Genomic DNA, 55,861 nt, shown 5'->3' with positions numbered 1-55,861 from the left:
GAGCAGCTCGTGCAGATGCTGGTACAGCGCGGTGACGCCGTCGTCGTTGAACCGGGCGGCGCTGGTGCCGTAGACCGGCATCTGCTCCCAGGGAACGCCGAAGGCCTCGCGGTTGCGCACCAGCTGGCGGGCGACGTCCCGCCGGGCATCGTCCGCGCCGCGGCGCTCGAACTTGTTGATGGCGACGACGTCGGCGAAGTCGAGCATGTCGATCTTCTCCAGCTGCGAGGCGGCGCCGAACTCCGGCGTCATGACGTACAGCGAGACGTCGCTGAACGGGACGATCGCCGCGTCGCCCTGCCCGATGCCCGGCGTCTCCACGATCACCAGGTCGTAGCCGGCGGCCCGCACCGCAGCGAGGACGTCGTCCAGGTGCTCGGGCACCTGGGCCCCGGCGCTGCGGGTGGCCATGGACCGGAAGAAGGTGCGGTGCCGGTCGCCGGACTCCAGGGCGTTCATGCGGATGCGGTCGCCGAGCAGCGCGCCGCCCCCGCGCCGCCGGGTCGGGTCGATCGCGAGGACGGCGATGCGCAGCTTGTCCTCCTGGTCCAGGCGCAGCCGTCGCAGCAGCTCGTCGGTCAGCGAGGACTTGCCCGAGCCGCCGGTGCCGGTGATGCCCAGGACCGGGACGGGCCGCCGCCCGGCCGCCGCGCGCAGCTGGGCGGCCAGCTCCGGGGAGCGGCCGCCCTCGAGCACGGTGATCGCCCGGGCCAGCGCGGCCGGGTCGCCGCCGAGCAGCGCGTCCACGTCGGGAGCCCGGGCCGCGAGGTCGACGTCGCAGGCACGGACCAGCTCGTTGACCATGCCGGGGAGGCCGAGTCGCTGACCGTCCTCCGGCGCGAAGATCGTCACGCCGCGGTCGCGCAGCGCCGCGATCTCCTCCGGCACGATCACCCCGCCACCGCCGCCGAACACCTGCACGTGGCCGGCGCCGGCCTGGGCGAGCCGGTCGACGAGGTAGCCGAAGTACTCGACGTGCCCGCCCTGGTACGACGAGATCGCGACGCCCTGGACGTCTTCCTCCAGCGCCGCTCGGACGACGGCGTCGACGCTGCGGTCGTGCCCCAGGTGGACGACCTCGGCGCCCTGGCTCTGCAGCATCCGCCGCATGATGTTGATCGAGGCGTCGTGACCGTCGAACAGGCTCGCGGCCGTCACGAACCGCACCGGGTGGACCGGCACGTGCAGCGACGGCCGGCCCGTGCTCGTGGCGCTGGTGGGCATGGCGCTCCTGACCAAGCGGCCCGGATCGCGCCGGGCGGAGGACGTGGCTCCCCGAACCGTAAGGCCTTGATTAGTAGGACGTCCACGTACCTTGCGCCGGCCGGCGGCCCGCCGAGCCGGACGGGACGGCGAACCAGAGCGGCGTTCTAGCAATACCGATCCGGCGCCGGTACGTTCTGCGGCGTACGTCACGCGGCAGCGAGGAGTTCGGCATGACCACGATCGAGGCCCCCTCCGGCCGGACCACGACCCCCGACGTCCAGCACATCGACGTGCTGGTCGTCGGCGCCGGCATCTCGGGGATCGGCGCCGCCTATCACCTGCAGCACGAGCAGCCAGGGCGCAGCTTCCTGCTCCTCGACGCGCTCGACGAACGCGGCGGCACGTGGCGCACGCACCGCTACCCGGGCGCCCGGTCCGACAGCGACCTGTTCACCTTCGGCTACGGGTTCAAGCCGTGGCGCGGGCCCTCGATCGCCACCGCCGACGAGATCCTCGCCTACCTCGACGAGGTCATCGAGGAGAACGACCTGGCCCAGTACATCCGCTACCGGCACCGGGTCACCGCCGCGAGCTGGTCGTCGGAGGAGCGGCGGTACACCGTCGAGGTGACCCGCGAGGACACCGGTGAGCACCTGCGCTTCACCACCGACTTCCTGTGGATGTGCCAGGGCTACTACGACCACGACAAGCCGTTCCAGCCGAACTGGCAGGGCATGGATGAGTTCCGCGGTCAGACCATCCACCCGCAGCAGTGGCCCGAGGACCTGGACTGCACCGGGAAGCGCGTCGTCGTCATCGGCTCCGGCGCCACCGCGGCCACGCTGATCCCCGCGATCGCCGAGAGCGCCAAGCACGTGACGATGCTGCAGCGTTCGCCCACGTTCTTCATCTCCCGGCCGAAGGTCGCCGAGCTGGCCGCGACGCTGCGGGCGCTGGAGATCCCCGACGAGTGGACGCACGAGATCATGCGCCGCGCCTCCTTCGCGCAGGGCGAGGAGCTGTGGCGGATGTCGGTGGAGACCCCCGACGCGCTGCGCGAGTTCCTCATCGAGTCGATGCGCCCGCTGCTGCCCGACGGATTCGACATCGACAAGCACTTCAACCCGACCTACCGCCCCTGGCAGCAGCGCCTGGCCGCGGTGCCCGAGGGAGACCTCTTCACCGCGCTGCGCGAGGGCAAGGCCTCGGTCGTCACCGACACCATCGAGCGGTTCACCGAGACCGGCATCCGGCTGACCTCGGGCGAGGAGCTCGAGGCCGACATCGTCGTCACCGCGACGGGCTTCGACCTGTCCCTGTTCGGCAACGTCGCCTTCACCGTCGACGGCGAACCGGTCGACTTCACCCAGCAGGTGACCTACCGCGGCATCATGATCACCGGCGTGCCGAACATGGCCTACGTCTTCGGCTACTTCCGGGCCAGCTGGACCCTGCGCGCGGACCTGGTCAGCCAGTTCGTCTGCCGGCTGCTCACCAAGATGGACGAGCAGGGCACCCCCGTCGTCGTCCCGCAGCTGCGGCCGGAGGACGCCGACATGCCGCTGCTGGACTGGTCGGATCCGGAGAACTTCAACCCCGGCTACGTGATGCGGTCCCAGCACCGGATGTTCAAGCGCGGCGACCGGGAGCCCTGGACCCACCACAAGGAGTACACGGAGGAGCGGGACATCCTGCCCACGGCCGACCTCGACGACGGCCTCGTCTACCGCCGCTGAGCGCTGCACGTCGCCGCTCAGCCCCACCCACCCATCGCCCGAGGGACCCGCCCGACCCACCCCCAGGACAGGAGACCCATCCGTGCCGGTCGACCAGCACATCGCCGCCCTGCTCGCCATGGCCCAGCAGTCCGATCTGCCCCCGATGTACGAGGGCACCCCGGACGTCGGGCGCGCCCAGTACCTGGCGATGACCACCGGGCTGCGCAGCCCCGAGCAGGTCATCCCGGTGGCGAGCACCGAGGACATCACCGTCCCCGGCGGCGAGGGCGACCTGCGCGCCCGCGTGTACCGGCCCGAGGGCGAGGGGCCCTTCCCGACCGTCGCTTTCTTCCACGGCGGGGGCTGGGTCATCGGCGACCTGGAGACCCACGACAACATGGCCCGGCACATCTGCCGGGACTCCTCCGCCGTCGTCGTCGCCGTCGACTACCGGCTGGCGCCCGAGCACCCCTTCCCCGCCGCCGCGGACGACGCCATCGCCTCGGCCCGCTGGATCGCCGCGAACCGCGACCGCTTCGGCGGCGACGACCGGCTCGGCGTCGCCGGGGACAGTGCGGGCGGCAACCTGGCCGCCGTCGTCGCGCAGACCCTGCACGCCGAGGGCACCCCGGTCACCGCGCAGCTACTGATCTACCCGGCCGTCGACGCCGCGGGCGAGTACCCCTCGCGCGTGGAGAACGCACGGGGCTACTTCCTCGAGCAGCCGACCATGGACTGGTTCTACGGCCACTACGCCGGGGCCTGGGACGACGCCAAGGACCCGCGCCTGGCCCCGCTGCACGCCGACCTGACCGGCCAGCCGCCGTCGGTCATCGTCACCGCGGAGTTCGACCCGCTGCGCGACGAGGGCGAGGCCTACGGCGAGGCGCTGAAGGCCGCGGGCGTGCACGTCGACGTCACCCGCTACGACGGCCTGATCCACGGGTTCTTCGACATGGGCGGCCTCTCCCCCGCCGCCCGGTCGGCCATCGAGGAGACCTGCGGGAAGTTCCGCACGATCCTGCACGGCTGACCTTCTCAACCAACGCACCGGAGCCCGGGGACCCATCGGTCCCCGGGCTCCGGCACGCCCGCCTTCAGCCGGCCGAGCCGATCGCGCACTCGTCAGTTCCAGCAGGCCACCACGCGAGGTGGGAGCCGTCGAAGGGCGGCTCGCGATCGATGACCGCGCGGACGATCCGGTGGCAGGTGGTCTCGGCCGCGTCGATGAGTTCCTGCGGGTAGGCCCAGCTGCGACGGTGAGCGGCGAACTCGTCCTCGTCGAGGATCCTGACCTGGCCGTCGCCGAGTTGCTCGACATCGAGGTCGAGGTCGATGTACTCGATCAGGTCCCCTCGCCGCGTCGCGGGTGTCGTGATGTCGACGTACAGCTGCTTCGGACGTCGTCGGGAAGGCAGGGCCGGCACGAAGTACACCGACCACATCTCCCCCAGTGGGATCAACCGAAGGCCTGGGAGTGCCTGGTAACTCCCCGACGCTGTCTCGACCACGGTCCCGCCGGGCATCCACAGCCAGGTACCGAATGCATCCGTGCCCAGCTCGAGCGAGACCGTCCGGCGATGGAGGTCGCCGTTCCACTTCCGAGAAGCAACGACGACGTCCGCCATGCCGACCAGCCTGTCACCGACTTCCTGTCGCCAGGCGGTCCAGCAGCCGGCCCGGTCGCTGACGTGCTGCCCGCGCGCACCGCGAAGCGTCTACTGGTCAGACGGATCGGTGAACGAGATCGGCTTGCCCGTGGCGCGGGCATACGCGATCTCCCTGCTCGTGGACTCGCCGATGTACCCGCCTGGGTTGACGACCAGAACCCGGTCAGCCACGTCGATCTTGCGCAGGTGCAGCGCGTCCAGCGCAGTCTTCTGCTCGTCGGTCATCGACTCGCCTGCTTCGTGATCCGCGGCGCGCAGGAAGACGCCGGGCGCGAGGACGATGACGCCTGCGAAGGTCAGATCACGGTTCGCCGCGCTCATCTCGGTCGCGAACCGGGTGGAGCCGCAGATGCAGACGGTCTCAGGTCGGTCCGGCACGGCTCAGTCCTCCGGGTCGAACAGGAAACCATCAGTGCGCGGTGGAGACTGGTTCTAGGCTTGCGGGCGTGATCTTGTTGGTGGACCTGGACAACACCCTGGTCGACCGCGAACAGGCCTTCCATACCTGGGCGCAGCACTTCATCAGCGAAATCACCGCCGATCCCGCGGATCTGGACTGGCTGCTGGCCTCGGACGACGACGGCTACACACCGCGCGCCGAGCTGGCCATTGCCCTCAAGGAACGCTGGGGCCTGGACACCGGCGTTCCTGACCTGGTGGCTCGGCTGCTCTTCGACCACGTGCAGTTCATCGAGACCTACACCGGGGTCCCCGCTGCACTGGAAGCTCTGGGAGCGGCAGGCGTAGTCCTCGTGGTCGTCACCAACGGGATCGTCGCCCAGCAGGAACGGAAACTGCAGCGCACCGGGCTCGCCGCACTGATCACCGACTCCGTCATCTCCGAAGCCGTCGGGAGCAAGAAGCCGGACCCCCGCATCTTCCGCACCGCTCTCGAGGCCGCCGGGCGCCACGGCGGCCGCGGGCCGGCCTGGATGATCGGGGACCACCCCATGGCAGACATCGCGGGCGCCAGGAACTGCGGCCTGCTCACCGGATGGGTCAGTCACCATCGCGCCTGGTCCACGGGCGCACCCGCCGACATCGCGTGCCCACGGACCGTCGACGTCCTCAGGCAGATAATCGCCGCACCGCCTGGACGAGGGGCGCCGTAGTCGCGGTGACACCCTCCGCGCCATGGCTATCGAGGACGTGTTGCTCATCGGTGGCGCAGCCGGCGTGGGCAAATCGAGTGTCGGGTGGGAGGTCTCCGTTCAGTTGAGCCGCTTGGACGTAGCCCACTTGGCACCTGGAAGGGGAAGTCCTCGATGCCGCATGGCCGCGGCCCGCCGATGACCAGGACGGCCGGCGCATGACCGTGAACAACCTTGGCGCTATGGCGGGAGTGTTCGCGGCCGAGGGCTACAGGCGATGTGTGTACGCGCAGACCGCGAGTGTCGTCGACTACTCGCTGGTGACGCAGGCGCTGGGCGAGGTTCGCCTTCATGGCGTTCTACTGACCGCGTCGGGAGCGACACGCATCGCGCGGCTCTCTCAGCGCGAGATCGGTTCTGACTTCGACCGGCACCTGGTGAGCAGCCAACAGATGGCTGACCGACTCGAGCGGAAGGCACCCGCGTGGGTCACTCGCCTGCCGACCGACGATCAGACGGTGACCCAGAACTGACCGGCCGGCGGACGCGACACAGACGCGCCCGACCCCACGTCTACCGGTAGTCGGCCCAGACCTCGCGCGCGACGCCGTCCACGGTGATCTGTCCGCCGTAGGGAAGGAGCCACTGGGGGCGGGTGTGTCCGAAGGGCACGCCAACGCAGACGACGGCGTCGGAGTTGTACCGACCGACGGTGTCGATCGCCACGTGGCACTGTTCGTCGCGGTGCGCGGCCTTCTCCGCGGCGGTCGGCTGCTTCTCAAAGCTGGACGCCGGCGGGCGGGCGACGAGCACAGCATCGACGGCGGCCAGGAGTCCTCGCTCCCCAAGGGACCGCAGGATCCAACCGAACTCCCGGGACGGGATGAGGTCCTCGCTGGTCTCCAGGAGGAGCACCCCGCCGTCGAGGACCGCCGGGTCGGCGGGAAAGCGCCCAGCCGTCAGGATCCACTGGAGAACCTCGATGCAGCCACCCCAGGTCCGGCCGGTCACCGTGGCGGCCGGACCGGCCCAGGTCCAGGGCTCGGACGGCTCGCGGTCGCCATACGACGTGAGCGCTGCCGGGTCGGCCCAGTCCTTGCCGATGTCCTCGGACTCCCCCGGGTCCGTCACCTGGACCCGCTCGCCGGTCAGCAGAGCCGCCCGGAGCGCGGTCCGGTGGCAGGCGTCGACGGCCGGGCCGGGACCGAGGTGCACCTGGGTCGATCCGCCGTAGAACCCGGCGACGCCCAGCGTCCACAGCCACGACAGCAGGTTGGTGTTGTCGCTGTAGCCCAGGAACGGCTTGGGATCTGCTAGCACGAGTTCAGGGTCGAGGTGCGGCACCACGGTGATCTGGTCCTCGCCCCCCACCGTGGCCAGCACGGCCCGGATCTCCGGATCGGCGAAGGCCTCGTTGAGGTCAGCGGCGCGGTCCTCTGGGCTCGCTCCCGACCGCCGCGTCGTCGGGTATTCGACCGGGACGAGGCCGGTGACCTCGGTCAGCCGTCGCATCGCCTGCTCGTGCACCGCCGGTGCGACAGTCGGCGCCGCGAACGACGGCGAGACCACGGCCACCTTGTCGCCAGGACGAGCCTTCGGTGGATGAAGGAGATCGACGACCATGCCCCTATCGGACCAGCCGTCGCAGTCCAGCGGCAAACCGATTGCCGGATGACCGTCGCGGGGACGATTCCGTGCGCGACGGTGGCCGAGGGTGCGACGACGTTCGCCTTCATGGACATCGATCCGGGCTCGGACGGCCATCTGCGGGTGATCCCGAAGCGGCACAGCGCCGGACTCGTCGAATTCCCTCGACGACCTGATCACCGCCACACTGGCTGCCCAGCGGATCGCCAGAGCCGCGCTCTCCGAACTCGGCGCCGACGGTGACAACCTGCTCAACTGTTGCCGTGCCGAAGCCTGGCAGACCAGTGTCCGGGCATGCCCGTCGGTCACCCCACGCCCACACGGCTCGTCCCGGGTTCGCTGCCGTGAGGATGAGCAGGCTGCGGTGGGGGTATCTGGCGTCGTCGTGGGCCGCGCTGTTCGCGCTCCTGCACATCTTCTGGGCCTTGGGCGCCCCGTGGCTGCTGGCGTCTTCCGCAGGCACCGCGCTGGCAGCGGACCGGCCGACCTGGTTCGTGATCGCAGGCCTGTGGGGAGTGGCTGCTCTCCTCGTCGTCGGTGCGGTCATGGGGGTAGCCCTCGCGCAGCGGCGTACCGGTGGGCGCGCTGCTCGGTTCGTCGTCGTGCTCAGCTGCCTCGGTGGTGCGTGCCTCCTGCTCCGGGGCGTAGTGGTCCAGGTCGTGCTCCTGACCGACGCCGGCGGTGTGGCGAGCAACGTCGGCGAGGAACAGATGCGTGTGAGCCTGCTCCTGTGGAATCCGTGGTTCGTCCTCGGCGGCCTGCTCTTCGCCGCTACGGGCATCCAAGGCTGGCGCGACCTGCGAGGCGGGGCACCCCGCGACGAGGCGACACGAGGCTCGCGCGCTGATCAGCTACCGGCCGGCAACCACCGGCGAGGGACGCTCGGTGGAACGGGTTCGTGGGGCCCGCGCCGGTAGCCCCCCCTCCCGCGGGATCCACGTCAGTTTTCCGGTTGTGTGGACGATCGCTCGGCGAGCCGCTTGAGGTTGAGCAGTTGCCGGCGTGCCATGACGAGGTCACCGACGGACAGCAGCGGGGCGATCCAGCGGCCGTGCCCGCCGGCGATCTTCACGAGCAGACGGGTCGGTCCATCCGTCGCGTCACCGACAGGCACGAGCACGTAGGACATGACTGCGCCCATGATCTCGCCGGTGAGCTGAACCCCGGGGTCGACGCTCAGGATGCGCCCGGCCGGGCGCCCCCCGGCGGTCGTGAAGTGCTGACCGGGAGCGGGTTCGGCCAGGTCGCGCAACTCCTGTGGCGAGCGGTGGCCGAGGTTGTCGATCCAGTCGTAGGAGTACGGCGCGAGCCTGATCTGGGCGACCCACGGCCAGAGATCGGCTGCAGTGGCGTGCACGGTCACCCCGCGCCATGCCTGCAGGACCGGAGCCGGGACGAGGTCGTCGCAGGGGTAGTGACGGGCGACCTCCTCGGCACTCACACCCCAACGATCGCCGATCATCGCCCCTCCTCGTCCGCCGCACGCCCACGGAGTGCGGGCGAGTCGGTGAGCTGTTCTGAGCCGCCGCTACGGAGCCGGGCGACGATCGCGCTGCGACCCCGAGTCGCTGCTCAGACCCACCGTCCGCGAGCCGGCGCCCGAGTGGGTCGACGTCGGCGCAACCAGTAGCCGGCGGTGGCCAGGAGCTCCAGCGGCCCCCACAGCAGGATGGGCGCGTAACAGGCGACCATGACTGCCAGCGGCACGCCGGAGACCAGGTTGGCGTCCGGGCGTTGGCCGGCGAGGAGCGCGCCCACCATCGAGATGTCGAAGATCCAGACCACGGCCAGCCCGCCGAGCGTCGCCGCGAGGACGACCGGTGTCAGGGGTACACGTCGGCCGAGGAAGCATTCCCCCCATGGCCGGACGAGGCCGACGGCAAGGAAGCCTGTGGCGAGCTGAACGAGGCTCAATGCGAAGACGTAGCCGTAGGCCAGGACACCGTCGCCGTCGATCTCGAACTGCCGCAGTTCCTGCGTCCCGGGCATGAGCCCGACGATCATGAGCACTCGCCAGAGCGCGGACGGGACCGTCACGAGGAAGGCGCCCCACGCGGCCAGCACGGTCCACCGAGCCGGTTTCCGAATGGGGGTTCTAGTGAGCACGTTCGCAAACTAGGCCTACTCTGCAGCCGTGGCAAGACCTGCGAAGTTCACGGCCGACCAGATCCTCGACGCTGCTCGCGACGTGGCCGTGGAGCACTGGCGAGACACGACGATCGCCCACGTCGCGGAACGAGTCGGCGCACCGGTGGGCTCGATCTATCACCGCTTCCCCTCGCGCGATGCGCTCTTCGGGTCGCTGTGGGCCCGTTCCATCCGTCGCTTCCACGAGGGGCTCCTCACGGCCACCGAGATCGAGGACCCACGGGCAGCGATGGCAGCCATGGCGCGTCACATCCCCCGGTTCTGCCGCGAGAATCCCGCCGACGCGAAGGCGATGACCCTCTACCGGCTGCCGGACCTCCTGGAGAAGGTGCCGTCCGGGCAGCGTGCCGAGCTGGCGACCATCAACGATGGCGCCAACGCCGGGTTGCGTCGCGTCGCCGCTCGACGCTACGACCGGCTCACCGACCGTCGGTACCGCCTGGCACTGGTCGGCACCCGTCAGTGCCCTTACGGGCTCATCCGACCGCTGATAGGCGGCGACATCCCCCACGAGTTCGACGCGATCTGCGTGGCGGCGACCGAGGGAATCTTGGCCCTCGGCGACTGACAGCGCGGATGCACCGGCTCACCGTGGGCGGAGTCGACGCGGCGAGCTTCGTCGCGGCGCTGGTTGACTGACGGAGTGATCGTGCAGCTGCCGTCGCCGGATTCCCTCGCGTGGTCGGCAGGACGATCACACGACGGCCCTGCGCTGGCAGAGCTTCGTGCACTCGTGTTGCGAGCCAGCCTGGAACGGGTCGGCCGGTTCGACGAGGTGCGGGTGCGTCAACGATTCCTGGCGTCGTACGTACCCGGGGACACGCAGGTGTTACGTCGCGCCGATGAGGTGGTCGGTTCTCTCGCGCTGCGCACAGCGGCGGCCGGGACGTGGATCGAGCATTTCTACCTGCATCCTTCGCTGCAGGGTCGCGGATCGGGCTCAGCAATTCTGCGCGCGGTCACGAGCGTCGCCGACGCCACCGCCACGACGCTCCACCTCGACGTCCTGCGCGGCAGTGACGCTCGCCGCCTCTACGAGCGTCACGGCTTCGCACTCGATCGCGAAGAGGCCGTCGACATCTACCTGCAGCGGCCACCGGCGTCCTGAAGCCACTGACCGCTCACCGATCTCGCTTCGGCAGGTCGCGGACGGCGCCTATGGCGCTGAGCGTGTGTCCGGCGGCATCAGTCCGGTGCGGCGGACGATGTCCGCAAGGACCTCGCTCGGAATGTCCGCGGGCGAGACCGGGTGAAGGTCCTCCGGAGCGAAGACGCCGAGACCGGCGCCAGCCTGTACAACCAGAAGGCCACCGACAGGCAGGCTCTTCCCAACTTGCCCGAAGGGCGGATTGCCGTCCGCTTCGTCGAGAGCGGAAGCGCTTATCCGCACGTAATCCCCCTGCACGACGGCGGAATCCTCGCTCGTGCCTGGCTCGTCCACGTCGCGCAGGCTAACCCGCAACGGCGACCCTCGGCCGGGGTGAGCAGCCCGGTCGCCCGCGTCCGGCGGGGGATCTCCGCTCTCGTCATCCGGCGCTCTCGGGCGCCCCTCCTGGTGCGTCACGCGACGACGCGCCGGTACTCCAGGATCGGGACAAGGGCGCCACCGACTTCACGCGAGCCCGCCGACCCCCACAGGCGCCACCCGTTGCGCCGGTAGAAGGCCTGAGCGCGTTCGTTCCCCTCGATCACATGCAGGCGCGCTTCGGCAACCCCCCACTGGCGGAAGGCCTCGATGAGGACGTCCATCAGGGCCTGTCCTGCTCCAGTGCCCCGTTGCTCGGGAAGAACGTGAATCGCATTGAGCTCCGCGCCAGCTCGCGGGTCCAGTTGGGCGAGCGCGAAGCCGACCACAATCCCGCTGTGCTCGACGACGAGCCCCGCGTGCCGCTCAGGCAGGTCGGCGAGGCGCGCCTTCCAGACGATCACCTGCCGCTCGGGCGTTACTCGGGCGAGGGCATCGGCCGGCACCAGCCCTGCGTATGCCTCCTGTCGGCTGCGGGAATGCACCCAGCCGATCTGTTCCAAGTCGGCAGGCGCCCAGGAACGTACGGACGGAATCATCGACACGGTCCGATCATGCCGTCGGCTACCTGCAAGCGGATCCGCTACTGGCAGAGTTGCGAGCGTCCAGTCCGCCTCCTGGTAGGCCAGCTCGCGCCGGCGGTGGTGGCGTGGCGTCCACGCTCCCTGGTCGCGTCGACGTGACGGAGGATCTCGTCGACGACGTCGGCGACCGGGGCGGTGGCATCGATCGGCGTGCCGTTTCGGGGGACGCTCTCCCCCGTCTCGTGCCACCTCGCGATGAGCCTCCGCTCCGTCGGCGGTCCGCCACCCCACTCCTCGTCCGGTCGGTCGTCGAGCCGGCGGCTCAACGTGTCGAGGTCCACCTGCAAGACGAAGACGCCGTCGAACAGGTCGATGAAGTCGGGGAAGTTTCTGGAGCCGCCGCAGAAGAACGTTGCTGGTTCGCCCTGGTCAGCAACAAGTGCCTTGACCGCGTCCACGTTCCAGAGGTGGTGCTCATGCCCGGTGACGTCCGCCAGCTCACCAGTCTCCGGGTCGCCTGGGTAGGCCAGCTGGCGGTCGCCGTGGACGGCGTGGTGGCCGCGCCGCTGCAGCTCGTCGCAGACCGTGGTCTTGCCGGTGCCGGAGAGCCCTTCGACCAAGTAGTTCCTCACGCCCACCGCTGGAGGCTAGGACGCTGAAGGAGGATGCCTCAACGCGATTCCTCGCGGCGGGCGGTGCGCACGGTGGCCTGCATGAGGCTGCCGCTCGACGCATGTCCGGAACGCGATGCCCTTCTGGCACCGGCTCCGCGCGAGGAACCCCGTAGCCAGACAAGGATGGCCGCGTGCTCGAAGAAGATCGTCTCGCCGACCTGACGAGCCGCATGGCCGAGGTCCCCGGCGTGATCGGCGTGGTCCTCGGTGGCAGCCGAAACCGCGGCGAGCATGTGGAGGACTCCGACGTCGACCTCGGCCTCTACTACCGCCCGCCGCTGGACATCGACGCGCTGGCTGCTCTGGCCCGGGACGTCGGCGGCGCCGGTGCGGAGGTCACCCGACCCGGAGCGTGGGGTCCGTGGGTCGACGGCGGAGCCTGGCTGCGGATCGGTGGTGCGGCGGTGGACTGGATCTACCGTGACCTGGAGCGGGTGCGCGCCAGCTGGCGTGCGGCCCAGCGAGGAGAGTTCTCCTTCCACGCCCAGGTCGGCCACCCGCTCGGCGTGCCCGACTTCGCGTACGCCGGGGAACTCGCACTTGCCGTGGTGCTGGCCGATCCCACCGGGGAACTTGCCGCTCTGCAGCAGCAGATGGCTCTCTACCCGGCGGCGCTGGGCCAAGCCCTGGTTGCTGGCCTGTGGGAAGCGGACTTCAACCTCGACAACGCCCGCAAGGCGGCGTCACGGGCGGACACCGCCTACGTGGCCGGTTGCCTGTTCCGCGCGGTGCTCCTGTGCGCTCACGCCCTGCACGGACGGGCCGAACGGTGGCTGATCAACGAGAAGGGAGCCATCGCCTCGGCCGGGCGCCTGCCCCTTGCACCCGCTGGCTTCGTCACCCGGCCCACGGCGCCCTGGCGCACCTCGGTGACCGGCCCGACCAACTCAACGCAGCCATCGGTGCTGTGCAGGCGCTGCTCGACGACGTCCGCGCCGTCGTCAACCCCTCCCAGTAGCGGATCCCCTGACGGCCACTTTTGCGGGCGCGGGCCACCGCGTCGGGCCGCGGGCCATCCTGGCGCACGACAGACTCCCGGCCGGACCGGGCACGGGACGCTGTTATTGACAAGCCGAGCTGAGGTCACCGCACGCGGAGTCGGAGCCTTGGTTCACAACACCTGGAATCGGGTCTTCCTCTTCACCAATCTGACCTTGTCGGTCGCGGCGAGACGGTTGAACACCGTCGCTGCGGCGTCGCCTGCGGGCACGTCGCCTTCCTCGCCTGCAGGCTCAAGGTTGTCGTACGGCGGTCCGAGGAGGCGCAAGACCGCAACTAGTTCGTCGCCGTCGATTCCTTGATGGGCAGCCAGCAGCTCAACGACGGTGTCCTGGTCGGGGGCGTGGTTGGCAATCCGGACAATGCGCTCGATGCTCAGCTTCTCGCCCCGCCGCACGGCTCTGCGCGCTACGGCCCGGTATAGCCATTGTTCGGCTGACGTCGGGGCGATGAACGCGTCGAAGTCCTCGAACACCCGGTCGTGAAGCTCCGAGGGCGCAGCGTCGTCCTCGAGCAGTCCTTGCGTGAGCCAATCGTTCATCCGCAGAGCGGTCACGAACTGCCGGAGCTCGCTGTGGCGGGCCAGAGCGCCGGAGATTGCAGGCCAGCCAGCTGTGGCAAAGCGGGCGAAGGCCTCCTCACTAACCTTCAGCAGGCCTCGGTCGAGTGCTTCGGCGAGCAGGTCGTCGGGGGCGGGCTCGACCTCCGCGAGAGTCAGGTCAGACGGCCCGACGTCAAGCTGGGCAGCCAAGGCGACCCGGTCTGCAGCCCGGAGCTGCCCGTGAGCATTTAGCAGCTTCAGCGCTAGCGGCGTCTTCTGGGCGTCAGCCGCCTCCTCGATGTCGTCGGCGTCGTCCGTCCCGGGCCTGCGGTGTGTCTGGATGACGGCTCCGTCGGCGGTCAGGTGACTTGCCAACTCGGCGTCGACGCCGTGCTGCTCGATGTAGTCGGTCAGGTTGAGCACCGTCAGGGCGAACCGCTGCTTTTTGGCCAGCAGCTGCCAAGCTGACTGAGGAACGTGCGAGAGGTTCTCGATGGCACTGTCGGGGCCGCTGCGGTCCAGGATCGAACTCAGCTGGCTCGCGGACCACGCGTGGTCTTCGCCGAGCAGTCCGAGCAGCGTCTCGGGCTTCTCAACGGCATGAGGGGTGGCGGGGTCCTCGTCGATGACTCGGAGGTAGGCATCGATGTTCGTCAGGCAGTGGCGGTTGACAACCTCGTTCTTAGCTACGACGTCCAGCGACACCGAGTCTTCCACCCCGAGGGCGGTCCGCAGATTATCTGCGGTTAAGACGTAATCCTCCGACGCCACAAGAAGCTTCTGCAGCGGTTCTGGGACGGAAGCCAGCTTCTCCACCTGCACGCCGCACTTGCTGGCGAAGTCCTTGACGACCTTGGCCTGCCGCTCGGTGCGCTCCTCGGTGAAGGCCAACATCTCGGTGTAGTGGTCCGCGATGAAGCCGCGAATGTCCTGCCCCAGGTCGAAGTCGCCCACGGCCGTGGCGTCTGTCAGGGCGGCATCGACTAGCCGGAGTCGGAGGTTGTCGGGGACCTCCTCGGAGGCGAGGTGGTCGAAAAGGCCCCGCCAGGGGTGCGCGGCGAGGAGGCCTATCAGGGAGGCGTGCAGGGCGTGGTCATCGGCGAGGTAAGTAGCCATGAACTCACGGGCCTCGTCGTCGAAGTGCGTCGCGAGGAACCCCGCGACCTCTCGGGCCCGCTCGTGACGGTGTTCGAGGAGGTAGCTGACGATTTGCGGGTTGAGAGCGCTGACCGTGCGGTAGAAGTCCGGCTCGTCCGCGTCGAGCTGGTCGAGCAAGTTGCGTAGCGAGTCGTCGGTGTTGAAACGGTGATCAAGGAGCATCTCGTTGGGTTGGACAGCCCGGTAGTAGAACGTCTCGGCATCGATACCAGCGAACGTGCCGTAGAAAGCGGCCGAGTAGGTCGCGAAGTTCCGATTTATGTACCCCTTCTGCACGAGTTCTCGGGCGATATCCGACGTCAGGTGCGCCTCCAGCAGGTCGGAGAACGTGCGCCCCTGCACGTCGATGAATTCGGTACGTTCCAGCAGATCGGTGTACCCGGCGCCGGGAAGGAAGTCGAGCTCCCCGGCAAGCTTCTCGATGCGGCGGCCAGTTGCGTCGGTGTGTTCATTCGACCAGACGTTCTCGTCGAAGGCCTCAGGGAACCAGTCCTGCAGCGTCGCCTGGTCGAGTTGCCTTGCAGCCGCCACATAGGGCTGCTTTCCGTTGAGCGGGACGACGAAGATGCTCTGGTGCTGCACCACGGTTTGCCAAAAACCAATGGTGTACGAATCGGTCAGAGAGAAGGTCTCGCCGCCGACCCGGTATTGGGCTAGCTCTCTGAAGTTGGTCTGGAGCAGCACGGCTCGAGCCGCACCGATGAGTTCACGACCGAGCCGATCGGCGAGTTCGCTCTGCCTGGCTTCAGTGAGCACCAAGTCGCGGGCCTGCCGGCGGTCCCTCTGCCGGCTCGAGGCCGCGTGCCGGACCAGGTTCCGGTGGCCACGGTCCAGTTCGTCTAGAGCGCTCTTGCGGACCGGGATGTTCTCGAAGTCGGCGAGGTGGAAGTTCTTATAGGCAACCAGAGCGAAGAGCCGGTCCCCGGTCAGCTCAGGCGCTGGGTGCGACACCCACAGCAGCCGCTGGGCGTAGACGGTGAACTCATTGAGGATGTTCAGCAGCAACCGCATGTCGGTGGCATGGCGTGCCACCAATGAAAGCAACGCCCGCGACACTGTGTCGGCGGGGATGTTGCGCTGAGCGAGTGCCTTATCGAGTACGTCGCGGGCATTCCGGTGCGACAGGAACGGCACCATCGGGATGACGACGTCGAAGAACTTGGTCCGGTTCGAACGCTCCGCAAGAGACTCACGCAATGCCCGCACCTTGCCCCCAGATTCTTGCTGGGCCGTGGCGGACCTCTGGGCGCCGGCATGGTCGTCGGTCTCCCTCTGCTCGCCGTCGGCCTTCCGCTGCGCTTCGGGGTCCTGCTTCGGCTCCGACTGGGCGAGGCGTTCGAACAGGCTGTCCTTGATCGCGTAGATGAAGCACAGCTGCCGCTTCGACGCAGCCGCTATCCGGCGCGGTGAGGAGTTTAGGATGGTGTTCAGCTCGCGCAGCGAGTCGAATATGGCTGGGTCGTCAAACCGATCCAGATCCTCGAAGATGACGAAGTCTTCACCCCCGCGGTCGAAGTACGTCACGAGCTCGTCGAGGTAGGCGTCGAAGTAGGTGTCGTCGCGCTCTCCGAGCGTGATCGCGGTCCCGGCCGTGGACAGGCTCGTGATAATGCGGCTGTCCAGCGCTAGACGGAGCCACGAGAGAATAGCGGTCGCGGTCCCGTAGAACAGCGCCCAAGCCAGTAGGAACATCACGACAGCGCGCACCGACATCCAGGACCGAGACAGGTCGCCCGGGAAGGTGGCCACGTCGGGCAGCCAACCGCCGAGGCCGAGAAACAGCCCAAGTACGGCTGTGGCGATGGCGCTCTGCGTGATCGCCTTCCTGCGGGTAATGGGATCGGTACGTGCGAAGCGAGAGGACCGAAGCTCGCTTGGCTCGGTTCGGTAGATGAGCTGCTTGACCAGCTCCTTTTGGATTCTGTTGGTCAGTCCTTCGCCGTCGCGATCCGGGCCCAGCGTCGTGATGCTGACCCGCAACACCTTGCCTTCGTGCGTTTCCTGGAACCTATCGAGGACACTGGACTTGCCGATTCCGTACCGGCCTGTCAAAGCCACGTTTTTGTTCTTTGCATCCTTGACCACCCTGTCGAGGTGGTTCACGTAAGTGTCATGGTGCTCGGCCCGGTAGGAGGGGGCCAAAGACTGCAGCTCGTGCCGGAGCACCGCAGAGGTAGACGACTCAGGGCTCGCGGAAGCGCGAGATTTCGGCACCCCCGCGGGAAGGGTGCCATGGTCAGTGGTTGGTGAGTCAGTCACTCGCTCGGCTCCTGTTCATCGCTGTCGAGCACTCTGCCCCACACCTCCGACAAACCGGCGGCCTCGGAAACCGCATCTTGGCCAGCACCACGTTGGCCTCAGACTGCGAAGGCCCCCAATGCGGGCTGCTCAACACGGACTAGGAGGAAGTCACGCTGCAGTTGCCGGTGCACTAGCGGGGAGTCGATGACGGCGCTGCGGAAAATTGAGCGGAAGGCAGCAGTGTGTCCAATCAGCCCCTTAGCAGCGTTCCGTACGAGAACGGCGACTGGTCATGCAGCAGGCGCGGCGCGCGGTCTGCGAGGCGGCGTCCCGTCTACCCGCCCGGTGATCTGTTCGTCATGCGGACAAGCTCGCCACAGGTCGATCGAGTTTAGCGGCGCACTACGACAGGACGCCGAACCGCTCGGTCGCTAACCAGGCTTTTCTGAGTCGAAGCGGTTCTAGCCGGTCCCGCGAGTCAGCGGGGCGGCCGGAGCCTTCGCGGGGAGCGCCCTGATCTGGGCCACGAACTGCTCGAAGTCGGCGTCCCCCGCGGTCAGCGCCCGCCGGCTGGTGACCAGGGCCTTGGGCCAGTTGACGGTCACCGAGCCGATCAGCCGGCCGTCGTCGTCGGAGTAGAGGACCGCCGCCCGCGCCGGGTCGGCCGACAGGTCGCCGACGACCTCGTACCGGCCACCGCGCGAGGCGTGCCCGACGATCTGCAGCTTCCAGTCGTACTGGTCGCTCCAGACGTACTCCAGCGGGCTGTAGGGCTGCAGGTCGTCGGCGTGCACGATGTTGTGCGCGACCGCGGCCGCCTGCTCCACGGCGTTCGTCCAGTGCTCGAGGCGAACCTCGACCGGGAAGCGCGGGTCCTGCCACCGGGCGACGTCGCCGACCGCCCAGACGCGCTCGGAGTCGACCGCGCGGCAGTACCGGTCGCAGACGACCCCGTTCTCGACCAGCAGCCCCGAGTCGGCGAGCCACGCGTCGTTGGGCACCGCGCCGATCCCGACGAGCACGGTGGTCGCGCGCAGCGTCGTCCCGTCGGTCAGCCGCACGGTCAGGTTCCCGGCGGTGCCGTCGATCCCCTCGACCCCGACCCCGAAGCGGGTGTCCACGCCGTGCCGGCGGTGCAGCTCCTCCAACGGCCGGCCGACCTCCGGCCCCACCAGCCGGGCCAGCGGCGTGGCCAGCGGGTCCACGACCGTGACGTCGTGCCCGAGCGTGCGGATCGTGGCCGCCGCCTCGGCGCCCACGACGCCACCGCCGACCACCACGACCGCGCCTCCGGCCGCGAGGTCGGCGCGCAGCCCGTCGACGTCGGCCAGGGTGCGGATCACGTGCACGCCGGAGTCCGCCGGCCACGGCGAGGGCCGGGCGGCAGCCCCGGTGGCGATCACGACGTGGTCGAAGTCCAGCGCCGTGCCGTCGGCGAGGAGCACCTGCTGCGCGGCGACGTCCAGCCGGACGGCCGCCACGCCCAGCCGCAGCTCGAGGTCCGCGGAGGCGGCCGCCTCCGGGGTGATCAGCGCGAGCCGGTCGAGGTCCCACTCCCCCGCCAGGTACTGCTTGGACAACGGCGGCTTGTCGTAGGGCGCGGCCGACTCCTCACCGACGAGCACGATCCGGCCGGGGAAGCCCTCGCGGCGCAGGGCCTGGGCGGCGCGTACCCCGCCGACGGACGAGCCGACGACCACGACGGTCTGGGTGGACACGGGTGGGACCCCCTGGTGGTGGATGGACATGGCCTGCGGTGCCGGACGTGACGGAGCCCCGGGGGCCGACGTACGACCACCGGGGCTCCGATGAGGCATCAGCCGATGGTGATCGGCAGCATCCGGGGACCGCGGATCTGACCGGCGGACCAGCGCATCGGCGCACCCTCGGCCAGGCTGAACTCGGGGATCCGGTCCAGCCAGACGTCGAGCGCCACGCGCAGCTCCATGCGGGCCAGGTGCGAGCCGGCGCAGCGGTGGATGCCGAGACCGAAGGCCGCGTGCCGGTTGACCTCGCGGTCGATGATCACCTTGTCGGCGTCCTCGAACTTCTCCGGGTCGCGGTTGGCGGCCGGGAAGGGAAGCAGGACCCAGTCCTCCTTCTTCATCTCGGCGTCGCCCAGCGTCACGTCCTCCTTGACCAGGCGGGCCATGGTCACGGGGGCGTAGGCGCGGAGGAACTCCTCCACGGCCGTCGTCCGCACGGCGGGCTCCTCGACCAGGCGACGACGGTCCTCGGGGTTCTTCGCCAGGTGCCACAGCGAGGCGCCGATCGCGCTCCACGTGGTGTCGATGCCGGCGACGAGCAGCAGGATCATCGTCCCTGCCACGTGGCGGGGCTCCAGCTTCTGGCCGTACAGCTCGGCGTTGATCAGGTACGTCGTCAGGTCGTCCCGCGGGTTCTCGACGTGGTCGCGGATCTGCTCGAGGATGTACTCGAAGAGCTCCCCGGTCGAGGCCTCGCGCTCCTCCGGGGAGCGGTTGATCCCCTCGAGGGCGTTCTCCACGAACACCTTGAACTTCGGGGTGTCCTCGGTCGGGAAGCCGAGCATGTCCGCGATGACCCGGATCGGGATGTGCATCGCGTACTCGGTCGCCGCATCCACCAGGTCCCGGCCCTCGAAGGCGTCGATCAGCGAGTGGCAGAACGCCCGGGTCGTGACCTCCTGCTTCGCCACGTTGGCCTTGGTGAACGCCGGCAGCAGGAGCTTGCGGGCGTCGTGGTGGAACGGCGGGTCGGACGAGATCGGGGGGACTCCGCCGACGGGAGCCAGGTCCAGCGGGGGCCGGTAGTTGCCGACGATGACCGCGCGCGACGTGAAGTGCTCGGTGTCGTAGGCGATCGCCTGGACGTCCTCGTACGTCGTGGGCAGCCACGCGCCACCGAAGCGCTCGGTGCGCGCGATCGGACAGCGACCACGCAGGTCGTCCCAGATCTCGTGGGCGTTCTCCGCGTACTGCTCGTCCATGTGCGAGAAGTCGGTGGCCCAGTCGGAGACCGGACCGTCCATCACCTCGAACCGGCTGAGCTCGGCGGGATCGGCCTTCTCGAACGCGAAGTCGGTGAACCTGTCATCGACGGTCATTCAGAGCCTCCTCAAAAACCAGAACGGCGGACTCGGGGCAGTTGGCTGCGGCGAGACGGATGTCGCCCTCGCGGCCGTCCGGCACGTTGCCGTCGGCCGTGAGAGCGGTGAGCGTGGCGTAGCCCTCCTCGTCCTCACCGAACAGATCGGGAGCGAGGTCGTAGCAGCGGCCGTGGCCCTGGCACAGTTGCGAGTCGATCTGCACCTTCATGTGCGGGTTCCTATCTGTTCCTCGGTACGGGCGATGCTCGTCACGACACGGGTCAGCAGCGCTGTCCATTCCTCGTCGTCGACGTCGTGCAGATCAGGGGTCAGCAGCGTGCTGCCGATGGCCAGCGAGGTGGCGAGGTGGGACACCGCGCGCGGCGACACGGTCGGGTCGATCTCGCCGCGCAGCTGCGCCTGCTCGATCAGGCTGGTCATCCAGTCGGCGCGCTCGCGGACGTAGGCGGTCATCGACGCGGCCACCTCCGGGTCGCGGCGGGCGGCGATGAGCGCCTCGATGACCAGGTACCGCTCGGGGTCCGGGCGCTCCCGGAGGCCGGCACCGGTCCGGAGGAACATGTCGACGATCGAGCCCTGGGGGTCGGCGGCGACCATGTCCTCCATCGGCCGGCGGCCGTGCGTGCGGAGCGCGCCGACGAGGAGCTCGGCCTTGGAGGTGAAGTAGGCGTACAGGGCGCTGTTGCTCAGCCCCGCCTCCGCCGCGATGTCGGCGACGCGCGTGCCGTCGTAGCCGCGGCGGGCGAACACGTCGGCGGCAGCACGGAGCAGCCGCTGCCGTGTCCGTGCGCCCGTTGCGCCTGCGATGCGTCCCACAGCACGAATTGAATAGTGATTCACTTAACAGGTCAAGAGGGCTGGCCCCGGAGGAGTCGAGAATCCATGCAGGTCGAAGGCGTCGCAGAGTCCAGCGGCGAGCAGCAGGACGTCGTCCGCGACGGCTGGGCCGGGGTGTTTCCCGTCTCACCGACGGGTGCGGACACCTTCCGGGCGGGGCCGCGCCGGAGTGCTCCGGAGCGCTCCTTCGGGGGTGCGGTCGTCGCGCAGTCGCTCCTGGCGGCCGGCGCCACGGTCGCCCCCGACCGCCCGGCGCACTCCCTGCACGCCTACTTCCTGCGGGCGGGAGAGGCGTCCGCCCCGATCGATTTCCACGTCCACCGGGTGCGCGACGGCGGGTCGTACAGCACCCGCCGAGTGACCGCCGAGCAGTCGGGCCGGGCGATCCTGGAGCTGACCGCCTCCTTCCAGGTCGCCGAGACCGGCTTCACCCACCAGGTCCCGCAGCTGGCTGCACCCGAGCCGAAGTCGCTGCCCACCGCCCAGGAGGCGGCCGCCGACGTCCAGGGGGCCCTGGGCGAGTGGTTCGCCCAGCTCCCCCGCCGCCACCCCTTCGACATCCGCTTCGACGGCGAGCTGCCCCGCGTCGCGGCGTCCCGGGGCGAGGCGGCGCCCCCGCGGCAGCGGTTCTGGATGCGCTCCCTCGAGCCGTTGCCCGACGAGCCCCTCGTGCACGCGGCCGCACTGGCGTACGCGTCGGACATGCTCATGCTGTCCACGTCGCTGGCGCCGCACGCGCGTGCCGTGGGGGCGGCCGACGTGGCCGCGGCGAGCCTGGACCACGCCGTCTGGCTGCACCGCCCGGTGCGCGCGGACGAGTGGCTCTGCTTCGAGCAGGAGAGCTCGTGGGCCGCCGGTGGACGCTGCCACTGCTCCGGCCGGCTCTTCGACCGGGCCGGCCGGCTGGTCATGACCGTCGCCCAGGAGGGGATGGTGCGCCCGCTCGGGCCGAGGTGAGCCGCGGCGTCAGTCCTGCCGGGCGGCCGTGCGGACCGCCCGGCGGGCACCCAGCGAGCAGGCCATCGCCGCGAGGCAGACGACCAGCATGGTGATCGCCGTCCACCGGTAGCCGGTCACCAGGTCCAGCAGGCCCTCGTCGGACACCTCGGAGATCGTCCCGGCGAAGACGTAGCGCCGGAGCTCCTGCGGCAGCGGGCTGGTGAGCACGGTGAGGATCACCGCGGTGCCCAGGACGGCACCGGTGTTCTGCAGCATCAGCCGCATGCCGTTGGCGATGCCGAGGCGCTCGCTGGGCATCGTGGCGAGCAGCACCTGCGTGTTGGACGGCATGAAGAATCCGGAGCCGGCGCCCACGAGGATCAGCGCGAACACCACCGCGCCGTAGTGGACCTCCGCACCGGCGAACGCCAGCAGGACGGCCAGACCGGCCGCCGTGGCCGCGTTGCCCAGCACGGTGAGGGTGTGCGCCTCGACCCACCGCTGGAAGAAGCCCGACGCCGCGGAGAAGACCAGTGCGGACACCGCCAGCGGGAGGACCTTCAGCCCGGCCGAGAGCGGGTCCTCCCCGCCCACGGCCTGCAGGTACAGCGCGACCAGGAGGACGACGCCGAACTGCCCGATGGCGTTGAGGAACGAGGCGCTCAGCCCCCACGAGAAGCTGCGGTCCTCGAACAGGCGGGTGTCCATCAGCGGGTCGCGCACCCGGCGCTCGACGAGCAGGAAGGCCGGCAGCAGGACGGCGAACGCGATGAGCCCACCCACGACCACCGGGTGCGACCAGCCGAGTGCGGTGACCTGCGAGAGCGCGACGAGCCCGCACCCGAGGCCCAGGAAGGCGAGCAGGTTGCCCGGCACGTCCAGCGCCAGCCGCTCACCGGAGCGGGGTACCGCCGGCAGCGCCACGATCCCCCAAACCAGGCAGCCGATGCCGACCGGCACGTTCGACCAGAACAGCCACTGGACGCCGACGTGCTCGGCGAGGAAGCCACCGAGGGTCGGACCGACCAACTGGGCCACGGAGAACGACGCCAGGTAGATGCCCATCCCCTGGCCCAGCCGATGACGGGGGAAGGCGCCGGTGACCAGCGCCGCGCTGTTGGTCAGCAGCATCGCCGCGCCCGCCGCCTGCAGCACCCGACAGGCGACCAGCCACCACGCGTCGGGGGCGAACCCGGCGAGCAGGTTGCCCACGGTGAAGACGGCCAGCCCGGTGAGGTACATCGACCGGCGCCCGAAGAGGTCGGCCAGCCGGCCGAAGGACACCATGAGCAGCGTCTGGGTGAGCATGAACGACAGCAGGATCCAGCTGGCCGCGGTCGCCGAGGCGTCGTACTCGCGCGCCACCGCGGGCAGCGCCACGTTGAGGGCACTGTTCGACATCCCGGAGAACATGCTGGCGAGGCCGACGACGGACAGCGTCCGCCAGGCCTCGCGCATGACGTCGGGATCGTCCCTGCCGGGCCGGGCAGCCGTCTCCGGCGGAACCGGGGGCAGCGGTGGCTCGGTGGTGTCCACCGCACCGGACGTGCCGACGACCGGTTGCTCGAGCCCGTCGGGGCGCGACGCGGTCGACCAGGACATTCGACCTCCCCACTGTCCTCGCAATCCTAGAACAAGGCTCTAGAGCTGGAGCCGGTGGTGGGGCATGCTGGCCGGGCGGCGCAGTGCAGCGTCGCGACATCGAGGGAAGGCGGATGCCGGCAGTGGACGCGGTGGCGATCGGAACGAGTGCGGGCGGCCCAGACCGTCCCCGGGAGCTCGGCGGGCAGACCGGCCCGGGCGTGCGGGCGGGGGGTGCCTGACCATGGCGCTGGACCTGTCGGCCATCGGTCGCGAGGGGCCCGTCCACGAGCGGAGCTGGACGTCGAAGGACGCCCTGCTCTACGCCGTCGGCGTGGGCGCCGGGCTGGGTGACCCCAGCCAGGAGCTCCCCTTCACCACGGAGAACAGCCACGGCGTGGAGCAGCAGGTGCTGCCGACCTTCGGCGTCCTGCTCGCCCAGGCGCCCGGTCCGGGCATCGGCGAGTTCGACCGGACGATGCTCGTGCACGCCGAGCAGGAGATCCGGCTGCACCGGGTCCTGCCGGTGGAGGGCACGCTGCGCGCCCAGGCGCGCGTGGAGTCGATGGAGGGCAAGCGCAGCGGCGCCCTGGTCACGACGTCGTCCACGGCCGTCGACGTCGACGGCGCGCCGCTGATCACCACGCGCAGCTCGATCTTCATCCGCGCCGAGCAGGTCGAGTCCGGCTCGGCGGCGCCGGCCGACGACTGGGCACAGCCTGACCGCGCGCCGGACTGGGAGGTCACGCTGGCCACCCGCCCCGAGCAGGCGCTGCTCTACCGCCTCAACGGCGACCGGAACCCGCTGCACTCCGACCCGAAGTTCGCCGCCCGGGCCGGCTTCGAGCGGCCGATCCTGCACGGGCTGTGCACCTACGGGATCACCGGCCGCGCGCTGCTCATGTCGGCCATGGACGGCGACCCGGGGCAGTTCCGCGCGATGTCGGGGCGCTTCAGCTCGCCGGTCCTGCCCGGTGACGAGCTGACCGTGCGCATCTGGCGTCAGGACGGCGGGCCCGACGGCGCCCTGCTGTTCCGCACCCTGCGCGGCGACGGCACGGTCGTCATCGACCGCGGCCGGGCTGAGGTCGGCGCGCCGGAGTGATCCGGGGTCAGGCGCCGGCGACCGCCGTGCCGGCGTCTGACCGCGGCTCCGGTCCACCGGCTCCGGAGGGGTCGGTCTCCTCCGGGCCGGTGCCGGCGCCCAGCTCGTCGGCCACCGCGGGCAGGAGGCCCAGCCGCTCGATCATCGCCACGGCGGCGTCGACGATGGCGTCGGCCTCCCGGCGGGTGCGGGCCGCCATGACCTCACGGCTGGCCTCGCCGATGACGGTGGTCAGCACGGAGACCGTGACCCGGCCGATGGCGTCGTCCCGCGCCTGCAGCAGCAGCGAGTTCTGCCGCAGCCACTCGTGGCCGCGGGTGCGCCGCATCAGCTCGAACCCGGGCGGGCCGTCCTTGTCGACGAACAGGCTGCCCACGCCGCGGCCCTCCCACGACCCGCGCAGGAAGCCCCGTGCTCCCGCGACGAACAGCGCGAGGGGCCGGTCCTCCCCCGCTCGCCGCGCGGCGGAGACGGCCTCGGCCGCACGCTTCTCCTGACTGCCCTGCCAGTCCTCCCACAGGGCCAGGAAGAGCTCGCTCTTGCCGCCGAAGTGGTGGTACAGGCTGCCCACGCTGGAGCCCGCGCGCTCGACGACGTCGGCCACGCTGGACTCCGCGAAGCCGCGCTCGGCGAACACCTCGCGGGCGGCGTCCAGCAGCACCCGGCGGGTCTCGCCGGTGCGGCTCCACTTCCAGGCACTGCGCCCCGGGACGGGACCGGCGTCGCGCGGCATCTGGAGCTCCCTCCCGCGGGTTGGAACGCGATTCTAGAACACGTGGGCCGGCCGCCGTCCCGAGCGGAGCGGCGGCCGGCCGTGGGGTCAGCGGGGCGACTTCCCCAGCACGAGCGTGGCGCCCGCCATGAACATGCCGCCGTTGCCCATGACGACGCTGCGCTCGACGCCCTCGACCTGTGCGGCGGCCTCGCCGCGCACCTGCCGCACGGCCTCCTGGATCGCGAACATGCCGTACATGCCGGTGTGCGTGTACGACATGCCGCCGCCGTTGGTGTTCAGCGGCAGCCGCCCACCCGGCGACGTGTGGCCCTCGGCGACGAACGCGCCCGCCTCACCGCGGCCCACGAAGCCGGCGTCCTCGAGCCCGTAGAGAGGCACGTGGGCGAAGGCGTCGTAGATCATCAGGTGGTCGACGTCGGAGTGCGTGATGCCGGCCTCGGCGAAGGCCGCCGCGCTCGAGCGCTTGAAGCCGCCGAACGAGGTGAGGTCGGGCATCTGGCTGACCATGGGCGAGTCCGCTGCCTCGCCGGCGCCGAGCAGGTGCACCAGCGGCTTGTCGTACCCGCGCGCCTCGGCCTTCTCCCGCGTGGTGACCACCAGCGCGCCACCGCCGTCGGTGACCAGGCAGCACATGAGCAGGGTGAACGGCCAGGCGATCATCTTCGAGGCGAAGACGTCGTCCACGGTGACGAGGTCCTGCATGAGCGCACGGGGGTTCTTGTTCGCCCAGCGGCGCTGCGCGACGGCGACCTCCGCGAGCTGCTCGAGCGTCGTGCCCGTCTCGTGCATGAACCGCAGCGCGGTCAGCGTGAAGGCCGTCGGCGGGCCGAAGACGCCGAAAGGCGCCTCGAACTGACCGTTGAGCGACTGCGGACTGCGGCCCCACCCGGGGGCGTCCACGCGGGACCGGCCGGACTCCCCGTGGGTGATGAGCACGGTCTCGGCCAGGCCGGCCCGGATCGCTCCGGCGGCGTGGCGCACGTGGAAGAGGAACGACGTCCCGCCCACGCCCGTGCCGTCGAGCCACGTCGCCTCGATGCCGAGCGCGTGGGCGATGCCCACGGGCCCCGGCGACTGGACCGTCGCGATGCCGTCGATGTCGGCGGGGGTCATCCCCGCGTCCGCGAGCGCGTTGCGCGCCCCCTCGAGGTGCAGGCTCAGCGTCGAGAGGTGCGGCAGCTTGCCCAGTTGGTCGGTCTCGGCGGCACCGATGATGACGATGTCGTCCTTGGCGCTCATGCGGCACTCCCGGCAGGTGCGAACAGCGGCAGGTGGACGTCGCCGCGCGGCTCGAAGACCACGCGGAGCGGCATGTCCAGCGGCAGCTTCTCGGGGTCGGCCTCGACCTCCACCAGGTTGGTCATCATGCGGACGCCCTCGGGGAGCTCCACGATCGCGATGACGTAGGGCACCTCCTCGGCGAACCCGGGGCCGGCCCGGTGGCTGATGACGTAGGAGTGCAGCGTGGCGGTGCCGTCGCTGACCACCCACTCCAGGTCGGTCGAGTAGCAGTGCGGGCACGCGGGCCGCGGGTAGAAGACGTGCTTCCCGCAGGACGTGCACCGCTGGATGCGCAGCTCACCGGCGGCGCAGCCCTCCCAGAAGGGAAGGGTCTCCGGGGTGGGTACGGGGGCGGGCTTCGTGGGTGGCGGCACCGGCGTGGCTCTCCTCAGGTGGGAACGGGATGGGCAGTGGTGTGGACGTGCGCGATCGAGGCCTCCACCGAGATCCGCGCGGCATCGCGCAGGTCCGGTGCGAGGCCCGGGTACATGAGGTCGACCAGCGCCTCGGGCTCGTCGATGCCGTCGGCCATCGCCTGCGCGACCTGGTCCAGCCGGCGCATCCGTGCCTGACGGCGGCGCTCGAGCTCGGGCAGCGGGTCGGGCAGGGCGGGGCCGTGCCCGGGGAGGAGGACCGACCCCGACGCGGCCAGCACCTCGCTGAGCCGATCGAGGCTGGCGAAGAACTCGCCCAGCCGACCGGGTTCGACGATCGGTGACCCGCGTCCGAGCACGGTGTCGCCGGTGAGGACGCTGCCCTCGGCGGGGAGGGAGAAGCAGAAGGAGTCGCCGGTGTGGCCCGGCGTCCACAGCGCACGGACCTCGAGCGCGCCGATCCCGATCAGCTCGTCGTCGGCGAAGGGCCGGTCGGAGAGGCGGCGGTTCGCGGCGCGCAGCGTCGCGCCGGTGACCGCGGCCAGCCGGCGGGCGAGCTCGGAGTGGTCGGAGTGGGCGTGGGTGACCCACACCTCGACGACGCGGCGGGTCCCGGCCGCTGCCAGGATCGCGGCGAGGTGCGCGTCGTCGTCGGGACCGGGGTCGATCACCGCGCAGACGTCACTGCCCGGCTCGGCGAGCACCCAGGTGTTGGTGCCCTCGAAGGTCCAGGCGTTGGCGTTGGGCGCGAGCACGAGGGTGGCCCGCTCGGTGGCGGGCGAGAGGACGCCAGGGCTCGGGGGCGCGGTGTCCCGGGTCCACACGTCGAGCGCCTCCTAGATCGCGGTTCTAGAATTCGCCTCGCACCCTAGACCATGCGCACAGGCACGCCGGGCCGCTCCCCTGCCGCTGCAGCGCGTACCCGCTCGGCAGTCCGGGTCCCCGTTCGCTCGCGCGGCTCAGCCGCTCCGGCGGAGAGCACGAGCAGCCCGGCGGCGACGTGGAAGGCCACCGGCGGGCTCACCATGCCGGCCACCGCACCCAGCAGCCCGGCCCCGGCGGCCTGGCCGACGGTCAGCCCGACGAAGAGGACGACGGCCCCGCCGGGCGCTGCGGTCGCGTCGCGTTCTGCTGCCCAGGCGAGGAGCACGCCGGTCAGTGCGACGAAGGCCCCGCCGAAGCAGGCCAACGCCACGCCCGCGTGCACCGCGTCGCCGGGCCGCGCGGCGAGCAGCGCCGTCGCTCCGCCGGCGACGACCACCGTGGAGATCCAGGCGCGGCGCAGCCCCACGCGGGCGACCAGCACGCCGCTGGCGCCGCCGAGCAGGCCGGCGGCGCCGAGGACGCACCACAGCAGGCCGGTGACCCGGTCCGGGAGGCCGCCCTCGCCGGCCACCAGGTCGCGCCCGAACGTCCACACCCCGGCACACCCGGCGCCGGCCAGCACGGCCGCCAGCAGCGGCCGCCCCCATCGCCGGAACGATCCTGGATCCCCGGGTCCGGTCGGCGTGGGCGTTCCCGGCGCGCCCGGCGTCGACCCCCACCGCGCACTCCGGTCCGCCCACCAGGTCACTCCCACGGCCACCGCGGCGAACCCGACCCACGACCAGCGCCACGCGTCGGGAGCGGCGAGCACCAGCAGCCCGCCCGCGACGACGCCGGCGCCGGTACCGCTGTTGACGACTCCCTGCGCCCGTGGCTCGCCTGCCGGGGGGACGGTCGAGGCCACGGCGGCGACCAGCGCGGGGGTGGCGGCGCCTGCTCCGCTGCCGGCGATCAGGGCGCCGAGGGCGAGGACCGCGCCGCTCCAGGCGGCCGCGACCAGCAGGCAGCCCAGAGCCGCGCTCCCGCCGGCGAGCCACAGCGTGGCGCGTGCACGTCCCCTGATCACCAGACGACCCGCGAGGACGGAGGCTGCGCAGTAACCCCCGTAGCTGCCCGCCGCGACGACGCCCGCGGTGCCGGCGGACAGCCCGAAGGCCGCCCGGAACTCGGGGAGGTAGAGGCCGTAGCCGTAGCGCGCCAGGCCGTAGGTCACCGCGATGACGGTCAGCCCGGCGACGACCAGGCGGGTGCCGGACGACTGCCGTAACGATCGTTTCACCATAACGACCGTTACAGTAGGCCGGTGACCTCGGTGGCGGCATCCCGACCGGCCCGCGAGCGGCTGCTCGCCGCCGCGGGCGAGCTCTTCTACGAGTCCGGCATCGCCGTGACCGGCGTGGACGCCGTCCTCACCCGGGCCGCGGTCTCCCCCGCCACCATGTACGCCCACTTCGCGGGCAAGGACGGCCTGGTGGCCGCCTACCTGCAGCAGCGCCACGAGGAGTGGCGGCGGGCCTGGGACGACGTCCTCTCGGAGCGGCGCGATCCGGTCGACCGCCTGCTGTCGGTGTTCGACGCGGTGGCCCGCTACCGGGAGCGTGCGGGGAGCCGCCGCGGCTGCGGCTTCCTCGCGGCGGCCACCGAGCTGCCGGCGGGCCACGCCGGGCAGCGCTGGCTGGATGCCGACTCGCAGCTCCTGACCGACCGGCTGCGCGATCTCGCCGCGGAGGCCGGCGTGGACGATCCCGACGACGTCGCCGCCACGCTGCTGCTCCTCTACGACGGCGCGCTCAACCGCTTCGCCCGGGCCGCCACGACACCCGGGCTGCCGGCCGACGACCCTCTGGTGCGGGCGCGCCGGCTGGCCGCGCTGCACGTGCGCGCCGCCCGCTCCGGCTGAGCTCAGACCAGCCGGCCCACCGCCTCCCGCGCGATCCCGGGCGGCACCGTGTGCGGCCCGGCGAACTCGCGGTAGGTCACGTCGTAGCCGTCGCCGCGCAGGGCCGGCACGATCCTGCGACTGGTCCGCTCGATCGGCAGGACGTCGTCGGCGGTCCCGTGGGAGACGAAGACCCGCGGCCTGCCGCTCCGCGGCGCCCCGGGCGGCACGAAACCCGGCGAGAAGGCGAGGACGTCACCGAACAGGGCCCCGTTGGCCAGGCCCAGGCCGAGCGCGTAGGAGGCGCCGTCGGAGAACCCGGCCACCGCGACCCGGCGGGGGTCCACCGCGACGGCGGCGAACGCGGCCGTCAGTGCGCGGTCGACGAGCTCGACGTCGACCCCGTAGTCGCCGGCGACGGCGTCCCAGGTGCTCCCCCGCGACGCCGGGGCCACCACCACCAGGGCGTGCTCCTCGGCCAGCGGGCGCAGCAGTGCCAGTCCCCCCTCCGCTTCACCGCCGGCTCCGTGCAGGCTCAGCACCAGCGGCGCCGCCCTCCCCGGAACCAGCGTCTCGGGCACGTGCAGGAGCGCATCCCGCACGGGCTCCAGCCCGAGCGGACGGGTACCGGGACCGGCAGGCGCACCCGGCGCCGACGGCGGGGCTCCCGGGCGCGCGGTCAGCACTCCTGCGTCACCCGCCGCTCCCCCGCTCCGCCGTGCGTCGGAGCGGGTGCCACAGGCAGCGAGCAGACCGGCGCCGGCCGCGAGCAGAGCCCGGCGCGTCAGCACGGCCGTCCTGTACCCGCACCGCCGAGCGCAACCGACCCTGCCTGCCGCCGCTCACCGGGCCTTCGGGATCATGATCCACAGGACGATGTAGGCGAGCTCTCCGAGGCCGAAGAGCCCGAACAGCACGAAGCCGACGCGCACCAGGCCGCGAGAGAGGCCGAACCGGTCGGCCAGCGCCGCGCACACCCCCGCGATGACCTTGCCGGACCGGGGTCTCATCAGTGTCGATGCCATGCGTGGACCCCTACCCCCGGGCTGCCGATGCCCACACCCGCGAATCCGGTGATCACGCGCGCACGGCTGCTTCTCGGCGGTCGGCCGCCGCGTCGTGGCCTGCTCGCCCTCGTGGGGAGCACGACCACCTCGGCGACGCCCTGTGGCGGGGCGAGCTACGCGGTCGTGCGGCGTACCCGGACCGCCTCGGCCAGCTCGGCGAGGATCACCTCGGTCGTGCCGAGGTCGACGCACGCGTCGGTGACGCTGCAGCCGTAGGTCAGCCGGTCGGGGTGGCGCTGGTCGAGGTCCTGCCGCCCCTCGACCAGGTTGCTCTCCACCATCACGCCGCGGATCGCCCGCTCGCCGCCGGCGACCTGTCCGGCGAGGTCGCGCACGACCTCGATCTGGCGCCGGTGGTCCTTCTGGCTGTTGCCGTGGGAGGCGTCGACCACGACCACCTCCGGTAGACCCCGGGCGGCCAGCTTCGCCTTCGTCTCGGCGATGTGAGCTCTGGAGTAGTTGGGGCCGGCCTTGGCCCCGCGCAGGATGACGTGCCCGGTCTCGTTGCCCGTCGTCGACAGCTGGGCGCTCACACCGTGCGCATCGACGCCGAGGAACTCGTGCGGTGCGCGGGCGGCCACGATCGCCTGGACGGCGGCGTCGATGCTCCCCTCGGGCGAGTTCTTGAAGCCGACGACGGAGGAGAACCCGGACACCCGTTCCCGGGCCGTCTGGTCGGTGACGTTGCGGGCGCCGACGCCGTTGTAGGTGACCAGCCCGTTGACGTACTGGGGCGTGAGGGCGTTCAGCGGTTCTGCCGCGACCGGCACACCCAGCTCGGTGATCCGGCACATGAGCATCCGGGTCGCGACCAGGCCGACGCTGATCCTGCTGGAGCCGTCGAGGAACGGGTCGTAGGCGAAGCCCTTCCAGTCCACCTCGGTGCGCGGCTTCTCGGTGTACGTGCGCATCAGGATCTCGAGGTCGTTCCCGTGCCGCTCCCGCATGCGCGCGAGGAAGCCGGCGTACTCCAGCGCCGCCGCCGGGTCGTGGATGGAGCACGGGCCGGCGATCACGGTCAGCCGGTCGTCGGTGCCGTCGAGGACCTCGGTGACCGCCCGGCGCGCGGTCCGGGTGGTGCCGACCGAGGCCTCGGACAGCGGCACGACGGAGGCGACGGCAGCGGGGGTGACCACGACGCTCAGCCCGGTGATGCGCGCGTTGACCAGGTCGACGAGGTCGACCGGTGGCCCCTCCCCGACGCCCAGCCGCCCCTGGACCTCCGGGAGCAACTCGATCAGGGCTGCGTCGATCCGCGCGTTGACGCGGGTCTGGACGTCGAGCAGCAGGTCGGCCACCTGCGTCGCCTGCTCCAGCATCGGGTCAGCCGGAATGGAAGCGCCTCCGTCGTCATGGCTGGTCACGTCCTGGCCTGCGCACCTGTCGGATCGGGTGAGGGCGACGCAGCCGGCGCGTAGTTCAGCTCGAACCAGACGGTCTTCTCGGTGGTGGAACGGCGCCGGCGGGCGCCCCACCGGTCGGCCAGCGTGCTGACCAACTGGATGCCACGTCCGTGTTCGGCGGTGACCGACGGCGTGCGCAGCACCGGGAGTCGCGTGTCGGTGTCCGTGACCCCGACCCACAGCCGCCCCTCGCCCGGGAACATCTCCACCTGGACCACGAAGTCGTGCCCTCCGGTGTGGCGGACGACATTGGTGACCAGCTCCGAGACGAGCAGCGCCGCGGTCTGACAGCTGTCGACCGGCACCCGGTCCAGTACCTCGCCGACGTAGCGACGTGCCGCCGGTATGGAGTCCGGGCTCGCGGAGAACGTCTGGGCGGACATGTCAGTGCTCCTCCAGACCGAAGCGGGCGGCCAGGCCCAGGACCTCGATGACCCGGCGTACCGGCTGGGTGGCCGAGCGGGTCCGCACCCGGTCGAAGTGGTTGGCGATCCGCACGAGCACCGCGACGCCGGAGGAATCGAGGAAGCTCAGTTCGGCGAGGTCCAACACCACCGGCTGCTGCCGCCGGCTGAGCAGTTCGTCCAGGGGCGAGGCGACGGCCGGCAGGCTCGCGAGGTCGAGCTCGCCCGCCAGCGTCACCACCAACCCGCCGTCGGGGTCGTCGGAGACGTCCATCCGTGCCCGCACTTCGTCGGTCAGCTCCATCGCAACCCCAGTAACACCGTGTCGTCCTTGTTGCCTTCGCTCGACAGCTCGGCCAGGAGATCGTCGAGCATGGCCTCGAGCGGCCGCGAACCGGTAGCAGCCGCAGCAGCGCGAAGCCGCTCCAGGCCGGTGTCGATGGTCTCCTGGCGGCGCTCGACCGCGCCGTCGGTGAAGGCGAGCAGCGTCGCCGCCCCGCCCACCGGCACCACCGTGGCCGGCACCGGCCGCGGAGCCGACACACCGACCGGCGGCGCGACCGGGCACTCCAGCAACGTCGCGGTGCCGCCGGCGACGAGCACCGGAGCGAAGTGCCCGGCGGAGACCAGACGGAGCCGGCCGGCGGTCGCGTCCAGCTCACCCAGGAGAACGGTCGCGAACTGGTGATCGGCCTCGATGTCGAGCAGATCGCGCAGCCGCTCCATCACCACCTCGATGTCGTGTCCCTCGGCGACGTAGGCCCGGACGGCGAAACGCAGCGCGGCCATCGTGGTGGCTGCCGGCAGCCCACGACCGGAGATGTCGCCGACCACGAAGACGCAGCAGCCAGGCCCGCGGGCGATGACGTCGTACCAGTCGCCGCCCACCTCCAGCTCGTCCACGCCGGCGACGTAGCGGGCGGCGACGTCGAGACCGCTCATCTCCGGGACGACCGGCAGCAGCGCGTGCTGCAGCGTGCCGGCGATGCCGCGCTGCTGGCGGTAGAGCCGCTCGTTCTCGGCGGCCAGCCGCTCGGCGACGACCCGGCGCCGCGAGACGTACTCGACCGTGGTTCCCCCGGCCAGCGCGAGGACCACGCCCACGCCGAGCACGATCCACGGCAGCGCGGCCGACAGTGCGCCGCTCAGCGGGACCTGGGCCGCACCGACGATCGTGAGCGACGTGTTGCCGAAGGGCACCGTCGTCGCTTCGCTGTCGTCGTCGCCCGGAGCGTTCTCGGTCGCCTGGAGGAGCTGCTCGGGGTCCACGGTGTCGCCGAGGTACAGCGCGAGATCGAGACCGGACAGCGGAGAGTCCTCCGGCACGGTCAGGCGGCGGTCCGGGGGCAGCGGCGCCTCGGCGTAGACGAGCAGATTCGTGCTGTCGTCGGCCGGCATCAGCGCGTAGGCCAGCCGGTCCGGCTCTCCGGACAGGATTCCGAGGATCACCAGCTCACCGGTCGGCTGCAGGCCGGCGAGAGAATCCGCCCCGTCCTCCGGCAGCACCGGCGGGGTGCCCTGCGAGGCCAGTCGGTCGGCTGCACCGTCGGTCACCCGCCACAGCGACAGGGACTGACCCGTCGCATCCACCTGCATGTCGGCGATCCGGGCGAATGCCTCCGGGTCTGCGTCGGTGGCGACGGCGACGAGTCCCATGTCGGCCAGTTGCACCTGCAGGATCGTCGCCTCGCTCTCGAGCAGGGTGCCGATCTGCGCGAGCTGACGACGCAGCAGGCTCTGCTCGCTGTTGGCGTTGACCTGCCAGGTGAGCAGGGCCAGGCCCACCGTGATCGCCAGCAGCACCAGCGCGACGGCGACACTGAGTGTGCGCGGCGCGGTCCTCAGCATGCCCGGTCACCCTAGCGTCACAGGAGCTGGGCACGGGCAGCCACGCCGGCGCCCGGGACCCGTGGAGGCTGGCGCGACCGAACGGTGGCCTGTCATCATGTGACGCAACATGGATGGGCAACCCCGGCGATCGGCAGCCGTTCCGCCGGCGTCGCCGCCGCCGCACAGCGGCTCCGCCGCTGTCGCGGACGCCGGGCGGCTGACGGCGGTGCGGGCCACGGAGCTGCTCGACGCCGTGGCCGGGTCCTCCTTCGACCGCCTGACGGCGCTCGCCCGGCGGCTCACCGGCGCCCCCCTGGCCTTCATCACGGTGGTCGACGACCAGCGCTCCTACTGGCTCAGCCGCCAGGGGCTGCCTGCCGACGGCCCCGTGCAGAACACGGTCGACGAGTCGTTCTGCCAGTACGTGCTGGGCGGCGAGCCGCTGGTCCTGGCCGACGTCACCGCGGATGACCGCACGCGGGGCAACCCGTCCATCGAGGGCATGGGCGTGCGGGCGTGGGCCGGCTTCCCCGTGTACACGCCGGACGGTCAGGTGCTGGGCAGCTTCTGCGTGGTCGACACCGACGTGCACGAGTGGACCGAGTCCGACGTCGCGCTCCTGGAGGACCTCGCCGCGATCGCCTCGCGGGAGGTGACACTGCGCGCCGCCACCACTGCGGCGGAGGACTCCCGGGCCGCAGCCCGCGCCGAGGCGGACCGCGCGTCGTTGCTGGCACGCATCGGCGGTCTGCTCGCCACCGGGTCGGAGCTCGCCGACGTCTGGGAGGCGATCGCCACCCTGGCCGTGCCCGCCCTGGGCGACTTCGCCTACGTCTGCACCGTCGAGCGGGACGGCAGCCTGCGTCCCGTCGCAGCCCGCCATCGCGACGCGGACGGACTCGCGACGCTCTGGGACTGGATCAGCACCGCCGGCCGCCGCGCCGGGGAGGCCAGCGGCCCCGGCCACGTCGCCGCTACCGGCAAGGCCGAGCGCATCGTCCTGCCGTCGCCCGACCGGCTCACCCCCGCCCAGCGGGCGGCCGCGGAGCGGTTGTCGGTCCAGAGCGCCATGGTGGTGCCCCTGACGAGCCGTCAGGAGGTCGTCGCCGTCCTGACCGTGGCCCGTCTGATCGGGTCCCCCGTCTACGGCGACACCGACCAGGAGCTGGTCACCGCCGTGGCGGACCGCGCGGCGCTGGTCGTCGAGAACGCCCTGGCCTACGCCCGGGAGCGCACCGTCTCGGAGACCATGCAACGGGCGCTGCTGCCGCCGGCGCTGCCGCGGTCGGACCGCCTGGAGATCGCCTCCCGCTACCTGCCGGCCGGTGACGCGCAACTTGTCGGCGGCGATTGGTACGACGCCTTCGTCGACGCGACCGGTGCCACCAGCGTGGTGATCGGCGACGTGGCCGGGCACGACATCGACGCGGCCGCCACGATGGGCGAGCTCCGCACGATGGTGCGGATGGCCGGGCACGCCGGTTCGGTCAGCGCCGCAGCGGTGCTGGCAGCGGTGGACGCCGCGGTCGCCACCCTCGGCCACCACGTCTTCGCGACCGCCCTCGTCACCCAGGTCGCGGCCCGGCCGGACACCCGGGGGAACCACTGCGTCCAGTGGTCATCGGCCGGCCATCCCCCACCGCTGCTGGTACACCCCGACGGTCGGGTCGACGTCCTGTCGCGACCGATCGGGTTGCCGCTCGGAGTGCTCGCCGGCCGGCCCCGCCCCGACCACCGGACGAGCCTCCCGCCGGGCGCGACGCTGGTCCTCTACACCGACGGCCTCATCGAGCAGACCTCGGACGAGCTGGGCACCCGGGACCTCGACGAGGGCCTGGCGCGCCTCGTCGAGGTGGTCGCGCGGTCGTCCCGCGCCGGCGTGGAGGCGCTGTGCGACCAACTGCTGGCACTGCTGCCCCCGGCCGGCGCGGACGACGACGTCGCAGTCATCGCCCTCCGGGTCCGGGACTGACCCCAGCCGGCTCTGCTCGGCCGCCGGGCTCCCGGCGGACGCCGGGCGCCTCGGCCATGGCCGCGCCTCGCTGTCCGCGTCGTGGGCCGGGTTCCGCTCCCGGAACGAGCCGTTCCCGGCGGCACCGGGTGCCGCCGGGAACAGGACGAGCGAGGTCGGACCGTCAGCGAGGTGTCACCCCTGCTGCGGCTCCAGCTCGCCGCGCAGCTCGCGCTTGAGGAACTTGCCGGCCGGGTTGCGCGGCAGCGGCGACGTCCGGATGTCGATCACCGTCGGCAGCTTGAAGGACGCCAGCCGTTCGCCCAGGAAGCCGACGAGCTCGTCCTTGGTGAGGGAGGCGCCGGCGTTGAGCACGATCACGGTGGCGACCTCCTCCCCCAGCCGCTCGTGCGGGACGCCCAGCACGGCGGCCTCCATCACGGCCGGGTGCTCGTAGATGGCCGCCTCGACCTCGGCGCAGTACACGTTCTCCCCACCGCGGAGCACCATGTCCTTGAGCCGGTCGTCGACGTAGACCAGGCCCTCGTCGTCCAGGTGTCCGATGTCGCCGGTGCGCAGCCAGCCGTCGACGATCGTCTCGGCGGTCGCGTCCGGGCGGTTCCAGTACCCACGGATGAGGTTGGCGGCCTTGAACCAGATCTCGCCGCGCTCCCCGACCGGGAGCACCTCGAACGTGGCGGGGTCGCGGATCTCCACCTCCATGGGCAGCGGGACCCGGCCGGCGGCCATCGGCTTGTCCAGCGCGTCCTGGCCGGCGAGGCTCGGGCCGAGCGCGTTGGTCTCGGTCATCCCGTAGGAGAAGCCCGGGCTGGCGGCCTTGAAGGCGTTGTCGATGCTGGCGATCAGCGCGGGTGGCGTGGGGGCGCCACCACCACCCACCGAGACCAGGCTCGAGGTGTCGTACTCGGCGAACCGCGGGTGCTGCAGCATGTCGATGCTCTGCGTGGGCACGCCGACGAAGGCGACGAGCCGCTCGCGCTCGATCAGCTGGAGCGCGGCCTCCGGGTCCCACTTGTACATGATCGCGAGCTTCCGCCCGGCGACCAGCGAGCCCAGCATCACCGCGACGCAGCCGGTGACGTGGAACAGCGGGACGGCGAGGATCGCGCCGCCAGGCGGGGCGTCGGGGTCCTCCGGCGGGTTCACCAGGGCCTGCACCATGCCGCGGGCCAGGAACCCCATGACCGCGCTGACCAGCGCGCGGTGGTTCGAGACGGCGCCCTTGGGGCGGCCTGTGGTGCCGGAGGTGTAGAGGATGGTGGCGTCGTCGTCGGGGCCGACCGCCACGTCGGGCAGCGGGGCGCCCGTCATGAAGACGTCCTCCCACCTGTCGGCGCCGTCGACCGGCCCGTCAGCGCGGACGACGATCACCCGGCAGCCGAGCCGCGCGGCGGAGGCGCCGGCGATCCGGGCCCGGGACTCGTCGGCGACGAGCACCGACGCACCGGAGTCCTCGAGGGCGAAGTCGAGCTCGTCCTCGGTCCACCAGGCGTTCATGGAGACGCTGATCGCGCCGATGGAGAGGACTGCGATGAACGCCTCGACCCACTCCGGGTAGTTGCGCATCGCGATCGCCACCCGGTCGCCCTTCTTCACGCCGTAGCGCTCGACCAGCGTGGCGGCGAAGGCGTCGGCCTCGGCGAAGGTCTCGGCGAAGGTGCGCCGCTCGTCGCCGTAGACCAGGTACGGGGCGTCGCCATGAGCGCGAGCCAGGCCGAAGATCTCGCGCATGCTCGGCGGGGCGTTCTTGAAAACCTGGTAGGTCCCGCCGTCGGGGCGGATCCAGGGCTCCAGCTCGAACATCTGCCCGGGGCTGGTGAGCTGGGCCACTGCCTCCTGGTGACTCAACGACACGGGTGACGCCTCCTAGGCGGTTGTGCGACAGGACGCCGAGCAGTGACCTCGGCAACATCGACACTTTCATGCTCGAAGCATTTCGGGCAACAGTCGTCCGGAGGTCGCGTGCCCGGGTCCCGGCCGGGACGTGGCCGGCTCAGCTCCCGGAGGACCCGCAGTCCTGCTCCGTGCGGTAGACGAGGTGCACGAGGCTGCCGCCGACCGTCGCGACGGACTGGAGTCGCATCGGCGTGCGGTGGCCGGTGCGGCCGAACAAGCGGTCCCCGTCTCCCAGCACGGCGGGGTAGACCATCAGCCGGAGCTCGTCGACGAGCCCGTGGTCCAGCAGCGTGTGCACCAGCTGCCGGCTGGCGTGGACGACGGTGTCGCCGTCGACCGACCGCTTGAGCGCGGAGACCGCCTCCGGCACGTCGCCGCTCAACACCGTGGTGCCCGCCCACGAGGGCGCCGTGATGGTCGAGGACACCACGTACTTGGGCAGGCCGTTCAGCCGGTCCGCCCACTCCCCCGTCCGCCCGGGCCACCGCGAGGCGAACCAGGTGTAGCTGCCCCCGCCCAGCAGCAGCGCTGCCGCGTCACGCGCCTCCTGGAGCTCCATCTCGGCCCAGGCCCGCCGGGCCTGGTCGGTGATCCGCCCGAACCAGCCCCCGCGGTCGAAGCCCTCCTCACCTGTCGGGTCCTGCACGACCCCGTCGATCGAGACGTTCTCGCTGACGACGATCCGCCCCATCGCTGACTCCTCTGCTCGCGTCGCGCCCCTCCGACGATGCAGACTCACCGGCGTGACGGAACTGTTCGGCGCCGGCATGCCGCAGCCGCGTCACCGCCGCTCCCGGCCGTTGCGCACTCCGGCCGGCCGCGGGACGTCGGGGCAGGTGTTCCGGACGGGCCGTCCCATCGCTCACGCCAGGCGCACGGTCAACATCTGACGAACCGGACCGGTCCGTCTCGTCCGGTGTGCACCTCGCGGCCGCCCGCATCGCCCGCTTACTGTCGGTAGCAGCACAGGCGCACATAGTCGCCGGTGATGAGCAGCCCCCGCGACGAGCGGACCACACCGAGGAGAACGACCGTGACCCTTCCCCAGCGCTCCGCCGCTCCCGCTCTCGCCCGCCCCGCCGGCTACGGCCAGCGCCCCGTCCACCGTTCCGCCGTGCCCGGCGCCCGCATGCCCCTCCAGCCCACCATGGGCGCCCGCCCGATGGGGGTCCGTCCCGAGGCCGCGCAGCCCGTGCAGCGGCCGGCCCAGCGCACGGCGGTCTCGTTCCTGACCGTGACCGAGGTGGCGGCGATCATGCGCGTCTCGAAGATGACGGTCTACCGCCTGGTGCACGGCGGGGAGCTGTCCGCCGTCCGCGTCGGCCGTTCCTTCCGCGTCCCCGAGCCGGCTGTGCGCGAGTACCTGGCCGGCGCCCGCACCGACGTCGCCTGAGCACCCGGCGTCGCAGCGAGGCGGAACCCGGCGTTCCCGCCGGCGACCGACTCGGGGGTTACCGTCCTGCGGTGGCCGCTGCGGGACCTCCCCGAGCCCGGACCCGCGGGCTGCTGGCCGGCTTCGCCAACTCCGCCGACCTCGGGGGCCTGGAGCTGCCCGACGGCAGGCGCGTGCCGTCGGGGCGCATCATCCGGGCGGACACGCCTGCGCACGTGACCGAGGCCGACGTGGCCGCCGCCCGAGCCGTCGGCTTCGAGGCGGTCCTCGACCTCCGCTCCCACGACGAGGTGCGGGACTGCCCGCACCCCCTGGCGCAGCTCGCGGGCTACCGCTCGCTGCCGCTGATCGACCCGGCGGCCGAGGCACGTGCGGACATCAGCCGGTACCGGACGCTCGGCGAGATCTACAGCAGCAGCCTGCAGCGCAACGCCACGCACATCGCGGCCATCTTCGCCGCCCTGGCCGAGTCGCCACAGGGGCCGGGACCGGTGCTGGTGTGCTGCCGCGCCGGCCGTGACCGGACCGGCATGGTCATCGCCCTGCTCCTGGACCTCGCCGGCGCCGACCGCGAGGTCATCGCCGCCGACTACGCCCTGGTCCCGGAGCTGCCGGGTCCCGGCGCACCGGCCTCGCCCGGGGAGGGCCACTCCGGTGGCGATGCCGTCCTGCGGATGCTCGATCACGTCAGCGCCGCGTACGGCTCGACCTCCGGCTACCTGCGCCGGCTCGGTCTCGGGAACGGCACCATCGACGCCCTCCGGCGGCGCGTGGAGCCCTGACGTCGGAGCAGCCCGCCTGCCGCGGGATCACTGGACGGACGGGTCGCCCTCCGGCACCTCGATCGCGACCACCTCGGCCACCTTCGCGTCGTCACCGGACAGCCCCTCGGCCTCCTCGTGCTCGTCGTGGAAGGCCAGCCAGCGCATCCCGAGGGCCTCGCGCTGCTCGTCGTCGACGGCGTCCTTGAACGGAGGGAAGAACTCCGTCTCCTCCTCGGCCATGTGGTCGGCGTTGACCTGCCGCGCGTTCCGCACCGCCTCCCACCAGGCCTCGCTGCCGACCTCGTGCTCCTCGACCGCGGCCGCGGCGTGCCGGATCTCGTTGTGGTCGTGCACCCCGTCGGCCGTCTCCTGCTCGCCGTCCGCCTCCTGCGCGAGCAACGGGTAGAACAGCTGCTCCTCGGCGACGGCGTGCACCTCGAGCTTGGCGTGCAACGCACCCCACGCGTCGGCGAGCTCCTCACCGCTCAGGTCGTCGAGCGCGGCGAAGTCCCGCCGGAAGATCTCGTGCTCGGCAAGGACCAGGGCGGTGATCTCGAAGTCGGACATGTCGCACCCATACCCGTCCCCGTTGCGCGCAACAGTCAGGAACGGGACGCGGTGGCTGCCGCCGGATGAGCGCGGCGGCTACGGGGTCGGGCGGGAGGTCAGCGGTTCTTCCACCGGGGCGCGCGCTTCTCCGCGAAGGCCGTCGCGCCCTCGCGCGCGTCCTCGCTGGCGAAGACCGGCGCGGTGATCTTGCCCTGCTCGTCCCAGCCCTGCCGGAACGTCCAGTCCGGGGCAGAGCGGACGATGTGCTTGGTGGCGGCCACGGCGAGCGGTCCGTTCGCCGCGATGACGGCGGCCAGGGCCAGCGCCCCGTCCAGCGCCTCGCCGGGTGCGGTCACCCGGTTGACCAGGCCGACGTCGGCGGCCCGGGAGGCGCTGATCGGCTCGCCGGTGAGCAGCAGCTCCAGTGCGATGGCCTGCGGGATCCGCCGAGGGAGCGCGAGGGCGGCGCCACCGGCAGCCACGAGCGAGCGCTTCACCTCGGGGACACCGAACCGGGCGTCCTCCGCGGCGACGATCAGGTCGCACGCGAGCAGCAGCTCGAAGCCACCGGCCAGCGCCCAGCCCTCGACGGCACCGATCAGCGGCTTGCGCGGCGGGGTCTCGGTGATCCCGCACAACCCGCGCCCCGGGATGCTCGGGGTCTCGCCGCGCACGAAGGCCTTCAGGTCCATCCCGGACGAGAAGGTGCCCCCCGCGCCGGTCAGGACGCCGACGCGCAGGTCGTCCGACGAGTCCAGCTCGTCGGCGGCGGCCGCAACGGCGTCCGCCACCGCCTTGTTCAGGGCGTTGCGCGCCTCCGGCCGGTTGATCGTGATGATCAGGACGCCGTCCCGGCGGTCCAGCAGCACCTCGTCGGACACAGCCATCTCCTTCGGTCGGTCACGCGTTCGTGGCGGGGGGTCGTGCGGTGGGAATGCGTGGTGCGTTCCGGCCGGGGGCGCAGCCGCTGTCAGCCCCGGGGGCGCCCCCCCCGGCTCCAGATCACTTCGGCTGGAGGCGGGCGCCGCCGTCGAGGCGGATCAGCTCGGCGTTCATGTAGCTGTTGGCCAGCACCTCGACGGCGAGGGTGGCGAACTCCTCGGAGTAGCCCAGGCGCTTGGGGAAGAGCACGTCGCGCTTGAGCTTGTCCTTGAACGCCTCGGAGGCCTCGCCCGAGCCGTAGATCGGGGTGTCGATGAGACCGGGGGCGATGGTGTTCACGCGCACGCCGATGGCGGAGAGGTCGCGGGCGATCGGCAGCGTCATGGAGACGACGGCGCCCTTCGAGGCGGAGTAGGCGGCCTGGCCGATCTGGCCGTCGAGCGCGGCGACGGAGGCGGTGTTGAGGATGGAGCCCCGCTCGCCGTCCTCCAGCGGCTCTTCCTGCGCCATGGCCGTGCCGACGATGCGGATGCAGTCGAAGGTGCCGATGGTGTTGATCTCGAGGACCCGGCGGAAGGTGTTCAGGTCGAAGGCGGTCTCGTAGCCGCCGCGACCGACGGTCCGGCTGGCCGAGCCGATGCCGGCGCAGTTCACCAGCACCCGCAGCGGGCCGATCGTCTTGGCCAGTTCGGTGGCGGCGATGATGTCGTCGGTCTTGGTGACGTCGACGTGGGCGAACGCGCCGTCGATCTCGGTGGCGAGGGCATTGCCCTTGTCGTCGGCGATGTCGGCGACGACGACCTTGGCGCCCCGGGCGGCGAGGGCGCGAGCGGTGGCGGCCCCCAGTCCGGACGCGCCTCCGGTGACGATCGCGGACACATTCTCGAGCTGCACGGGTACTCCCTGTTTCGGACGACGACGGTCGCGGCGGGCGGCGGTGCGGACCGGCGTGCTCGCAGGGTGCCCCGGCGCCTGGCGCACCGTGACGCTAGCCAGGCCGGTGCATTTCTTGCAACGATCCGTCGCGGAAAAGATGGACCGCAGTCGTGCCCGTGCGACGCTGCGCGGGTGAGCGAGCCGAGCAACCGCGGGCGGCCGCGGGGTCTGAGCGACCGCGTCCGCGAGGACGTCCACGCCGCCGTCCGCCGCCTGCTGGTCGCCGAGGGGTACGCCGCGATGCGCCTCGAGGACGTCGCGGCCGCTGCCGGCGTCCACAAGTCCACGCTGTACCGCCAGTGGGCCACCAAGGCGCAGCTCGTGCGGGACGTGCTCGTCGCCGGAGAGCTCGAGCACTATCCGAGGGTCGACGAGGGCAGCCTGGCCGCCGACGTCGAGGCGCTGGTCCAGGGCCTGACCCGGCTGTTCCGGAGTCCGACCACCGTCGCGTTCGTCCAGACGCGCGCCACCGCCGACGACCCGGAGCTGCGCGCCGGCCTGCACGAGCTGGCCCGGCAGGACACGGCCTTCATGCGACTGCCGTTCGAGCGGGCGATCGCGCGGGGCGAGCTGCCGCCGGACACCGACGTCGGCATGCTGGTCGAGCTGCTCCTCTCCCCCCTGCTGGCCCGGGTCGCCCTCACCGGGTCGCCGGTCGACGACGAGTTCAGCCGCCGGCTGGCGGGCACCTTCACCGCCCTCGTCGCTCCCCACGCAGCCATCGGCCCCTGAGCGGCCACAGACGACGTCGTCGCCGCGCAGTCCGACTCCGGGATCGTGCGGAGACAGCTCTCCAGGCCGGCCCGTCGTCGTCGATCGATCCCGTGTGACGAAGGATGGCGTCGACGACATCGGCCAGCGGTCTCGTCGCGTCGATGACGACGCCCGTTCCGGGGAGGTCCTCCCCGGTCCGGTGCAGCCGGAAGACGAGGTCCCGCTCGGATCGTTCCGATCCCCACTCGCCATGCGGTCGCTGCTCGAGGCGTCGGTGCACGGTGTCGAGATCGACGTCGAGGACGAAGACCTCGTCGAACAGGTCGATGAACGTCGAGAAGTTGCGGGAGCCCCCGCAGAAGAAGGTGACGGGCGTGCTCCGGTCGGCCACCCGTGCCCGCACCCGGCCCACGTCCCAGATGTGGTTCTCGTGCGATGCGCCGTCGACCGGCTCGCCGGTCTCGGGGTCCCCCTGGTACGCCAGTTCCCTGTCGCCGTTGATCGCGTGGTGGCCGCGCCGGTTCAGCTCGTGGCAGACCGACGTCTTGCCGGTGCCCGAGACGCCCTCGACCAGGTAGTTGCGCACACCCACAGCGGCAGTATCAGCCCGACCCGACCGCCTGTAGGTGCTCCTCCGACGGGGTCCGAACTCGCCACGTCCATCCGGCGGGCCTCTGCGGAGCGGGGACACGCGGGCCGACAACGGCCGCGCGGTGCGAGGCTCCCCCCATGGCGCTCACCGTGGTCTCCCTCGGCAGCTCGTTCGCAGCCGGCCCCTTCATCCCGCCGGTCGTCGACGCGGACGCGGGGCGGTCGGGTCGCAACTATCCCCACCTGGCGGCGGCGCGTCTCGGCGCCGAGCTCGTCGACCTCACCGTGTCGGGCGCCACGACCGCCACGATCCTCGACGAGCCGCAGACGACGATGAGCGGGAAGGTGTACGCCCCGCAGATCGAGGGCGTGCCGCGGAACGCCGACGTCGTGACGATCACCGCAGGCGGCAACGACCTGAACTACACGGGCTCCATGCTGTTCGCCGCTTTCCGGAGACTTGATCCCGCGCACCCGGTGAACCGGTTCCTCGCGCCGAGGTTCCCCGACGGGCTGCAGGAACCCTCGGACGAGATGGTCGCGAGGGCGGAGACCGGGCTGGTCCACATCGTCGAGGGCGTGTCCGCCCGCACCGAGAAGGCCCGCATCGTGCTCGTGGACTACCTGATGGTCCTCGGTGGAGGAACGAGCGGCGCCGCGTGGTTCGACGACGCGGAGCGCGACCTGTTCCTCCGGATGAGGACCATGCTGGAGGACGCCTACGTTGGGGCTGCCGAGCGGTCGGGCGCCGAGCTGCTCTGCATGTCGCACGTCAGCCGCGATCACGGCCTGGACTCCGCTGAACCCTGGGTCAGGGGGCTGCTGACCGATCCCGCGTCCAGCGCGGCGTCGTTCCACCCGAATGCCCTCGGCATGGCTCGGGTCGCCGAGGAGCTGGTCCGGCTGCTCGACTGACTGTGAGGCTGGTCGGGTCGCCGCCCGCTTCGTGTCCGGCGAGGGCGAGCCGTTCCTCCGGCCTCAGGACGTGCTGGTCCCCCGGCGTCGCACCCGGCGGTCGAAGCGGTCCTGGCTGCCGCCCAGCGGCCGGCCGAAGTACCGGCCCAGCACGACACCTGCGGCGAGGGCCAGCCCGATCGCCGCGGCCCCCACGAGTGCGTTCACCCCTTCCGACACGTCGGACTCCACGACGACGGCGAAGAGGCCCCGGTAGACCGCGAGCCCGGGCAGCAGCGGGACGATGCCGCAGACCGCGACGAGCAGGGGCGGGATCCGCAGCCGGTCGGTCAGCGCCTCACCGGAGAAGCCGACGACGACGGCCGCCGCCGCACTCGCCACTGCTGCGCCGGCGCCGAACGCGGCAGCCGTGGACCACGTGGTCCACGCCAGCGCACCGGCCACCGTCGCCACTCCGACGGCAACCAGGCGGGCATGCGACGCCACCGCCCAGAACCCGGCCATCCCGGCTGCGGCCGCCAACGACACGGCGAACGGCACGGTGAACGTCGACGGGTCGAGCACGCGGAGCGGGACCTGTGCCCGCCGCGCCAGGTCCAGGACCGCGGCGATGCCGACGACGATGCCGGTCGTCAACGTCAGGACCTCGAAGGCCCGGGCCGCGGCGGTGACCGGGAAGCCGCTGATCGCGTCCTCGGCAGCGCCCACGAACGAGAGGCCGGCCAGGAGCACCACGATCCCCGCGGCGACGACCAACGAGGTGCGGACCTCCACCTCCATCACGACGAGGAGGACGGCCGCCCCGGTGGCCACCGCAGCGCCGGCGACCTGCTGGAAGAACGCCGGAAGCCCACGCCGGCCGAGCGCGCGGATCATCAGCTCGATGGCGGCCGTGGTCACCGCTGCGACCAGGGCCACCAGCCAGCCACCGCCGAGCAGGAAGGCGACGCAGCCGGCCACCCCCGACCACCCGAGCGCGTGGATCGGCCGACGGTAGGGGTGCGGCGCGGACAGGACGTCGTCCAACCGGCGGTGGGCCTCCTTCAGGTCCAGCTCCTCCGCCATCACCGCTGCCGCCAGGTCGGTGATGCCCTGCAGCCGGGTGTAGTCCAGGCCACGGGGGCGCACGATGCGCATCAGCACGAGCGGGGTCGCGTCGTCCGGGGCATAGCTGATCGTCAGCGACGTGAAGGTGACGTCGACCTGGCAGTCGGTCAGTCCGTAAGCCGCTGCCACGCGGAGCACCATGGCGGTCACGTCGGCCGCCGACGCCCCGACGGCCATCATCGACTCCCCGATGCGGAGGGCCAGACCGAGCGCCGAGCGCGCGGTGGCCGCGTCGACCCGGCTGGGCTGGACGTGCAGGGCGAACGGCGCCGTCGGCGGACCGGAACCGGCGAGAGCCTTCCGCGCCCGGTCCGGCAGGCGGGTCAACCGCCAGCTGCGGTCCCGGCTGGTGGAGGACACGACGCCAGGCTACGGAGTGGTGGCGGAGGATGCGGCCGGCGACCACGGGACGGCGCCGGGGTCTCGGGCCTCGTCGACGCAGGCACTCATCTGTGCCCCTCGACGGCACGGGGCCGTGGGACGGCTCTGGGGTCGGGACAGGCAGGCCGTGCAGATCACCCGCTTCGGCGGTCCCGAGGTCCTCGACGTCGTCGACGTCCCGGAGCCGGAGGCGGGTGCGGGCCCTGCACGACGTCTCCGCCGCCGCCGTCGACTACGCCGACACCCACCACCGACTGTCGCCCACCTGACCTCACGTCCAGCGCGGCCTGGAGCGACGAGGCCCGTCTGGTCGACGCCTCTCACGTCTCCACGTCGTTCCGCTCGACCTACGGGATGTCGCCGCGAGCGTTCCGCATGGAGCACGCCGGCGACCGAGCCGGCCCCACCCACGCCGATTCCGCCTGGTTCCTTCGTCCCCGCCCCGCGCGTCCGGGCCCGCCGTGAAGCCCGGGGTGAGTCAGCCAGGGGTGGTGCGGAGGCCGGAGAACGTGATCGTGACGACGGCGTCGGAAAGGTCCTCGGCCGACAGATCACCTCCGGGGCGATACCACTCGGTGAGTGAGTTGACGGTGCCGAAGAGGAGGCGGCTGACGAGGGCGGGATCGACATCGGTGCGCACGTCGCCCTCGTGCTCGGCGGCGCGGACGAGGCCGGTGACGATGCGGTCGAACTCCCGGCGCCGCTGCAGAGCCGTCCGCTCGACCTCCGTGTTGCCGCGCAGCCGCAGCAGCAGCGTGACGAACGGCAGCTCCGCGGCCAGCACCCGGACCGACCCGCGGACGACGTACTCCAGCCGGTCGATCGCCGGCCCGGTGGAGGCTCCGGCCTCCTGGGTGACGGCGAACAGCGCGTCCAGCGCGCGGTCGAGCGCCAGCCGCAGCAGCTCCACCTTGCTCGGCACGTGGTGGTAGATCGCCGACTTGGTGATGCCGAGCCGCGCGGCCAGCTCGTCCATGCTGGTCGCCTCGTAGCCGCGCTCGTTGAACAGCGCGACGGCGCCGTCGAGCAGCGAGTCCACCGAGTGCCCCGGACGGCCCCGGCGTCCCGGTACTCGCACGGCGTCGACACTCACGCGCGGTCCCGGTCATCGGTCAGGCGCTGCAGCTTGCCCACCGAGCGCGGAAGCGTGTCCGGGTCCACCACGAGCACCTCGACGCTCGTGCCGACGCCGTCCTTGATGCCTTTCTGGACTTCGCGGGCGGCGGGGTCACGCCGCTCGGAAGAACAGTCGGGGCGAGCCTCGATGCGCACCGTCAGATGGTCCATCCGGCCGCGGGTGCTCAGCTCCATCGCGAAGTGTGGCGACAGTCCCTGGGTGCGCAGCACGATGTCCTCGATCTGGGTCGGGAAGAGGTTCACCCCCCGCAGGATGATCATGTCGTCGGTGCGGCCGGTGACCTTCTCCATCCGGCGCATCCCCGGCCGCGCCGTTCCCGGGAGCAGCCGGGTGAGGTCGCGGGTCCGGTAGCGGACAACCGGCATGGCCTCTTTGGTCAGGGACGTGAGGACCAGTTCACCCCCCTCCCCCGCCGGCCGCACCTCGCCGGTGAACGGCTCGATGACCTCCGGGTAGAAGTGGTCCTCCCAGACGTGCAGGCCGTCCTTGGTCTCCACGCACTCCTGCGCGACGCCCGGGCCCATGACCTCGGACAAGCCGTAGATGTCGATGGCCTCGATGTCGAGGCGCTCCTCCATCTCCTGGCGCATCTGCTCGGTCCACGGCTCAGCGCCGAAGATGCCGATCCGCAGCGAGCTCGACCGCGGGTCGATGCCCTGCTTCTCGAACTCGTCGATGATGGCCAGCATGTAGGACGGCGTCACCATGATCACGCGCGGTTGGAAGTCCTGGATCAGCTGGACCTGACGCGGGGTCATGCCCCCGGAGATCGGGATGACCGTGCAGCCGAGCTTCTCGGCGCCGTAGTGCGCGCCCAGTCCCCCGGTGAACAGGCCGTACCCATAGGCGTTGTGCAGCTTGTCGCCGGGACGGCCACCGGCCGCCCGGATGGACCGGGCCATGACCGTGGCCCAGGTGTCGATGTCGCGGTCGGTGTAGCCGACGACGGTGGGCCGGCCGGTAGTGCCCGACGACGCGTGCACGCGGCGCACCCGGTCCTGCGGGACGGCGAACATGCCGAAGGGGTAGTTGTCGCGCAGGTCGGCCTTGCTCGTGGTCGGGAACTTCGCGAGATCGGCCAGCTCGCGGCAGTCGTCGGGGTGCACGCCGCCGGTGTCGAAGGCGCGCCGGTAGTGCGGCACGTTGTCGTAGGCGTACCGCAGCGTCCCCTGCAGCCGCTCCAGCTGGAGGGCCCGCAGTTCGTCGAGGCCCATGCGCTCGACCGCGTCCAGTGACGCCGCGTCGGGCGGGGAGCCCACGCGCCGTCGTGCCGTCGTGCCGTCGGTCGTGGTCATCGTCGCCGTTCTGGTCGCTTGTGTGCCGGCGTTGCGTGCGTCACACTATTCCTGACCGCTTGGTCAGTAAATAGCCGAGGAGTCTCGATGTCCGCGCCTCCGCTGGACCGTGCTGCACCTCCCGACGAGTCGGCCCTGCTGCGCCAGTTCGACGCCACGATCGCCGCCGGGCACCGCATCGAGCCGCGCGACTGGATGCCCGAGGGCTACCGGAAGACGCTGATCCGGCAGATCGCGCAGCACGCGCACTCGGAGATCATCGGCATGCAGCCCGAAGGTGACTGGCTGCTGGCCGCCCCGAGCCTGCGCCGCAAGGCGATCCTGCTGGCCAAGGTGCAGGACGAGGCCGGGCACGGCATGTACCTGTATGCGGCGGCGGAGACCCTCGGCGCCGACCGGGCCGACCTCACCGACAAGCTCATCGAGGGCCGGCAGAAGTACAGCTCGATCTTCAACTATCCGACGCTCACCTACGCCGACGTCGGCGTCATCGGCTGGCTGGTCGACGGCGCCGCCATCTGCAACCAGGTGCCGCTCTGCCGCAGCTCCTACGGCCCGTACGCGCGGGCGATGATCCGCGTGTGCAAGGAGGAGTCCTTCCACCAACGACAGGGCTACGAACTCCTGCTCACGATGATGCGCGGCACGCCCGAGCAGCGGGCGATGGTGCAGGACGCCGTCGACCGGTGGTGGTGGCCGTCGCTGATGATGTTCGGCCCGCCGGACGACGACAGCCCCAACTCGGCCCGGTCGATGGCATGGGGCATCAAGCGGCACAGCAACGACGAGCTCCGGCAGCGCTATGTCGACATGTCGGTCCCGCAGGCCGAGATCCTCGGCGTGACGCTGCCCGACCCGGACCTCGCGTACGACGCCGAGACGGGGCACTACCGCTTCGGCGCCATCGACTGGGACGAGCTCAAGCGGGTGATCAGCGGTAACGGGCCGGCCAACGCCGAGCGGATCGCCCGCCGGCGGTCGGCCAGGGACGACAACGCCTGGGTCATCGAGGCGGCCACCGCCTACGCGGTGAAGCACACGGAGGTGGCGGCCCGATGAGCACCGACGTCACCGCCGAGGGTGGGCACGGCGCCGTCCCCACCGGGCCCGCGGTGCCGGTCGAAGCGAAGCCGGCACTCACCCGTCGCGACTGGCCGCTCTACGAGTGCTTCGTGCGCGGCAAGCGGGGGCTCAATCACGTGCACGTCGGCTCGCTGCACGCGCCGGACGACGAGATGGCCCTCCATGCGGCACGTGACCTCTACACCCGGCGCAACGAGGGCGTCAGCATCTGGGTGGTCAAGGCCGCGGAGATCACCGCATCCAGCCCCGACGAGAAGGACCCCATGTTCGCCCCCAGCGGCGACAAGGTCTACCGGCACCCCACCTTCTACGACATCCCCGGGGACGTCCCCCACATCTGAAGGATCTCCCCTCCCCCGACCCGCCTCGTTCCTCGGCGGGCCAGCCCCTGAGAGAAGGCCGACGGCCGAGCACTCCGTGCCCGGAAGAGAGGGTTCGCATGGCGCATGAGGAAACCGTCTACGACGCGCTGGACCACGCTCACGGCGGCGAGGGTCAGTGGGCCTTCGGCACCGGCTTCGACGAGCCGCTCGCCGGCGTGGACACCACCGTCCCGGACGGAGTGGATCCGGCAGAACTCGGCGAGTACTGCCTCATGCTCGGCGACGACGCCCTCGTGCTCGCCCAGCGGCTGACCGAGTGGGTCACCGCCTCCCCTGAACTCGAGGAGGAGGTCGCCGTCGCCAACGTCGCCCTCGATTTGTTGGGCCAGGCCCGGCTGCTGCTGGCTCGCGCCGGCTCGGTGGGAGTACTCGGCCGGTCCCGGCAGCGCGCCACCGATTCGATCCCCGACGAGGACGCGCTGGCCTACTTCCGCGCCCCCGGCGAGTTCCGCAGCACCGCCCTCGTGGCCGCCCCCAACGGCGACTTCGCGCAGACCATCGCGCGGCTGCTCGTCGCCTCCACGGTCCGGTTGGCGGTCTTCGCCCGGCTGCGCGAGTCCCGCGATCCGGTGCTCGCCGCGATCGCCGGCAAGGGCGTGCACGAGCTGGCCTATCACCGGGACCACGCCGCACGCTGGCTGCTCCGCCTGGGCGACGGCACCGAGGAGTCGCACCTGCGCGCACAAAGGGGCGTGGACGCCGTCTGGCCGCTGCTGGCCGACGTCTTCTCGCCCACCGAGGTCGAACGTCGACTGACCGCCGACCGGGTCGGCGTCGACCCGGCGACCACCCGCGAGGAGGTGCAGTCGGTGCTGACCGAAGTCCTCGGGCGAGCCACCCTCCGACTGCCCGACTGGCCGGCCGACGCTCCCCCGCGCGGCCGCCTGGGCGAGCACGGCCCAGAGCTGACCGAGCTGCTCGAGGGCCTTCAGGGCCTGGCACGCCGGCACCCGGCGGCGACCTGGTGACCGTCGTGACGCGGGTCGACGTCGACCCGTGGGAGGTGGCCGCCCGGGTCACCGACCCCGAGCTGCCGATGGTGACCCTCGCCGACCTCGGCGTGCTGCGCGGCGCCCGTCTCGAGGACGACGGCACCGTCGTCGTCGAGATCACCCCCACCTACACCGGCTGCCCGGCGATGGGCGTCATGCGGGCCGATCTGGTGCACGCGCTGCACCTGGCCGGCTTCGCCGACGTCGACGTCCGCACCGTTCTCTCCCCCGCCTGGAGCACCGACCGCATCAGTGACGAGGGCCGCCGCAAGCTCGCTGCCGGCGGCATCGCACCGCCGGGGAAAGCCCCGGCCCGCTCCGACGGCCCCGTGCCGCTGCAGCTGGGCCCGACCCGCCGGACGGCGTCCTGCCCGCTGTGCGGCTCGGCCGACACCGAGGAGCTCTCGGAGTTCGGCGCCACCGCCTGCAAGGCGCTGCGCCGCTGCCGCAGCTGCCGCGAGCCCTTCGAGCACGTCAAGGAGATCTGAGTGACGACGACCGAGGCGCCCGGAACCGCCCGCCGCCGCCCGCAGTTCCATCCCCTCACCGTGGCGAAGGTCGAGAAGCTGACCGATGACGCCGTCGCGGTCACCTTCGACGTCCCCGACGACCTGGTCGAGGACTACCGCTTCAAGCCCGGCCAGGCGCTCACCCTCCGCCGCGTCGTCGGCGATCGCGACGAGCGCCGGTCGTACTCGATCTGCGCGCCGATGGGGGCGCAGCCGCGGGTCGGCGTCCGCGAGGTCCCCGGCGGCTTCTTCTCCTCCTACCTGGTCCACCAGGTGCAGCCCGGCGACACCGTCGACGTCCTGCCCCCGTCGGGCACCTTCACCGCCGACCTCTCCGTGCCGGGGGACCACGTCTTCGTCGTCGCCGGGTCGGGCATCACGCCGGCGCTGTCGCTGGCAGGGACCGTGCTGCGGGACGGGGAGTCGACGGTCACGGTTTTCTACGGCAACCGGCGCACGAACACGGTGATGTTCGCCGACGAGCTCGCCGACCTGAAGGACCGCTACGGCCCGCGGCTGCAGCTGGTGCATGTGCTGTCCCGGGAGCCGCGCGACGCCGAGCTGATCAACGGCCGGCTCGACGGCGAGCGGCTGCGCGCGCTGGTCGGCAATCTCGTCGACACCCCGGACGTCGACCACTGGTGGCTGTGCGGGCCGCACGGGATGGTCGATGACGCCCGGGCACTGCTCGCCGAGCTCGATGTCCCGACCGAGAAGGTCCACCAGGAACTCTTCTACGTCGACGACGTCCCGCCGGAGCCTGTGCGCGGTGACGAGGAGACCGTCACGGGGCCGAGCAGCCAGGTGACCGTGGTGCTCGACGGCCGGTCCACGACCGTCGCCCTACCGCGGAACGAGTCGGTCCTCGACTCCGCCCAGAAGGTGCGCGGAGATCTGCCCTTCGCCTGCAGGGGCGGGGTGTGCGGCACCTGCCGGGCGCGGGTCACCGACGGCGAGGTGGTCATGCGGCGCAACTACGCACTCGAGGCCGAGGAGGTCGCCGCGGGCTACGTGCTGACCTGCCAGACCCTGCCGGTCACAGACGTGGTGACCATCGATTTCGACGCCTGACGGTGCCGGCGTAGTCCCCCCGGTCGCGCCTGCCCGGCATGGAAGATCAGCTGAACGCCGCCACCTCGTGCACCGGTGGAGGATCGAGGGGACGCCGGGGTGAGGCGGGGCAGCGCCGGGCCCAGCCTGAGCTGCATGCGTGCTGTGCAGATCACCGAGTTCGGTGGTCCCGAGGTCCTGACCGTCGTCGACGTCCCGAGCCGGAGGCGGGGCCGGGTCAGACCCTGCACGACGTCTCGGCCGCCGGCGTGAACTACGCCGACTCACCGGCCCACCCACTTCCCATCACCAGCCTTTCTGCTGCCTGGCGCTTGCGGTGCGCCCGGAGGGCGTCGACCGAGCGGGCGTCCAATGCCACCGTGCGGTCGCTGTCCTCCGTCTTGGTCTCGCCCAGGTACACCTGGGGGGCGACGACCGTGAGCGCGCGCGCCGGCTGTGCAGCTCACGCGCGAAGCCGTCACACACCACGCCAGCGGACTTCACCTGGGGCGGCGACTGCTCCCGCTACTGCTGGCCCGGGCCGGCAAGGCAATCGACGGGACCTGTTTCCCTGTCGGAGCAGGGTGTCCGGCGGGACATTGGGCGTCACGGGGATCCCAGCCACCACAAGAGGAGTCCGTCGTGACCGTGGACGAGGCGAAGCTGAACGACCTGCTCGGGCGGTTCGTCGTCGACGTGGGAGGGAGCTTCCAGGCCATCGGCGCCATACTCGGAGACCGGCTCGGGCTCTACCGGGCCTTGCTGGCCGTCATGCCCGCCACACCTGCCGACGTCGCCGAAGAAGCCGGTGTCCATGAGCGGTACATGAAGGAGTGGCTGGCCGCACAGGCGGCGGGCGGGTATGTCACTTATGACCCGGAGAGCGAGCGGTTCTCTCTCACCGAGGAGCAGGCGTTCGTGCTCGCCGACCCCAGCGGCATGCAGGCAGCCGCCGCGTTTCTCATCCCCCTGGCGGCCGCCTCCAACCTCGATCGGATCACCGAGGCGATCCACAGCGGCGAAGGCTTCCCCTGGCATGCGCACGATGCGCGGTTGTTCGAGGGGACCGAGCGGTTCTTCCGGCCGGGCTACGTAGCCAATCTCGCCTCCTCGTGGATCCCGGCACTGGACGGCGTGGAGGACAAGCTGCGCGCGGGCGCCCGGGTCGCCGATGTCGGCTGCGGCCACGGCTCCTCGACGATCCTGCTGGCCTCGTCCTACCCCGCGTCTGAGATCGTCGGCTTCGACTACCACGCGCCCTCGGTCGAACAGGCCCGCAAGCGCGCCGTCGACGCCGGGCTCGCCGACCGGGCCTCATTCGAGGTAGCGAGCGCCGCTGACTTCCCGGGCGAGGGCTACGACCTGGTGGCCATCTTCGACGCGCTCCACGACATGCCCGACCCCCTCGCGGCGGCACGGCACGTCCGCGAGACCCTTGCCGACGGCGGCACCTTCCTACTGGTTGAGCCGTACGCCAACGACCGGCTCGAGGACAACCTCAACCCGGTCGGCCGGCTCTACTACGGGGCGTCGACGGTGATCTGCGTAGCGCACTCGATGATGGAGGAGCCACGAACGGCGCTCGGCGCCCAGGCCGTGGAAGCACGGCTCGCTGAGCTGCTCAACGAGGCAGGGTTCCGTCACGTCAGGCGGGCCACCGAGACGCCCTTCAACCTGGTGCTCGAGGCCCGCCCCTGACCGCTGCTACCTGCTGTCCCGGGCGGGACCAGCGGGCGGGGTCGACCGCCCGGTCAACATGAAGCGTTCCGCTTCAGTTCCTACAGCTCGGGATCGAGTGGCCATGACCACGATCGATGTCAACGGGACGACGCTGTACTACGAGCGCCGCGGTAAGGGACCGTCAGTCCTGTTCATCGCAGGTGCCACCGGCGACGCCGGACACTTCGGAGGGGTCGCGGAGGCCCTGGCGGACGAGTTCACGGCGGTGACGTTCGACCGACGGGGAAACTCGCGAAGTAGGGGCTCCCCGAACCAGAGCGGGGGGTCCGTCGACGAACAAGCGGACGACGTGGCGGCATTGCTGACGGCGCTCGGGCTGGCACCGGCGGTGGTCTACGGGAGCAGTTCAGGGGCCATCTACCTGACCAGCCGGGCACTGCGTCGGCCTGACGTGCTCCGAGGGGCGATCTTCCATGAGCCCCCGTACGTCGCAGTCACCTCGCAGCCCGAGGCCGTGGGTGCTGGTCTGGAGGCGGCCATCGGCGAGGGCATGGCACGCGGTGGAAGTCCGGTCGCGGTCGAGAGCTTTCTGCGCTGGGCCTGCGGGGATGAGGCGTTCGGGACCCTCAAGTCGCTCGACGCCGAGCTGGTGACCCGATGCGTCGAAAACGGTGAGGCGGTCTTCGGGTCAGAGCTTCCGGAGTTGGCGACCTATCTCCCTGACTCAGCGGAGCTAGGGGCGATGCGGGTTCCGAGCGTCGTCACAACGGGAGCAGAGCACACTGACCGGGCAAGCGACGGCTACTGGTACTACGAGGCCGCCACGTGGTTGGCCACCCAGCTCGGAACGCCACTCGTGGAGACGCCCGGCGGGCATGTCCCGCAGGCGACCCACCCGGAGGCATTGCTGGCTTGGCTGCGTCCCGTTCTGCACAAGCTGAGCAACAGCGGAACGGCGTCCTCGTGATTGGCCACGGCCGCGGCGCCAAGCCGCTCAGCCCACGCCAGCTAGTTGTGATGCCCAGCCAGGTTGTTCAACCTGGTGATGGGTGGCAGCTTCCCGACCGCTGAGTGGGGCCGATGGTGGTTGTACTGGTGGACCCATGCTGGCAGGGCCGCGAGCCGCGCTGACTCGGAGTT

The 55,861-nt window shown here is 71.4% G+C and carries 59 protein-coding genes and 1 pseudogene (1 of these 60 cut by a window edge); 24 read left to right on the top strand and 36 right to left on the bottom strand.

Features of this window, described 5'->3' with window-relative positions; translation table 11 throughout:
- Positions 1-1,224, bottom strand: partial view of a fused isobutyryl-CoA mutase/GTPase IcmF gene (gene icmF / locus RM425_RS05045; protein ID WP_311344088.1) — the 5' end (the start) only. 2,034 nt of this gene lie to the left of the window's left edge; the window shows 1,224 of its 3,258 coding nt (coding positions 1-1,224); it begins with the start codon at positions 1,222-1,224; its stop codon lies beyond the left edge, outside the window.
- A gap of 212 nt (positions 1,225-1,436) precedes the next feature.
- Between icmF and RM425_RS05040 the strand changes: the two genes are divergently transcribed.
- Together RM425_RS05040 and RM425_RS05035 are read left to right on the top strand one after the other, a co-directional pair.
- The gene (locus RM425_RS05040) at positions 1,437-2,942 is read left to right on the top strand and encodes a flavin-containing monooxygenase (protein WP_311344087.1); all 1,506 of its coding nucleotides are present in this window, start codon (positions 1,437-1,439) and stop codon (positions 2,940-2,942) included.
- A gap of 82 nt (positions 2,943-3,024) precedes the next feature.
- Positions 3,025-3,957 carry an alpha/beta hydrolase gene (locus tag RM425_RS05035; RefSeq protein ID WP_311344086.1) on the top strand — a complete coding sequence of 311 codons (933 nt, stop codon included), beginning with the start codon at positions 3,025-3,027 and terminating at the stop codon, positions 3,955-3,957.
- A gap of 64 nt (positions 3,958-4,021) precedes the next feature.
- Here RM425_RS05035 and RM425_RS05030 read toward each other — a convergent pair whose 3' ends face one another.
- Together RM425_RS05030 and RM425_RS05025 are read right to left on the bottom strand one after the other, a co-directional pair.
- Positions 4,022-4,552, bottom strand: a complete 531-nt coding sequence (locus RM425_RS05030; protein WP_311344085.1) for a DUF402 domain-containing protein — start codon at positions 4,550-4,552, stop codon at positions 4,022-4,024.
- 90 nt (positions 4,553-4,642) lie between these two features.
- Positions 4,643-4,972 (bottom strand): hypothetical protein, encoded by a 330-nt coding sequence (locus tag RM425_RS05025; protein WP_311344084.1) that lies wholly within the window; start codon positions 4,970-4,972, stop codon positions 4,643-4,645.
- 80 nt (positions 4,973-5,052) lie between these two features.
- On the opposite strand from RM425_RS05025, the gene RM425_RS05020 reads away from it, so the two are divergent.
- Both RM425_RS05020 and RM425_RS05015 read left to right on the top strand, forming a co-directional pair.
- A complete protein-coding gene (locus RM425_RS05020) occupies positions 5,053-5,706 on the top strand; it encodes an HAD family hydrolase (protein ID WP_311344083.1) in 654 nt (217 codons plus the stop codon).
- 197 nt (positions 5,707-5,903) lie between these two features.
- Entirely contained in the window at positions 5,904-6,218 is a 315-nt protein-coding gene (locus tag RM425_RS05015) for a hypothetical protein (RefSeq protein ID WP_311344082.1), read from the top strand.
- A gap of 40 nt (positions 6,219-6,258) precedes the next feature.
- Here the strand turns inward: RM425_RS05015 and RM425_RS05010 are convergent, their stop codons facing one another.
- Positions 6,259-7,254, bottom strand: coding sequence for a S66 family peptidase (locus tag RM425_RS05010; RefSeq protein ID WP_311344081.1), 996 nt, complete (start codon positions 7,252-7,254; stop codon positions 6,259-6,261).
- Between the two features lie 33 nt (positions 7,255-7,287).
- Here RM425_RS05010 and RM425_RS05005 point away from each other — a divergent pair, with 33 nt between their 5' ends.
- Both RM425_RS05005 and RM425_RS05000 read left to right on the top strand, forming a co-directional pair.
- Positions 7,288-7,575, top strand: coding sequence for an HIT family protein (locus RM425_RS05005; RefSeq protein ID WP_311344080.1), 288 nt, complete (start codon positions 7,288-7,290; stop codon positions 7,573-7,575).
- Between the two features lie 107 nt (positions 7,576-7,682).
- On the top strand, positions 7,683-8,249 hold the full coding sequence (locus RM425_RS05000; RefSeq protein ID WP_311344079.1) for a DUF3995 domain-containing protein: 567 nt from the start codon (positions 7,683-7,685) through the stop codon (positions 8,247-8,249).
- Between the two features lie 23 nt (positions 8,250-8,272).
- On the opposite strand, the gene RM425_RS04995 is transcribed toward RM425_RS05000, so the two are convergent.
- Positions 8,273-8,695: a hypothetical protein gene (locus tag RM425_RS04995; RefSeq protein WP_311344078.1), complete on the bottom strand. Its 423-nt coding sequence runs from the start codon at positions 8,693-8,695 to the stop codon at positions 8,273-8,275.
- A 209-nt stretch (positions 8,696-8,904) separates the two neighbouring features.
- Complete coding sequence (locus RM425_RS04990; protein ID WP_311344077.1) at positions 8,905-9,396, bottom strand: hypothetical protein; 492 nt, start codon at positions 9,394-9,396, stop codon at positions 8,905-8,907.
- Positions 9,397-9,466: 70 nt separating this feature from the next.
- On the opposite strand from RM425_RS04990, the gene RM425_RS04985 reads away from it, so the two are divergent.
- Positions 9,467-10,048: a TetR/AcrR family transcriptional regulator gene (locus RM425_RS04985; protein WP_311344076.1), complete on the top strand. Its 582-nt coding sequence runs from the start codon at positions 9,467-9,469 to the stop codon at positions 10,046-10,048.
- Positions 10,049-10,123: 75 nt separating this feature from the next.
- On the top strand, positions 10,124-10,588 hold the full coding sequence (locus tag RM425_RS04980; protein ID WP_311344075.1) for a GNAT family N-acetyltransferase: 465 nt from the start codon (positions 10,124-10,126) through the stop codon (positions 10,586-10,588).
- A gap of 48 nt (positions 10,589-10,636) precedes the next feature.
- Here the strand turns inward: RM425_RS04980 and RM425_RS04975 are convergent, their stop codons facing one another.
- The 3 genes from RM425_RS04975 to RM425_RS04965 form a co-directional block, all read right to left on the bottom strand.
- Positions 10,637-10,921 carry a hypothetical protein gene (locus RM425_RS04975; protein ID WP_311344074.1) on the bottom strand — a complete coding sequence of 95 codons (285 nt, stop codon included), beginning with the start codon at positions 10,919-10,921 and terminating at the stop codon, positions 10,637-10,639.
- 119 nt (positions 10,922-11,040) lie between these two features.
- Entirely contained in the window at positions 11,041-11,544 is a 504-nt protein-coding gene (locus RM425_RS04970; RefSeq protein WP_311344438.1) for a GNAT family N-acetyltransferase, read from the bottom strand.
- A 44-nt stretch (positions 11,545-11,588) separates the two neighbouring features.
- Entirely contained in the window at positions 11,589-12,167 is a 579-nt protein-coding gene (locus RM425_RS04965) for an AAA family ATPase (protein WP_311344073.1), read from the bottom strand.
- A 206-nt stretch (positions 12,168-12,373) separates the two neighbouring features.
- Between RM425_RS04965 and RM425_RS21610 the strand changes: the two are divergent.
- Positions 12,374-12,442, top strand: a pseudogene (locus tag RM425_RS21610) (hypothetical protein); the annotation flags it as partial.
- Between the two features lie 872 nt (positions 12,443-13,314).
- On the opposite strand, the gene RM425_RS21605 reads toward RM425_RS21610, so the two are convergent.
- From RM425_RS21605 to RM425_RS04940, 5 genes are all read right to left on the bottom strand, one after another.
- Entirely contained in the window at positions 13,315-17,004 is a 3,690-nt protein-coding gene (locus RM425_RS21605) for a YobI family P-loop NTPase (RefSeq protein ID WP_396137026.1), read from the bottom strand.
- 599 nt (positions 17,005-17,603) lie between these two features.
- Positions 17,604-18,860, bottom strand: a complete 1,257-nt coding sequence (locus tag RM425_RS04955; RefSeq protein ID WP_311344071.1) for an NAD(P)/FAD-dependent oxidoreductase — start codon at positions 18,858-18,860, stop codon at positions 17,604-17,606.
- Positions 18,861-18,958: 98 nt separating this feature from the next.
- The gene (locus tag RM425_RS04950) at positions 18,959-20,227 is read right to left on the bottom strand and encodes a cytochrome P450 (protein ID WP_311344070.1); all 1,269 of its coding nucleotides are present in this window, start codon (positions 20,225-20,227) and stop codon (positions 18,959-18,961) included.
- Positions 20,214-20,438: a ferredoxin gene (locus RM425_RS04945; protein WP_311344069.1), complete on the bottom strand. Its 225-nt coding sequence runs from the start codon at positions 20,436-20,438 to the stop codon at positions 20,214-20,216. The genes RM425_RS04950 and RM425_RS04945 overlap by 14 nt, the downstream gene beginning before the upstream one ends.
- The gene (locus RM425_RS04940; protein ID WP_311344068.1) at positions 20,435-21,046 is read right to left on the bottom strand and encodes a helix-turn-helix domain-containing protein; all 612 of its coding nucleotides are present in this window, start codon (positions 21,044-21,046) and stop codon (positions 20,435-20,437) included. Before RM425_RS04940 ends, RM425_RS04945 begins: the two co-directional genes overlap by 4 nt.
- A gap of 66 nt (positions 21,047-21,112) precedes the next feature.
- Here RM425_RS04940 and RM425_RS04935 point away from each other — a divergent pair, with 66 nt between their 5' ends.
- On the top strand, positions 21,113-22,024 hold the full coding sequence (locus RM425_RS04935) for an acyl-CoA thioesterase (protein ID WP_311344067.1): 912 nt from the start codon (positions 21,113-21,115) through the stop codon (positions 22,022-22,024).
- A 9-nt stretch (positions 22,025-22,033) separates the two neighbouring features.
- Here the strand turns inward: RM425_RS04935 and RM425_RS04930 are convergent, their stop codons facing one another.
- Positions 22,034-23,608 (bottom strand): MFS transporter, encoded by a 1,575-nt coding sequence (locus tag RM425_RS04930; RefSeq protein ID WP_311344066.1) that lies wholly within the window; start codon positions 23,606-23,608, stop codon positions 22,034-22,036.
- A 223-nt stretch (positions 23,609-23,831) separates the two neighbouring features.
- Between RM425_RS04930 and RM425_RS04925 the strand changes: the two genes are divergently transcribed.
- Positions 23,832-24,692: a MaoC/PaaZ C-terminal domain-containing protein gene (locus tag RM425_RS04925; protein WP_311344065.1), complete on the top strand. Its 861-nt coding sequence runs from the start codon at positions 23,832-23,834 to the stop codon at positions 24,690-24,692.
- A 7-nt stretch (positions 24,693-24,699) separates the two neighbouring features.
- Here the strand turns inward: RM425_RS04925 and RM425_RS04920 are convergent, their stop codons facing one another.
- From RM425_RS04920 to RM425_RS04900, 5 genes are all read right to left on the bottom strand, one after another.
- Positions 24,700-25,425 (bottom strand): TetR/AcrR family transcriptional regulator, encoded by a 726-nt coding sequence (locus RM425_RS04920; RefSeq protein WP_311344064.1) that lies wholly within the window; start codon positions 25,423-25,425, stop codon positions 24,700-24,702.
- 87 nt (positions 25,426-25,512) lie between these two features.
- On the bottom strand, positions 25,513-26,667 hold the full coding sequence (locus RM425_RS04915) for a thiolase C-terminal domain-containing protein (protein ID WP_311344063.1): 1,155 nt from the start codon (positions 26,665-26,667) through the stop codon (positions 25,513-25,515).
- The gene (locus RM425_RS04910) at positions 26,664-27,083 is read right to left on the bottom strand and encodes a Zn-ribbon domain-containing OB-fold protein (RefSeq protein WP_311344062.1); all 420 of its coding nucleotides are present in this window, start codon (positions 27,081-27,083) and stop codon (positions 26,664-26,666) included. Before RM425_RS04910 ends, RM425_RS04915 begins: the two co-directional genes overlap by 4 nt.
- Positions 27,084-27,097: 14 nt before the next feature.
- The gene (locus RM425_RS04905) at positions 27,098-27,907 is read right to left on the bottom strand and encodes an MBL fold metallo-hydrolase (RefSeq protein ID WP_311344061.1); all 810 of its coding nucleotides are present in this window, start codon (positions 27,905-27,907) and stop codon (positions 27,098-27,100) included.
- Positions 27,908-27,951: 44 nt separating this feature from the next.
- On the bottom strand, positions 27,952-29,190 hold the full coding sequence (locus RM425_RS04900) for an MFS transporter (protein ID WP_311344060.1): 1,239 nt from the start codon (positions 29,188-29,190) through the stop codon (positions 27,952-27,954).
- Positions 29,191-29,211: 21 nt separating this feature from the next.
- Here RM425_RS04900 and RM425_RS04895 point away from each other — a divergent pair, with 21 nt between their 5' ends.
- Positions 29,212-29,808 (top strand): TetR/AcrR family transcriptional regulator, encoded by a 597-nt coding sequence (locus RM425_RS04895; RefSeq protein WP_311344059.1) that lies wholly within the window; start codon positions 29,212-29,214, stop codon positions 29,806-29,808.
- A 2-nt stretch (positions 29,809-29,810) separates the two neighbouring features.
- On the opposite strand, the gene RM425_RS04890 is transcribed toward RM425_RS04895, so the two are convergent.
- From RM425_RS04890 to RM425_RS04865, 6 genes are all read right to left on the bottom strand, one after another.
- Positions 29,811-30,578 carry an alpha/beta hydrolase gene (locus RM425_RS04890; RefSeq protein ID WP_311344058.1) on the bottom strand — a complete coding sequence of 256 codons (768 nt, stop codon included), beginning with the start codon at positions 30,576-30,578 and terminating at the stop codon, positions 29,811-29,813.
- 51 nt (positions 30,579-30,629) lie between these two features.
- Complete coding sequence (locus tag RM425_RS04885; protein WP_311344057.1) at positions 30,630-30,797, bottom strand: PspC domain-containing protein; 168 nt, start codon at positions 30,795-30,797, stop codon at positions 30,630-30,632.
- Between the two features lie 170 nt (positions 30,798-30,967).
- Complete coding sequence (locus RM425_RS04880) at positions 30,968-32,173, bottom strand: 3-deoxy-7-phosphoheptulonate synthase (RefSeq protein WP_311344056.1); 1,206 nt, start codon at positions 32,171-32,173, stop codon at positions 30,968-30,970.
- Between the two features lie 41 nt (positions 32,174-32,214).
- Positions 32,215-32,640: an ATP-binding protein gene (locus RM425_RS04875; RefSeq protein ID WP_311344055.1), complete on the bottom strand. Its 426-nt coding sequence runs from the start codon at positions 32,638-32,640 to the stop codon at positions 32,215-32,217.
- Between the two features lies 1 nt (position 32,641).
- On the bottom strand, positions 32,642-32,965 hold the full coding sequence (locus RM425_RS04870) for an STAS domain-containing protein (protein ID WP_311344054.1): 324 nt from the start codon (positions 32,963-32,965) through the stop codon (positions 32,642-32,644).
- The gene (locus RM425_RS04865) at positions 32,956-34,509 is read right to left on the bottom strand and encodes a PP2C family protein-serine/threonine phosphatase (protein ID WP_311344053.1); all 1,554 of its coding nucleotides are present in this window, start codon (positions 34,507-34,509) and stop codon (positions 32,956-32,958) included. The genes RM425_RS04870 and RM425_RS04865 overlap by 10 nt, the downstream gene beginning before the upstream one ends.
- Before the next feature lie 109 nt (positions 34,510-34,618).
- On the opposite strand from RM425_RS04865, the gene RM425_RS04860 reads away from it, so the two are divergent.
- Complete coding sequence (locus RM425_RS04860) at positions 34,619-36,463, top strand: SpoIIE family protein phosphatase (RefSeq protein ID WP_311344052.1); 1,845 nt, start codon at positions 34,619-34,621, stop codon at positions 36,461-36,463.
- Between the two features lie 174 nt (positions 36,464-36,637).
- On the opposite strand, the gene RM425_RS04855 is transcribed toward RM425_RS04860, so the two are convergent.
- A complete protein-coding gene (locus RM425_RS04855; RefSeq protein WP_311344051.1) occupies positions 36,638-38,317 on the bottom strand; it encodes a class I adenylate-forming enzyme family protein in 1,680 nt (559 codons plus the stop codon).
- 139 nt (positions 38,318-38,456) lie between these two features.
- Positions 38,457-39,050, bottom strand: coding sequence for a dihydrofolate reductase family protein (locus tag RM425_RS04850; RefSeq protein ID WP_311344050.1), 594 nt, complete (start codon positions 39,048-39,050; stop codon positions 38,457-38,459).
- 342 nt (positions 39,051-39,392) lie between these two features.
- On the opposite strand from RM425_RS04850, the gene RM425_RS21790 reads away from it, so the two are divergent.
- Together RM425_RS21790 and RM425_RS04840 are read left to right on the top strand one after the other, a co-directional pair.
- On the top strand, positions 39,393-39,752 hold the full coding sequence (locus tag RM425_RS21790; RefSeq protein ID WP_449495077.1) for a helix-turn-helix domain-containing protein: 360 nt from the start codon (positions 39,393-39,395) through the stop codon (positions 39,750-39,752).
- A 71-nt stretch (positions 39,753-39,823) separates the two neighbouring features.
- Complete coding sequence (locus RM425_RS04840) at positions 39,824-40,534, top strand: tyrosine-protein phosphatase (RefSeq protein WP_311344049.1); 711 nt, start codon at positions 39,824-39,826, stop codon at positions 40,532-40,534.
- Positions 40,535-40,561: 27 nt separating this feature from the next.
- Here RM425_RS04840 and RM425_RS04835 read toward each other — a convergent pair whose 3' ends face one another.
- The 3 genes from RM425_RS04835 to RM425_RS04825 all read right to left on the bottom strand — a co-directional run bounded on the left by RM425_RS04835 (position 40,562) and on the right by RM425_RS04825 (position 42,841).
- A complete protein-coding gene (locus tag RM425_RS04835; RefSeq protein WP_311344048.1) occupies positions 40,562-41,083 on the bottom strand; it encodes a hemerythrin domain-containing protein in 522 nt (173 codons plus the stop codon).
- Between the two features lie 98 nt (positions 41,084-41,181).
- A complete protein-coding gene (locus tag RM425_RS04830; protein WP_396137025.1) occupies positions 41,182-41,952 on the bottom strand; it encodes a crotonase/enoyl-CoA hydratase family protein in 771 nt (256 codons plus the stop codon).
- Between the two features lie 115 nt (positions 41,953-42,067).
- Entirely contained in the window at positions 42,068-42,841 is a 774-nt protein-coding gene (locus tag RM425_RS04825) for an SDR family NAD(P)-dependent oxidoreductase (RefSeq protein ID WP_091763658.1), read from the bottom strand.
- A 174-nt stretch (positions 42,842-43,015) separates the two neighbouring features.
- Here RM425_RS04825 and RM425_RS04820 point away from each other — a divergent pair, with 174 nt between their 5' ends.
- Positions 43,016-43,615: a TetR/AcrR family transcriptional regulator gene (locus tag RM425_RS04820; RefSeq protein WP_311344046.1), complete on the top strand. Its 600-nt coding sequence runs from the start codon at positions 43,016-43,018 to the stop codon at positions 43,613-43,615.
- Here RM425_RS04820 and RM425_RS04815 read toward each other — a convergent pair.
- Entirely contained in the window at positions 43,575-44,189 is a 615-nt protein-coding gene (locus tag RM425_RS04815) for a nucleoside/nucleotide kinase family protein (protein ID WP_311344045.1), read from the bottom strand. The genes RM425_RS04820 and RM425_RS04815 overlap by 41 nt on opposite strands.
- 137 nt (positions 44,190-44,326) lie before the next feature.
- On the opposite strand from RM425_RS04815, the gene RM425_RS04810 reads away from it, so the two are divergent.
- On the top strand, positions 44,327-45,103 hold the full coding sequence (locus RM425_RS04810; RefSeq protein ID WP_311344044.1) for an SGNH/GDSL hydrolase family protein: 777 nt from the start codon (positions 44,327-44,329) through the stop codon (positions 45,101-45,103).
- Positions 45,104-45,166: 63 nt separating this feature from the next.
- Here the strand turns inward: RM425_RS04810 and RM425_RS04805 are convergent, their stop codons facing one another.
- The 3 genes from RM425_RS04805 to paaK form a co-directional block, all read right to left on the bottom strand.
- Positions 45,167-46,570 carry a threonine/serine exporter family protein gene (locus RM425_RS04805; RefSeq protein ID WP_311344043.1) on the bottom strand — a complete coding sequence of 468 codons (1,404 nt, stop codon included), beginning with the start codon at positions 46,568-46,570 and terminating at the stop codon, positions 45,167-45,169.
- Positions 46,571-47,069: 499 nt separating this feature from the next.
- Positions 47,070-47,684: a TetR/AcrR family transcriptional regulator gene (locus tag RM425_RS04800; RefSeq protein WP_311344042.1), complete on the bottom strand. Its 615-nt coding sequence runs from the start codon at positions 47,682-47,684 to the stop codon at positions 47,070-47,072.
- Positions 47,681-49,024, bottom strand: a complete 1,344-nt coding sequence (gene paaK / locus RM425_RS04795; RefSeq protein WP_311344041.1) for a phenylacetate--CoA ligase PaaK — start codon at positions 49,022-49,024, stop codon at positions 47,681-47,683. The genes RM425_RS04800 and paaK overlap by 4 nt, the downstream gene beginning before the upstream one ends.
- Positions 49,025-49,111: 87 nt before the next feature.
- Between paaK and paaA the strand changes: the two genes are divergently transcribed.
- The 7 genes from paaA (at position 49,112) to RM425_RS04760 (ending at position 55,688) form a co-directional block, all read left to right on the top strand.
- Positions 49,112-50,083: a 1,2-phenylacetyl-CoA epoxidase subunit PaaA gene (gene paaA, locus RM425_RS04790; protein WP_311344040.1), complete on the top strand. Its 972-nt coding sequence runs from the start codon at positions 49,112-49,114 to the stop codon at positions 50,081-50,083.
- Positions 50,080-50,448, top strand: coding sequence for a 1,2-phenylacetyl-CoA epoxidase subunit PaaB (paaB, locus tag RM425_RS04785; RefSeq protein ID WP_449495076.1), 369 nt, complete (start codon positions 50,080-50,082; stop codon positions 50,446-50,448). Before paaA ends, paaB begins: the two co-directional genes overlap by 4 nt.
- Positions 50,449-50,546: 98 nt before the next feature.
- A complete protein-coding gene (gene paaC / locus RM425_RS04780; protein WP_311344039.1) occupies positions 50,547-51,458 on the top strand; it encodes a 1,2-phenylacetyl-CoA epoxidase subunit PaaC in 912 nt (303 codons plus the stop codon).
- A complete protein-coding gene (paaD, locus tag RM425_RS04775) occupies positions 51,455-51,970 on the top strand; it encodes a 1,2-phenylacetyl-CoA epoxidase subunit PaaD (protein ID WP_311344038.1) in 516 nt (171 codons plus the stop codon). Before paaC ends, paaD begins: the two co-directional genes overlap by 4 nt.
- On the top strand, positions 51,971-53,062 hold the full coding sequence (gene paaE / locus RM425_RS04770; RefSeq protein ID WP_311344037.1) for a 1,2-phenylacetyl-CoA epoxidase subunit PaaE: 1,092 nt from the start codon (positions 51,971-51,973) through the stop codon (positions 53,060-53,062).
- A gap of 621 nt (positions 53,063-53,683) precedes the next feature.
- Positions 53,684-54,739, top strand: a complete 1,056-nt coding sequence (locus tag RM425_RS04765) for a class I SAM-dependent methyltransferase (RefSeq protein WP_311344036.1) — start codon at positions 53,684-53,686, stop codon at positions 54,737-54,739.
- 103 nt (positions 54,740-54,842) lie between these two features.
- Positions 54,843-55,688, top strand: coding sequence for an alpha/beta fold hydrolase (locus RM425_RS04760; protein ID WP_311344035.1), 846 nt, complete (start codon positions 54,843-54,845; stop codon positions 55,686-55,688).
- Between the two features lie 41 nt (positions 55,689-55,729).
- Here RM425_RS04760 and RM425_RS04755 read toward each other — a convergent pair.
- Positions 55,730-55,861, bottom strand: a 132-nt coding sequence (locus tag RM425_RS04755; protein WP_311344435.1) for an integrase core domain-containing protein, incomplete at its 5' end; no start/stop codon positions are given.

The sequence above is a fragment of the Blastococcus goldschmidtiae genome, assembly GCF_031845325.1.
Taxonomy (GTDB): domain Bacteria; phylum Actinomycetota; class Actinomycetes; order Mycobacteriales; family Geodermatophilaceae; genus Blastococcus; species Blastococcus goldschmidtiae.
The sequence above is the reverse complement of the archived record's forward strand: the minus strand, read 5'-3'. Positions and strand labels throughout refer to the sequence as shown.

Coding starts and splice junctions, on each gene's coding strand:
- paaC (WP_311344039.1), top strand. CDS start 50,547: ATGGCGCATGAGGAAACCGTCTACGACGCGCTGGACCACGCTCACGGC.
- RM425_RS05000 (WP_311344079.1), top strand. CDS start 7,683: ATGAGCAGGCTGCGGTGGGGGTATCTGGCGTCGTCGTGGGCCGCGCTG.
- RM425_RS04870 (WP_311344054.1), bottom strand. CDS start 32,965: ATGGAGCTGACCGACGAAGTGCGGGCACGGATGGACGTCTCCGACGAC.
- RM425_RS04830 (WP_396137025.1), bottom strand. CDS start 41,952: ATGGCTGTGTCCGACGAGGTGCTGCTGGACCGCCGGGACGGCGTCCTG.
- RM425_RS04880 (WP_311344056.1), bottom strand. CDS start 32,173: ATGCTGGAGCAGGCGACGCAGGTGGCCGACCTGCTGCTCGACGTCCAG.
- RM425_RS05015 (WP_311344082.1), top strand. CDS start 5,904: ATGACCGTGAACAACCTTGGCGCTATGGCGGGAGTGTTCGCGGCCGAG.
- RM425_RS05040 (WP_311344087.1), top strand. CDS start 1,437: ATGACCACGATCGAGGCCCCCTCCGGCCGGACCACGACCCCCGACGTC.
- RM425_RS04925 (WP_311344065.1), top strand. CDS start 23,832: ATGGCGCTGGACCTGTCGGCCATCGGTCGCGAGGGGCCCGTCCACGAG.
- RM425_RS04920 (WP_311344064.1), bottom strand. CDS start 25,425: ATGCCGCGCGACGCCGGTCCCGTCCCGGGGCGCAGTGCCTGGAAGTGG.
- RM425_RS04835 (WP_311344048.1), bottom strand. CDS start 41,083: ATGTCCGACTTCGAGATCACCGCCCTGGTCCTTGCCGAGCACGAGATC.
- RM425_RS04900 (WP_311344060.1), bottom strand. CDS start 29,190: ATGGTGAAACGATCGTTACGGCAGTCGTCCGGCACCCGCCTGGTCGTC.
- RM425_RS04875 (WP_311344055.1), bottom strand. CDS start 32,640: ATGTCCGCCCAGACGTTCTCCGCGAGCCCGGACTCCATACCGGCGGCA.
- RM425_RS05005 (WP_311344080.1), top strand. CDS start 7,288: ATGAAGGAGATCGACGACCATGCCCCTATCGGACCAGCCGTCGCAGTC.
- RM425_RS05030 (WP_311344085.1), bottom strand. CDS start 4,552: ATGGCGGACGTCGTCGTTGCTTCTCGGAAGTGGAACGGCGACCTCCAT.
- RM425_RS04850 (WP_311344050.1), bottom strand. CDS start 39,050: ATGGGGCGGATCGTCGTCAGCGAGAACGTCTCGATCGACGGGGTCGTG.
- RM425_RS04915 (WP_311344063.1), bottom strand. CDS start 26,667: ATGAGCGCCAAGGACGACATCGTCATCATCGGTGCCGCCGAGACCGAC.
- paaK (WP_311344041.1), bottom strand. CDS start 49,024: ATGACCACGACCGACGGCACGACGGCACGACGGCGCGTGGGCTCCCCG.
- paaA (WP_311344040.1), top strand. CDS start 49,112: ATGTCCGCGCCTCCGCTGGACCGTGCTGCACCTCCCGACGAGTCGGCC.
- RM425_RS04760 (WP_311344035.1), top strand. CDS start 54,843: ATGACCACGATCGATGTCAACGGGACGACGCTGTACTACGAGCGCCGC.
- RM425_RS04810 (WP_311344044.1), top strand. CDS start 44,327: ATGGCGCTCACCGTGGTCTCCCTCGGCAGCTCGTTCGCAGCCGGCCCC.
- RM425_RS04970 (WP_311344438.1), bottom strand. CDS start 11,544: ATGATTCCGTCCGTACGTTCCTGGGCGCCTGCCGACTTGGAACAGATC.
- RM425_RS04860 (WP_311344052.1), top strand. CDS start 34,619: ATGGATGGGCAACCCCGGCGATCGGCAGCCGTTCCGCCGGCGTCGCCG.
- RM425_RS04930 (WP_311344066.1), bottom strand. CDS start 23,608: ATGTCCTGGTCGACCGCGTCGCGCCCCGACGGGCTCGAGCAACCGGTC.
- RM425_RS04935 (WP_311344067.1), top strand. CDS start 21,113: ATGCAGGTCGAAGGCGTCGCAGAGTCCAGCGGCGAGCAGCAGGACGTC.
- RM425_RS04945 (WP_311344069.1), bottom strand. CDS start 20,438: ATGAAGGTGCAGATCGACTCGCAACTGTGCCAGGGCCACGGCCGCTGC.
- RM425_RS04885 (WP_311344057.1), bottom strand. CDS start 30,797: ATGAGACCCCGGTCCGGCAAGGTCATCGCGGGGGTGTGCGCGGCGCTG.
- paaB (WP_449495076.1), top strand. CDS start 50,080: ATGAGCACCGACGTCACCGCCGAGGGTGGGCACGGCGCCGTCCCCACC.
- RM425_RS04950 (WP_311344070.1), bottom strand. CDS start 20,227: ATGACCGTCGATGACAGGTTCACCGACTTCGCGTTCGAGAAGGCCGAT.
- RM425_RS04865 (WP_311344053.1), bottom strand. CDS start 34,509: ATGCTGAGGACCGCGCCGCGCACACTCAGTGTCGCCGTCGCGCTGGTG.